Consider the following 57671-nt stretch of genomic DNA (forward strand, 5'->3'; position numbering starts at 1 on the left):
GAGGATGGCGATGGCTGGACGGTGGTCGACACCTGCCTCGACCTGGAGACTTCCCGCGAGATCTGGGAGCAGCTGTTCTGCGGCTTTATGCAGGGCAAACCGGTTACGCGGGTCATTTGCACCCATATGCACCCAGATCATGTGGGCCTGGCCGGCTGGATCTGTGAGCGTTTCGATTGCGAATTGTGGATGTCGCGCGAGGAGTTTTTGATGTGCCGTGCGATGGCTGCGGACACCGGGCGCCCGGCTCCAGATGTCGCTCTGCGTTTCTACCGTGCTGCTGGCTGGGAGGAAGATGCGCTAGAGCACTACAAGAAGAAATTCGGCAACTTTGGCCGCGCTATCTACACCCTGCCAGACAGTTTTCACCGCCTGACTGACCGGGAAACGATCACTATCGGTAACCACTACTGGCAGGTCATCGTCGGCCGTGGGCACTCACCGGAACACGCCGCCCTGTATTGCCCGGGGTTGAAATTGTTGATCTCCGGCGATCAGGTACTGCCGCGGATTTCTCCCAATGTAAGCGTCTATCCTACCGAGCCGGCGGGCGACCCGCTCAAAGAATGGCTGCGCACCCAGGCGGTGATTCGCGACATCCTGCCCGACGACCTGTTAGTGCTGCCAGCCCACGAAGCGCCGTTTTACGGCCTCTATGTGCGCCTTAGCCAGATCATCGAGGCTCACAAACGCGACCTGGTCAAACTGTTCAATTTCCTCGATCAACCGCTGCGGGCCGTCGACTGTTTCCCGGCACTGTTTCGGCGGGAGATCAACGCGGGGAACATTTCCCTCGCTACCGGTGAAACCATCGCCCATCTCAATTGCCTGCTGGGCCGGCACCGAATCACCCGGACCCGGGATGAGCACGGCGTTGACTGGTATCAGCAGATCCCCGAAACCGCCGAGTTTGACGAGTAAAACTAGGCTGCCGGCCTGAAATCTTTCAGATCCGGCTGCTCGAGTTCTCTCACCCACTGGTTCCAACTGTAGGGCCACATCGCCGGGTCGCCATCTGCATCCAGATACCAGCTCTGACACCCACGCACCCAGACAGTCTTGCCCATCCCGGCCTTCAGATAATCGTTGTATCGCTGTTTCGCCTCCGGGGTCGCCTCCACTTCGTCGAGGGTCCCCGCGCGCCACTGCTCTATCAGCTTCAGCACGTAGTCCGTCTGCACCTCGCTCATGGCAATCACTGAGTAATTGCCAATAGGCGTGTTCGGGCCAAGCATCAGGAAGAAATTCGGGAAACCCGGGATACATACCGAGCGATAGGCCTGCACCTTGCGCCCCCACACATCCTCGATGTCCACCCCGTTGCGACCCTTCAGCTCCATGGGGCGCATGAACTCGAAAGGGCTGAAACCCGTGGCCAGTATCAAGACGTCCAACTCGTGGGTCTCACCATCAACGGTGACCACACCGCGATCGGTAATCCGTTCTATGCCGGTAGTTTCCAGGCTGACATTGTCCCGCTGCACCGCGTCGTAAAACGTGCTGTTGATGATGAGGCGCTTGCAGCCCACGGGGTAATCCGGAGTCAGCTTCTCCCGCAACGCAGGGTCGCGCACACTTTTTCTGAGGTTGCGCTTGGCCATCCACGACATCAATGCAAGGGGGAGTTTCTTTCCCGTCACCCCCGCGCTGAAGGTGTTGCGCATGGCAAACGCGTAACGTTTGCTGAGTGCGGTAAGCTTGCCCTGTTGGCCGCGCAGGCTCGCCTTGTCCGTCTCGCTATAATCCTTGTCCGCAACCTTCACAATCCACTGTGGAGTGCGCTGGAAGATCGTCAAATCGCCACATTGCTCGGCAATATCACCAATCACCTGGCAGGCGGTGGAACCTGTGCCAATAATCCCGACCCGCTTGCCCGCGAGATCCACATCGTGATTCCAACGAGCGGTGTGCCACATATCCCCCTGGAAGCTGTCCAGGCCCTTGATGTCGGGATACACCGGATGGTGCAGGATGCCAGTGGCTGCCACCACAAAATCCACACTGAAATCATTACCCTTACTGGTATGCAGCTGCCACTTACCGTCCACATAGTGAGAGCGCTCCAGAGCCTCCCCAAACCGAATCTGGCCGGCCACGCCGAATTCCTCTGCCACCTGGCGGAAGTATGTCTGGATTTCGTTGCCACGGGCGAAGCGATTGCTCCACTCGGGGTTGCCGCGAAAGCTGTAGGTATACATGTGGGCGGGCACATCGCAGGCCACACCAGGGTATGTGTTCTCACGCCAGGTGCCCCCCAGCTCATCGGCTTTTTCCAGAATGGTCAGGTCATTGATACCGGCTTCACGCAGCTTGATCGCAGCCAGTATGCCGGTCATACCGGCACCGATAATGGCCACCGATGGCTCGCGTCTGTTGTTATTGGACATAGTCAGATCTCTCCTCTCAGGATGACCAATGTAATCTGGTGTGCGCCCGGTGCAAAGCTGAACAAGGGACAAAAACTTATGAAAAAAGGACAGCTATCTGTTGCCGACCAGAAAACGATGAAATAGTCTTGCCACTCTACTGACGGAAAGAGCGATGGCAAACAAGAACGACTCGCGTCACCACATCAAGGGCCTGCCCATAGCCCTCAACGCCATGGCCGACATGGGATTTAGTGCCAGCGACTGCCTGGCAGGTACCGGTCTGACCGAGGCCCAGCTCGAAAACAACGCAACCGACATCCCGTTCACCCTTGAGCAGGAGTTTCACTTTCATCGCAATCTGCTGGCGCTCACCGGCAATCCCATGCTCGGCTTGTTGCTGGGTAAGGCCTATAGAATCGAGAGCTACGGCTTGCTGGGCTATGCCTTCCTGAGTGCTTCCACCTTACGCCATGCGCTGGCGGTAATGCAGAACTTCGGCCCGCTCGCCTTCAGCCCCTTCGAAATAAACTTCAGAGTCGCGGGCGGCCGGGGCATCCTCTCCATGCGCCCCGGCTTACGGCTACCTGAGGACCTGCTCACCTTCTACATCGACCGCGACATCACCGCCGCCATCCATGGCAGCAGTGGATCCCTGCGCGAACCCATCGAGCCGATGCAGGTGAAACTCATGCATGACGGCCAGGGGCGAGAGCTGATTTACGAGCGTCACTTCGACTGCCCGGTATCTTTCGGCAACAATGCTTCAGAATTGCATATGGATGCGGCCGCTCTCGACGAGCCCATGCCACTGCGCGACAGCGAAACCAGCGCGATGATGCAGCAACAATGCCGATTGCTGCTCTCCCGCGTGCGCGGAGGTGGCAACATCGGCGACAAGGTCCGCCAGATCATCCTCTCCCGCCCAGGCTACTTCCCCGATATCGACTTCGTCGCAGAGAAATTGAACACCACCAGCCGCACTCTGCGCCGCCGTCTGGCGCGCGAGAATAGCAGCTACCAGGATATTCTCGCCGGCGTTCGCTACCAGCTCGCCCGCGAATACCTGGCGAATTCAGCGCTGCCATTGGAGGAAATATCCGTACTGCTGGGCTACAGCGCCCCGGGAAATTTCAGCAACGCCTTCAAGCGCTGGCACGGCAGCTCACCCCGCGCCTACCGCCAGGCCGCCAACTGCTGAAATCTGAAAAATTACCAGAGGCAGCCGCCAGGATTTGCTGCTATTATCCCCACCTCTTCTAGTAGCACCCAGAAAGCTGCAGACTGAATCACCGCAATACAGATTGTCGCGACCGCGGCAGTCAATGACACACAAACACTCTTCCACTTTTCAATAAGGAACCACGTGTATGAGTCAGATGGTCGATTTGGTAATTTTTGGTGGCACCGGTGACCTCTCCACGCGCAAGTTGCTACCTGCGCTATACCAACTACAACGCCACAGCCTGGCTGACCGCCTGCACCGGATCATTGCAACCGGCCGCGGCGTCATGGATTCTGCGAGCTTCCGCGAGGACGCGCGCACCAACCTGCAAAAATTCTTACCGGAAGGCACCTGGGATGACGACCAATGGGAAGCCTTCAGCGCGCGGCTTGAATACGTCAAGATCGATGCGGACTCTCCCGAGGACTACCGTGAACTCGCCACCCTGCTAGAGGGCAGTGAAGCTCCCGGGCGCCTCTACTATCTTGCCACCCTGCCCTCGCTCTACGGCGAAATTTGCAGCCAGCTCGATACGGCAGGCGTCGTGAACGACGCCTGCCGGGTGGTGCTGGAAAAGCCACTGGGACACGATCTGGAATCATGTCGCACCATCAACGAACAGGTCGCCCAGGTGTTCGAGGAAGAGGCCACATTCCGCATCGACCACTACCTGGGAAAGGAAACCGTACAAAACCTGCTGGCCCTGCGCTTTGGCAACCAGCTGTTCCATCCGATGTGGAATAACACATTTATCAGCAGTGTCCAGATTACGGTTGCGGAAGACATTGGCGTCGCCGGTCGCGGCAGCTACTACGCGGACACCGGCGCCCTGCGGGACATGGTCCAGAACCACTTGTTGCAAGTGCTTTCCCTGGTGGCCATGGAGCCGCCCGCCACACTCAAGGCCACCGACATCCGCGACGAAAAGATGAAAGTGCTGCGCTGCCTCGAGCCCATAGACTCGGCCAATGTAAAAGAGCGCACCGTTCGCGGCCGCTACGCGGCTGGCGCGGTTGGCGGTGAGGCAGTGAAGGGCTTCCTCGAGGAGGATGCCTTCCACGATGCAAATGACACCGAAACCTTCGTCGCGCTCAAGGCCAATATCAACAATTGGCGCTGGGCGGGCGTTCCTTTTTACCTGCGCACAGGCAAGCGCCTGAGTCGTCGCTATTCCGAAATCGTCATCGAATATCGACGCCAGTCCTTCTCCCTGTTTGCCAACGACCCACAGGAGCTCACCAACAAACTGGTGATCCACCTGCAGCCGGAAGAGAGCATCAGCCTGCACACTGTGAACAAAAAACCCGGGCTGACCAGCAAGCTGAAGCTGCAGCCGGTGGAGCTGCACCTCACCGACGAATCCCAGAGCAAGCGCGACAGCTACGACGCCTATGAGCGTCTGCTACTCGATGCTATCCATGGCGACCAGACCCTGTTTATGCGCCGCGATGAAGTGGAAACTGCCTGGCACTGGATCGACTCTATCATCGAAGCGTGGGAAGAAAATGGCAGTGCGATCAAGTCCTACAACGCTGGCACTATGGGCCCGAATGCGTCCACCGCGTTGATTGCCGTCGACGGGGGCAGCTGGCATGAGTAACTGGCAGCGCTTCGCCAGCCGGCCGGAGCTGGACGCAGCTCTGGCCACGCACATCGCGAACACACTGAAATCTGATATCGAGACGCGTGGTCGCGCTAGCCTGGCGGTCTCTGGCGGCTCAACCCCAAAAGCCATGTTCGCAGCACTGGCGCAGATAGAGTTAGCCTGGGAGCAGGTCTTTATCACCCTGGTGGATGAACGCTGGGTAGCGCCGGAGCACGACGACTCCAATGAGCGTCTGGTACGCGAGAACCTGCTTCAGGGACCGGCCGCCAAAGCCCGGTTTGCAGGCCTGAAAGCCAGCCCCGCCGACGCCAACGAAGGCCTCGCTGAGGTCACTGCACGGCTGGGCAAGTTCCCACTACCCTTCAGCTGCGTGGTGCTCGGTATGGGCGGCGATGGTCACACCGCTTCGTGGTTTCCGCAGGCGAACAACCTCGCGGAGTTACTCGACCCGGCCGGCACGGCCATATTGGGCAGCTGCGACCCGGTCACCGCACCACACCAACGTATCACCCTGACCCTGCCTGTGGTTCTGGCGGCAAACGAGATTGTGCTGCATATCACAGGCGACGAAAAAGCCACTGTGCTGGCTGAAGCGGCAGAGCAACACTACCCCATCGCTGCCGTCAGTGAGCAGAGCACAAACCCCGTATCTATCTGGTGGGCACCCTGATGATTGATTCCCGACTGAGCGCCATCACCCGGCGCATCGAAGAGCGCAGCGCCGACAGCCGTGCTGCATACCTCGAACACATCGCTGATATGGGCAAGCAGGGCCCCCACCGGGGCCAGCTTTCCTGCTCGAACCTCGCGCACGGTTTTGCCGCCTGCAGCGAAGAGGACAAACAGGCCCTGACCCTAACCGAGTCGGCCAATATTGGCATCGTCAACGCTTACAACGACATGCTATCGGCCCATCAACCGCTCGCGACCTATCCCGAGCTGGTGAAACGTGCTGCCCACGGTGTCGGCAGCACAGCCCAGGTAGCCGGGGGCGTACCCGCCATGTGTGACGGCGTGACCCAGGGCACCGCCGGCATGGAATTGAGTCTGTTCAGCCGCGACATCATCGCCGGTAGCACAGCGATCGCGCTGTCCCACAATATGTTCGACGGCGCGCTCTGTCTGGGCGTGTGCGACAAGATCGTCCCTGGCCTGTTGATCGGCGCACTGTCCTTTGGCCACCTGCCGGTGATCTTTGCACCGGCCGGGCCAATGACCTCCGGCCTCTCCAACAAGGAGAAGGCGGCGGTACGCCAGCAGTATGCAGAGGGCAAAGTCGGCCGCGACGAATTGCTCAAGGCCGAGTCAGCCGCTTATCACGGCGAGGGAACCTGCACGTTCTACGGCACTGCCAACAGCAATCAAATGTTGATGGAAGTCATGGGCGTCCACATTCCCGGCGCCGCCTTCGAACCTCCGGGCACTGAGATGCGCGATGCGCTGACTGTGGCCGCGACAGAACGCCTGTGCAAAATCACCGCACTGGGCAATGAATACACTCCCTTTGGCCATGTGGTCGATGTAAAGTGCATCGTCAACGCCATCGTGGCCCTGCTCGCGACCGGCGGCAGCACCAATCACAGCATTCACTGGATAGCCATCGCTCGCGCGGCGGGCATATTGCTGGACTGGCAGGACTACAGCGATCTCTCCGCGATCACGCCACTGGTCGCCCGGGTGTACCCGAACGGCAGCGCTGATGTAAACCACTTCCACGCCGCCGGCGGCACTGGCTATGTGATTCGCACACTGCTGGACAACGGCTTGCTCCACGAAGATGTAAAAACCAACTGGGGCGAGGGCCTGCACCACTACACCCAGGAACCACAGTTAACCGATGGCCGCCTGAGCTATATCGATGGTGTTCACGCCAGCGCGGACACCACTGTGCTGCGCCCGGCCGATGACGCCTTTTCTCCAGAGGGCGGTATGCGCCTGCTGGAGGGCAATCTCGGGCGCAGTGTGATCAAGATTTCTGCCGTGGCAGAGGAGCACCAGCTCATCGAGGCGCCCGCTGTAGTCTTCGAGGATCAGGTATCTCTGGCCGCCGCGTTTGACGCGGGTGAACTGGAAAAGGACTTTGTCGCCGTGGTGCGGTTCCAGGGGCCAGCCTCCAATGGCATGCCCGAGCTGCACAAGCTCACACCCTTCCTCGGGATTCTTCAGGATCGCGGCTTCAAGGTAGCGCTGGTCACTGACGGAAGGATGTCTGGAGCTTCTGGCAAAGTGCCAGCCGCGATCCACCTGTCACCAGAAGCACTGGCAGACGGGCCGATAGGCAAAGTGCGTGACGGCGACATGATCCGCCTGGATGCCCGTGGCGGCGAACTGAGCGCACTGGTCCCTACGGACGAGTGGGCGGCCCGCGAAAACGCAAAACGCGCCAATGACAGTGCCGAGAGTGGCACCGGTCGGGAATTGTTTGGCTATATGCGTCGCGCAGTCAACGCCGCTGAACAGGGCGCGACCGTCTTCTTCGACTAGCCACTGATCTTGCGCAGGATATCCAGTGCTGCGGCCTTGTCCAGCAGCCGCGGCACCGGGTAGCCAACACACTCCTGAGCCGCTTGCTCCGCCAGCTGATCAAAGTCCTCGGCCTGCAGCAACTCGGAGTGATCGGGTATCCCGACGGTTGTCCGCAAGTCGCGTACCGCGGCGATAAACTTGTGCGCAAGCTGGGCACTGGTCTCACCCTCTTCACCGACCCCGATCAGCAGAGCCAATTCAGCCAGGCTTTGCTCTGCCTCTTCGCGGCAGTACTCCAGCACATGGGGAAGAATCAATGCGTTAGCGAGCCCGTGGGGAATGCCGTACTTGCCACCCACCTGGTGCGCCAGGGCGTGAACACTACCGACAAATACCTGGTTAATCGCCATGCCGCCGTAGTAGGCAGCGAGTGCCATACTTTCCCGGGCGTCGATATTCCCGCCGTTCGCATAGGCTGTGGGCAGGTTCTCAAAAACGAGCTTGATCGCCGCACGTGCATCCGCGGTCCGATTGCCTCGCTCCCACACACCGATATAGGCCTCGATCGCGTGAGTAAGCGCATCCATCCCGGTAGCTGCGGTGATATGCGGAGGCAAGCCCTGCATCAGTGACGCATCGAGCGCGGTCGCTTTCGGCAGCAGGGTATTGCCGGACATGATGCTCTTGGTGAGCGTTTCACTGTCCTTCACGACCGCCCCTGCGGTGCCTTCTGACCCCGTACCCGCGGTGGTGGGAATGGCATACAGCGGCAGGCCTTCATGCTTCACTTTCCCCAAGCCCTCCCATTTGTGAGGGTCCTCGTCGGAGGTGGCCCTGATCGCGATCACTTTGGCGCAGTCCATGGCAGAACCACCGCCAATAGCCAGCAGCACATCACACTGCTCACGGCGCAGGATAGCCAGGCCTTCGTCGACTTGTTCGTAGGTGGGATCCGGTAATACGCCATCAAACCATGCCAGCTCGACGCCCGCATCCACCAGCCCCGCGACTGCCTGGTCGGCAACGCCCAGATCGCGCAGTGGCTTGTCAGTCACCACGAGTACCTTCGCGGGAGCAAGCGACGCCACATGGCCACACAACTGGCGACTACTGCCGGCACCGACAAATGCCACATGGGTTGAGCCCGGCATAATGGGCGCCATTATGCGCAGGAACAGGAGATTGAAGCGGTGGCGGAGAGTGTTAAGCATCGTGATGATTCCGATAAATTTGTTATCCCTGAAGAATAGCAGCAGAACGCCACTCGGGGCCACCGCCTGACCAGCAGCGGGGGGATACAACATATTGAACCCCGGCCTTGCACAACGCCTTTCGAGCATTGCCGGACCCCCACATATCGCGAAAGAACTCCATACTGTAAGCCTGCCACTATGTATGGAGTATAAAAATGAATGACATGGCACAGATAGCCGGCCCGGACAGAGCGCGCGGCATAGAGGCCGTTACGCTGGCCGAGGCCGCCGGATCAGAACAGGCCCGCACACTCACGCCAGCGCTGGTGGAGGCCCTGTGGAGCAGCGGCCTGATGCAGTATATGAATCCACGTGAGGCAGGCGGCAGCGAACCTGCCATGGCTGAACTCATCGACACCTGGTTGGAGATGGCCCGCCAGGACGGCTCCTTCGGCTGGATCGGTATCGCCAACCTTCCCTCCGCGTGCTTTGCTGCGGCCTACATGTCGGAAGAAGGCTTCGCAGAGGTATTCACCGCGAACGACAATCGGGTCACGCTGGGCGGCCAGTTTTTCCCCAACGGCATGGGCCAGGCTGTCGAAGGTGGCTACCGGGTATCAGGCGCCTGGCAATTCGGCAGCGGCACCGGCCACTCGGAATACGTCTGTGCCGGCTTTCTGCCCATGGACGGCGAAGAAATGCGCATGGGTGATGGCGGAATGCCGGCGATGACTGTCGCAGTGGTACCGCGAAGTGAAGTGGAGTTTACCGACGGTTGGCACGTACAGGGCCTCAAGGGGACCGGCAGCTACAACTACGAATTGAAAGACGTGTTCGTGCCGGAGCATCGCACCTACCCTTTGCTCAGCCGCAAACCCCAGCGCGGCGGCACACTTTACAACTTTGGCGTGATGGCTCTCACCGGCGCCGGTCATGCCGCCTGGGCACTGGGCGTCTCCCGCAGTGCCATCGACGATGTTGTGGCACTGGCGAAAGAAAAAGTCCGTATGGGTGAGGAGAGCTCGGTCGCCAACAAACTGACCTTCCAGCGCGATCTCGCCCACCATGAAGCCATGTGGCGCGCCGCTTACCAGCTCGTACAACACAGCTACACCGAGAAGGAGCAGCAACTCGCCGCCGGCGCCGAACTCACGCCGGCCATGCGCGCCGACATGCGAATCGCGGCCACCTTTGCGACTGAAGCCAGCCGTGAAATCGTCCAGTTCGCGCACCTGGCTGCAGGCACCAGCGCTATTCGCGAGGGCAGCCGCCTGGAGCGCAGCTTCCGCGATATGTACACCGGCACCCAACATGCGTTTATCAGCGAAAAGACCTACACGGAGGCCGCGAAGTTTATGCTCGGCCTGATCGAAGACAGCCCGGCGCTATAACATCATGAAAGATTTCTCTGGAAAAACTGCGGTTATAACCGGGGGCGCCAGCGGCATTGGCCTTGCCATGGCCGAGCTTTTTGCGGCACAGGGCATGAAACTTGTGCTCGGCGATATTGAGTCAGACGCGTTAACTACAGCCATCGAGAAACTCAGTGCAGGCGGCGCTGAGTGCGTGGGCGCCGTTACCGATGTCAGCGATCCCGATCAGGTCCAGGCGCTGGCAGATCTCGCGGTAGAACGTTTTGGCGGCATCCACATCGCATGCAATAACGCCGGGGTGTTCACGGGTGGCCTGCTGTGGGAGGAGAGCCTGGCGGACTACCGCTGGCTGATGGACGTGAACGTGATGGGTGTGGTGCACGGCATCCGCAGTTTCGTGCCCATCATGCAGGCCCAGGGTGACGAGTGTCACATCGTCAACACGGCCTCTATGGCAGCCGTGACCGCCATGCCCTACTCCGGCATCTACCATATGAGCAAGCACGCAGTGCTGGCATTGAGCGAGTCGCTATATCACGAACTCAGCTTTCACTCACCGCAGGTGAAAATTTCGGTCCTCTGCCCCGAGGCTATCAATACCGGCATCGCCACCTCAGAGCGCAATCGTCACACCCAATACAGCGATGTCGTGGAATCTGACGAGCGCAATATGGTAATGGATGCCCTGAACGCATCTGTAGCGGGCGGCATCGGCCCGGAGGTTATGGCCCAGCGAGTGCTGGACGCCGTCATCAATGAACGCTTTTACATTTTCTCGGACGAGTTATGGCGCCGCAGCGCGGAGACACGGCTGGAAGATATCCGGCTGGGCCGCAACCCCACGTTCGCGCCACCGATTCCGGAATGAGGTTTATCGCATGACAGAAGCCTTTGAGATCAACGCCAGCGAAGTCGAGATCGCCGCCGCGCTGGAAGATGCCAGCATTCCTGCCCTCATGTTGAGCATGCTCCATATGAGTGGCGATACCAGCATTCTGGACGGTCCAATAAAGCCCGGTGGTGCCTACATCAACGAATACCAGGGCTATATGTCTGAGGAGGACAAGGCAACGGTCCGAGCCCAGGCGATGGACATCATTCGCAACTACCGCGATGGGGGCTGCCAACTGCCGCCCACGCCGGACCGGGCGACCCTGCTGCGGATGATGAACTTCCTCGTGGCACAGGATGTGCCCGAAGAATACCTGCCGATGATGCTGGAAGAGATCGAAATCGATGGCGTCGACCAGCGCTCCGATGCGTGGGGTGACGAAGTTCCACAGCAAAGTCGCGAACAGCACCATGTGCTGATTATCGGTGCCGGCATGTCCGGCATCCTCGCCGCCATTCGCCTCCAGGAAGCGGGCATCCCCTTCACCGTGATTGAGAAGAACAGCGGCGTCGGCGGCACCTGGTTTGAGAACCGCTACCCCGGCGCAAGAGTGGATGTGAGCAACCATCTCTACTGCTACTCTTTTGAGCCTGCCCACCACTGGACCCAATACTTTGCGCAACAGCCAGAGCTGCAAACGTACTTTGAGAACGTCGCGGACAAACACAGGCTGCTGGACCAGATTCACTTCAATACCGAGGTGGTGAGCGCCATCTGGGACGAAGATGAACAGATATGGCAGGTGGAAACACGCCACAAACAAGGTGCGAGCCGGACCCACAGGGTCAATTCGGTCATCAGCGCGGTCGGCCAGTTAAATCGACCAAAGCTGCCAGATGTGCCGGGTATCGACTCTTTCGGCGGCCAGTGGTGTCACTCAGCCGAATGGGACGACAGTATCGACATCAGCGGCAAGCGTGTGGCACTCGTAGGCGCAGGTGCAAGCGCCTTCCAGATTGCGCCCGCCATCGCTGAACAGGCCGGCTCACTCACTGTATTCCAACGCGTACCACCGTGGATGTTCGAGAACCCGATCTATCACGAGACTGTTCCCGAAGGTATGAAGTGGTGCCTGCAGCACCTGCCCTGCTACGCCAAGTGGTTCCGTTTCCTGTTGTTCTGGTGCGCCTGTGACGGGGCCTACGATGCCATTGTGGTAGACCCCGCGTGGCCCCATCAGGATCGCTCGGTCAATGAGATGAATGACTTTGTGCACCAGCTGTTCAGCGACTACATTCGCGGCCAGGTCCACGACGAGGAATTGCTGCCCAAGGTCATGCCAGACTACCCGCCTATGGGCCGACGCACCCTGCAGGACAACGGCAGCTGGCTCAAGGCCTTACAGCGAGACAATGTTGATCTCCAGGCACAAGGCATTAGCGCGGTAACTGCTGACGGCATCACCGCCGAGGACGGTCAGGCGTTTGACGCTGACGTCATCATCTATGCCACCGGTTTCAAGACGGCCGACTTCCTCTGGCCTATGACAATCACCGGGAGAAACGGCAAGGTATTGGCTGAAAGCTGGGCCACCGAGCCGTCTGCTTACCTCGGTGTTACCGTGCCTGAGTTCCCCAACTTCTACTGCTTGTTCGGCCCCGGCACCAACCTCGCCTTCGGCGGCAGCCTGATCTTCAACGGCGAGTGCCAGGTACGCTACACCCTGGAATGCATCAAGCTGCTGCTCCAAAGTGACAGCGCAGCTATCGAGTGCAGGGAGGAAGTTCACAGCGATTACCAGCAGCGCTTTCGCGACTTACATGCCAAGCTGATCTGGGAACACCCCGGGGTAAACAGTTTCTACAGCAATGCCGAGGGCAAGGTCACCTTGCTATGGCCGTGGAAGATCATCGATATGTGGCGCTGGACCCGCGCTGCAAACAGTGACGACTATCAATTAAGCTAACAAGGAATATTGCGCATGACCGCACTGAAAGGAAAGGTTGCACTGGTCACCGGCGCTGCCTCGGGTATTGGTTTCGCCTGCGCGCGCCGCTTTGCCAGCGAGGGTGCCACCGTCGTGGGCATGGACCTGAACCCCTGCGATGACTGGGAGGACGTCACCGCAAGTTCCTCCGCCAGTGAACTCATTCTCGCAGACGTGACCAACGCCCAGGCGCATCTCGATATCGTCAATACCGCCATCAGCAAGCACGGCTCCATCGATATCCTGCTAACAGCCGCCGGTGTGGGCGAAGCAGGCCCGGTCAACATGCTCGATGAAGCGGCGTGGGATCGCATCATCGACATCAACCTGAAAGGCACCTTCCTGGCCATTAAGGCGGCACTGGAGCCAATGCTGGAAAAGCGCAGTGGCAGCATCATCACGGTGGCGAGTGTGGAGGGCATCAATGGCACCGAAGGAGGCAGTGCCTACAACGCCTCGAAAGGCGGCGTGGCCCTGCTCACCAAGAACGTGGCGATCGACTACGGCAAAGTAGGCATCCGCTGTAACTGTATCTGCCCCGGGTTCATCGAAACGCCCATGTTCAGCCAGGTACTGGACCAACTGCCGGACTTCAAGACGGACATCCAGCGCCAGATCAAATTGGGGAGATTCGGCCAGCCGGAGGAGATCGCCAGCGCAGCACTCTTCCTGGCCTCCGATGATGCCTCCTATATGACGGGGCAAAACCTGGTTGTAGACGGCGGCTACACCGCAGGCCACAGCCACGGTATTACCGAAATGCTGGGTCTGGTTTAGCGGACTAAGGCTTACTGACGCTGCAGGCGCAGCGCGTGCTGGATCAAGGCAATGGCATCGGTACTCAACTGCTCGCGACTGTCGAACTGCTCGCGCCAGATATTGGCCGGAACCGCATCCCCCGAGCTAGCCAACCCCCTGGCCTGCACCACAAGCCAACCGTGATAGTCGAGAAAATCGAGCGTGGCAAAGGTCTCCTGCCACTGCACCTGGCCGCGCCCCAATTCACCCCGATGGCTCTCACTCAGGTGCACCAGCATCAGGCGCTCGCCAGCGGCAGGTAGTGCGCGGGCGGGATTGAATTCCTCCAGATGGGCATGGAAGGTGTTGTAGAGCACGCCGAGATTTTCCAGGTCGATGTCCTCACACATACGGGAGGCGTCAGCGGCAGTGTTGACTAAATGCGCATCGAAACGGCTCTGGAACTCGAGCGCCAGCTTTACATCACAACTGGCGGCGTGTTCACCCACCTCACGCAGGCAACGCCGGCTCCAGTCCCACTCTCGATCAGTGGGTGGAACGCCACTCAATTGACCCTGAGCCTGGAACAGACCGCCACACAAAACCTTGCTGCCCAGTTGGGCAGTGTCATCTACCCGTGCCTTGAGGTAGTCCACCGCGCGACGGCGCACAGCAAGAGAACTATCGATGGGATTGGAACCTGCGGGGATAACCGTATTGGCCAGTGCTACCAGACCCAGATCAGCCAGCGCGACGCGCAGCAGTTTCAACTCGGATGTGCCCTGGCCGGACAGCGGGATCTCGACCCCGGCATAGCCCAGCGACGCCAGCATCTCCAGCTGTGGCAGTTCCGCCACGCCAACACTGTCGCCCCATAAGCGCATATCCATGCCGATCCGGACGTCCACTGTCACCCCTCGCCAATATCACTGGACAAAGACTAGTCGATGGCTGCGGGGAGCGTGGCGAAATTCTGGTAAAAAGTGACGATTGTCACGCGACAGGGGCCGGCGCCGGCGCCGGCCGGGGCAGGATGGTCAACACCAGGCAGGCCAGCAACAGCAGCACGACCATACTCGCCAGCACCGGGTCGTAGCTACCCGTGCGGTCAAAGACCAGCCCCGCCAGAGGCGGACCTGCCAGCGCGAGAGGCAACATCAGTGGCATCTGGGCGCCGTTGACCTGGCCGATAACGGCGGTATCGAAGTAACGACTGTTAAGCCAGGGATGCACGGGAAGAAAAGCACCGACCCCGAAACCGGAACAAGCCAGCCCCAGCCAGATCGGCCAGCCCTCTTTGAACAGCAACAAGATGGCAATGCCTGTGCACTGCACCAGCATAATACCGATGGCAAGTACCCTGGGGCGGTCCTGCAAATAGTCGGCGCTGATAGCGACAAACACTTTTCCGCTGAGCCCGGCGATGGCGCTAATACTCAACATCAGCCCCACCTCAACCGGGTCCATCCCACGACTGATAAACAGGGGCGGATAACAGATCGTAGCCAGCACCGACACATTGAACACCAGAGCAACAGCCACACCCACCAGCCAGAACTCACGGCGGCGATAGATCTCGGCGGGTTTACTCGCCGCGCCACCGACGCTCGCGCCAATATCAGCGGGAATGCACAACCAGACCAACAACCACAGGACTACTAGCAGCGTCAGCGCGAGCGCAGCCAGCGCGGTGCGCCAACCAAACATCTCCAGCCCTGCTCCCACCAGCGGCGGCAGCACGGCAGAGGCAATGCTGGTTCCAGCTGCGACGAGCGCCAGGGCCTTGCCCTCACGTCCGACATAGAGTTTGACCATGAGGCTATTAACCACCACGGGGCCATACAGGGTCATACCCAGGGCAAACAGCAGGAAACACAGGCCGGCGACGGCCAGACTGGGGGCCAAGCTGGTGAGCACCAGCCCCAGCATCGCCAGAGTGCACCCCGCGAGAATTATGCGGCGAATCGGCATACTGTCAGCAAACTTGCCTACAAAAGGCGCCGCCAGACCCGGCACGAGCATCAACGCCACCGGGCCAATATTGATGGTGGCCGCCCCTACCCCGAACTCCTCAGAGAGAGCCGGCACGAAAAACCCATAGATACTCATCAGGCCAGCCCCGAAACCGAGGCAGGCCATCCCCGCGAATGCGGGAAACCAGTTACGCATGCTCAACCGCGCTTGGGTCCGCCATTTTCTCCGGGCCAGCGAGAGCCGGAGATCGTGTCTGCATAGGGCAGGAAGGCCTCAGCATCCAGCTCACCAGCCAGTGTGATCTGGCGATCGAGAAAGATGGGCCACCACAGGTGCGCGGAGAGCTGCTCGCGCATGGGCAGCAGTGATGCCAGCGGATCCCAGGGGCTATCACGCAGCACCAGTTCGCCCTGCACTTCCTCTTTCCAGGCAGTACCGTACTTGCTCATCACGTGAACCACGTGAGGTGGGAAGTCAAAACCCGTCGCCGGGCCGCCCACGCTTACCGCGCGGGAGTACTTCAGCCACCACTCATTCTGGACCCACTCCTCGGCACCTTCGACCGGGCCAGTGGAGACGCCCTTGAACTCTACAAAGGTGTAACCCTGGTGGACACAACGCGCACTCACCTGGGGTCCAAGACGGTAAAACTCGGTAGTACAGGGATACTTGGGCTGGCCGTTGGTCTCCTGGCTGATGAAAATTGCCGACTCCTGGTCGATGCCGTACCCGAGAGTGTATTCACCCGGTGTGCCGTTGTAGTCCGCGTCCACGGTGGTAACAATGCCGTACTCGGGCTCGTCGGGAACCGGGAAGTTATAGATAGTGAGATTCACATTGGGATTGGCACCTGGATCGATACCTGGGGGCAACAGCTTGGCGATCGCTTCCGGGTCAGTCCGGTAAACGATTTTCAGCATTGGCCAATTGACGATGTCGCCAGTATTTCCCTGTGGTGCACCTGATTCATTTGTCATTATATTTTTCCTCTGTTTCGATTCACGTCACCCCAGCGTAGCTGGCACGGGTGTCGTTCTGTTTAAAATCATGTCGGCCCGAGCACGAATTTTCTCGTCGGAATCCGGTGTAGTTTCCAGCAGCCAGAACGCATCCTGTTCCAGGCCTCGCAGCGCCATATCGGCCACCTCATCCGGGTGAGTAGTCTGCATCTCAATGCCAAACTCGGCAGCCATCCGCTTCATGTCATCAACCGAGGTGATGCCAGAGTCGGGGGCACCGCCATCTTTCTGCAGGTCTTCGGGCCGAACGCGATCCGAATTGAAAAGCCCCGTATCAACCACATGTGGCCCGGGAAACAGTGCGCTCACCTTCACCGGCAGCTGACCCGCCTGGCACTGATAGTGCAAATTCTCCGTAATCGCGTGTACCGCCGCTTTGCTCGCGGTGTAGATGGGAGCATCCGGCAAAATCGTATATGCGCCATTGCCAGATCCGGTCACGACAAAGTGAGCCGCCTGACCGCTGGCCACCAGCCGCGGCATGAAGGCACGGATCGAATTAATCACGCCCCACACATTCACCTTGAGGCACCACTCCCAGTCTTTCTCCGAGTAGTCCCACATGGCACCGCCCTCGCCTGCGCCGATACCGGCATTGGCAAACACGAGATCGAGGCCACCAAGCTTCGCCACCGCTGCATCTGCGAGCGCATTCAGGCTGTCTAGCGAGGTGACATCGCAGTGCTCGACAATCGCCTCGATGTTCTCGGCGGCAAGATCCTTTGCCACTTGCTCCATAGCCGTTCCATCGACATCACCGACAGCGATTTTCGCCCCGCGACGACCCAGCGCAAACGCCAGCGAGCGTCCGACGCCACTGGCACCGCCGGTAATGACCGCTACCTTACCGTTGAAATCCTTCACTTCAGGCAATCTCCTGCTGGTCTTGCGACGTCACATAAAACTGGCGCACCCATTTGCGGAACGTCACCAGAGGCTTGTCTTCACGACAAAATACGGGGCGACGCCTGTGCACCTTGTTCGCCCAAATCGGATAGTCATCACTCAGACCATCAATAATCCCTTTCATCACATCGTCCCCAGCCAGATCTTCAATTTCCTTGCGCACGAGCAAGGTCCAGCGCATAAACGTAGTGTGCTTGTCGATAGCCTGGGGGCTGTTGTACATAATCATTTCGGCATTGGGCCCATAGGTATTGCGCACCAGGGCAAAACCGGGGCTGTACGTAATTGCGTGCAGATGCGAAGGAAAGTCATTGTTCTCCATATTGGAGTGCAGGTGCATGGTGCGTCCATCAGGATCGATGGTCACCTCTGAATCCGGAATCCCCTGTTGGTTGTGCACGTACGCAAAATGCACCGGGTCGCAGGAGTTTTCGCAAATATCCTGTACGTGGGCCGGCACCAGGTGCTCGGTGTAGCGAGGCGAGGTCCAGTTCGGGTCATCCAACTCCGGCAAGTCAGGCAACTCCCACTGAGGCGCTGTATTTTCCGGGTGATACCAGACGTATACCTCGCCGTTCTTTTCGTCGGTGTGCCACGTGCGCAGGCGAGCCCGCTCCGGGATCTCATCACAATAAGGAATATGCGAACACTTGCCGTCGTCCGCATTAAACTGCCAGCCGTGAAACGGGCAGCGCACGGTCTCGCCGATCACTCGGCCTTCGTGACCGAGATGGGCGCCCAGATGAGGACAATAGGCATCCTGCAGTGCCGCCTTGCCAGAGCGCGTGCGATACAACACAAGCTCCCGATCGAAGGCTTTTACGGGCTTAACTTCCCCAACGGCCAGCTCCTGGGAGCGGGAAACAGAAAACCACCCCATCGGGAAATCCGGGGTGGTATTGGTTTTTGAATCACAGGCTTCTACGATTGTCATATTGCTCTCCCGTTGCTTGCTCGGGTTAGTTAAAAATGGATTTGTCAGGGCCGATTTCGTCGGCCACCTGCTGCAGCCGCTCGCGATCAAGGCCATAGAAGGCGACCGCATTGTCGCCAAGAATCTTACGGCCAGCGTCTTCAGGCAAGCCGCTAAACGTCTCTCGATAATAGGCCTGGGTATTGGGCCAGGTGCCTTCAGGGTGAGGGAAGTCGCTGCCCCACATGATCTGGTCGGCGCCTATGGTGTCGCGCTCATCGAGGTCTGCCCGGCGCACACAAGATGCGCCGATGCCGACGTTGCGCTGGTAGTACTCACTGGGCGACATGGACAAGTGGCTTTTGAAATCGCCCAGCTTGGCGGAAATTTCACCCTCGTGATACTGGAAGTCCATCAGCCGCAACCAGGATGGCAGCATGAACATAGTGCCTCCTTCCACGATCATCACCTTGAGTCGAGGGAAGCGTTCGAACACACCACCCCAGATCATGAACGTCAGCGGGCGGTACAACCACCACATGACTTCAGAGACATAGATACCCATGGCTCCGGGCAACTCTGAGCGCTGGTCCTCCACCGGAAACCCCTTGCCGAAGTATTCCGGATGGGGGGCAGGGCCAGAGTGGAAGTGCACGATCACCCCCAGGTCCTGGCATACTTCCCAGAACGGGTCGTACTTCACATGATGGTAGGCATCGTGCTCGCCCCAGAGCGTGGGAATCATCACTGCGCGCAGGCCGTTATCGACACACCAGCGCACAGCTTCCACCGCCTGGCCGACATCCCAAAGCAGGGGGATCGAGGCGACACCAAGATGCCTCGCGGGGTCATTGGCACACAGCTCTGCCAGCCACCGGTTATGGGCCATGGCACCGGCCCACTGCAGCTCGGGCACCATATCGCGCGGCGATAGGCCCAGGCCCGCACCAAAAGGTGGTGTGTTTTTTTCGGTAATCCCATCCGGGAAAATGACCTCACAGGCAATGCCGTCAGTCGCGAGCATGCGAACTCGCTCATCGTAGTCCCAGGCGCCGGTTAACTCCTGTTGTATCGGTGCACGCCAGGCATCGTTGATTTCCTTAATCAGGAACATCGACTCTGACTTTTCCAGCATATCCACCGTAATGGGTACGGCCATGTCGAGCATCTCGTGATACTTGCTCTCGACATAAGGTTTGTAATCGGCGATGGGTAGGCCGGCGTGGCAGTCCGTAGATACCACTAAAAGCTTGTCGGACATGGTTAGGTCACCTGATCTGCGCTTCTTATCGAAATACATACAAACGCGCAAACTTGCACATTTGTATACAAAATAGTTTACTGGGGAACCCAATGCAACTGCATTACGATATTTTCATGGACACGATTGAGGCCCCGCTGGGGCGCAGAGAGAAGCGCAAACAGGAAATTCGCACCCGAATCGAGGAGGCGGCCTACCGCCTGTTCCAGCAACATGGGATCGAGGACACCAGCATTGAGCAGATCTGCCAGGAGGCAGATGTCGCCCGGCGCACCTTCTACGGCCACTTCACTAACAAGCACGCCCTGCTGGGGGCGCTGGGCATTTCCAGGCTGTACTCCCGTTCCGAGCCCATGCTCGCAGAGTTGATGGCAGCGCAACCGACCACCCGTGGTCGCCTGCAAGCCATGATCGACTATATCGAATCGACCTTCTCAGGCATGAACGAGATAGACCGCCAGCTCATCCTGATAGGCCCCACCGCCTTCGCCGAAGACACCGAAGCCCAGCGCGAACTTGGCACCTCGGCAATCGACAGTTTCACCGCCCTTATTCGAGCCGGACTTGAACTGGGCGAGGTCAAACAGGATTTCAGCCCCAGCATGCTTGCGACCACCGTTGTGGGCACCCTCAACATGCTGACGATCAACTGGTGCCTGGACAGCGACTACCCGGTTTTCGCAAAACTGGAAGAAGCCCGGGGCATGTTCGAGCAATTGATCTGTAAAGACACTCAGGGCGCCTGATCGCGCCATTGCCCTGAGACACGGTCCACGCCAAGCTAACCCTATAAAACCAAGGAGCTAGCAGTACCATGGGACCTCTCGCAGGAATCACCATCATTGAAATCGCCGGTATTGGTCCGGCACCCTTTGGCGCGATGTCGTTGGCGGACATGGGCGCCGAGGTTATTCGGGTGGAGCGCCCGGGCGGCGGCCTTTTCGCCGACCAACAAACCAACCCCAATCTGGATGTACTCAATCGCGGCAAACGGTGCATCTGTATAGACCTGAAAAACCCCGACGGCGTCGCCGCGGCGTTGCGCCTGATCGACCAGGCGGACGCAGTACTTGAGGGCAACCGGCCTGGAGTGATGGAACGGCTGGGGCTGGGGCCCGACGTATGTCTGGAGCGCAACCCCCGATTGGTGTACGGCCGCATGACTGGCTGGGGCCAGCAAGGGCCGATGGCCAACGAGGTAGGCCACGACCTGAACTACGTCGCCCTCTCTGGCGCGCTCCACGGCATGGGTCGCGCTGGCGAGAAGCCCGCCATACCCCTCAACCTGGTGGGTGATTTCGGTGGCGGCGGCATGCTGCTCGCCTACGGTATCGTCTGCGCCCTGCTTGAGGCGAAGACATCCGGCAAGGGGCAAGTTGTAGATGCCGCAATGATCGACGGCGCTGCAAGCCTCATGGCCGCAACCTTCGCCGCCAATCAGGTCGGTTTCTGGACCGACGAGCGCGGCACCAATGTGCTCGACTCGGGCGCCCATTTCTACGAGGTCTACGAAACCGCCGATGGCAAATACATCACCATTGCTGCCGTGGAGCCCCAGTTCTATGCCGCCCTGCTGGAGCGCCTCGGCGAAGACAGTACTGGGCTGGAAAACCAATGGGACATGGCCGCCTGGCCAGCACTCAAGCAAACACTGGACGACATCTTCAAACGGAAGACGCGCGACGAGTGGGACGCGTTCTTCGACGGCGCGGATATCTGCTATGCGCCCGTGCTCTCCATGGCGGAAGTACGCCATCACCCCCATCACAAGGCACGCGAAACCTTCGCCGACGATGGCGAGACGTGGCAGCCCAATCCGGCCCCGCGTTTCAGCCGCACACCCGGCGAGATTGCCAGACCACCGGCCAGCAACGGCCAACACAGCCGGGAAATTCTCGAACAATTTGGCTTCGATGCCAGCGAACAAGAGGCCGTCATTGCCGGCGGCGCCGTCATCCAGGCCTGAGACAGGAGCAAGAGAAATGCAAACAACAGAAGCCGTGCACATTGGCGCAGACGAACTGCCTTTTATCGACATAGGCGACGGCAGCCTGCTGAAAGTACTGCAAGTAAAGCGAGGCGAGGGTCTGTGGATTATTGAGAACATTTTCCAGGCAGGCTACGAGGTAGAGCAGCACAAACACACCGGCCCGGTGTGGGGCTACACGTCTTCCGGCGCCTGGAAGTACAAGGAATACGACTACGTGAATCGCGCAGGTTCATTCCTCTACGAACCTGCTGGATCAATGCACACCTTGCAGTGTATCGAGGACAACACCCGGGTGTGGTTCCAGATGTACGGCAGCAACGTCAACCTCGACGCCGATGGCAACATCACCTCAGTCGTGGACGGCGATCTCACGCTGCAGTTTTACCTCGCCATGTGCGAGGAACAGGGCCTGCCTCGCCCCAACGTGCTGGTGGAATAAGTGGACATCGATATCTACTCTCCCGATGCCTACACCAACGGCATTCCCCACGCCCAGTTCGCCTGGCTGCGCAACAACGCCCCGGTGTATTGGCACGCGTTGCCGGAAGGGGGCGGCTACTGGGTCGTCAGCCGCCACAGCGATGTTATCGATGTCTCCCGCGACTTCAAAACCTTCTCCGCCGAGAAAGGTTTCGTGCTGGTGGACGACCTACCTGAGGACATCCTCGACATGGCCCGCAACCAGTTGCTGGGCATGGACCCGCCCAAGCACAGCCCCCTGCGGCGAGCAGTGATTACCCGTTTCACTTCGCGCCGGCTGGAACAACTCGAGCCGGCGGTTCGGAGCATCGCCCGGGGCATGATGGCCAAAGCTCGCGATATCGGCGAGGTCAACTTTGTCGAGAGCCTGGCCGGCGACCTGCCCACCGCTGTCATCGGTTCACTGCTCGATATCCCCCAGGACATGTGGCCACAGATGCGCCGCTGGTCTGACTTGCAGACTTCGGCCTCAGACCCTGACCTCGGTGGCACGCCGGAGGAAGTTAACAACGCCAGCATTGAGATGGGAACCTATGGTTTCCAGCTGGCCTGCGAGCGCAAGGATTCCGGTGCGGACGACCTGATCTCACTGCTAATTAATCAGGAAGTCGAAGGCGAAAGTGTCAGCGAGGCGGAATTCGCCTCACTGTTTGTACAAATCGCTGTCGCAGGTAACGAAACCACCCGCGGACTTATTTCCAGCGGCATGTACGAACTGATCAAACGACCTGAGCTCTACCGGGAACTGGAACAAAACCCGGCCCTGATCCCCGGTGCCGTGGAGGAAATGCTGCGCTGGACCTGCCCCTTGCACTACTTCCGCCGAACCGCGACCTGCGCCACCGAGATCGGCGGCCAAGTGATCGCGGAAGGCGACAAGGTGGTAATGCTCTATAGCTCCGCAAACTTCGACGAGCGGGTATTCGAGAACCCGCTGGAATTCAACATCCGGCGCGACACCAACCCACATCTCGCCTTCGGGCACGGCATTCACCTGTGCCTGGGCGCCAACCTGGCCCGACTGGAAGTGAAAATTTTCCTGGAAGAGTTTTTCCGCGAGTTTAAAGGCATGGAGCTGCTGGGTGAGCCCACCTACATTCGTTCGAATATGGTCCACGGCTTCAAGGATATGCCCGTGCGACTACTCGCCAGATAAACTACCAGCGCGCGCGGTAACCGCGCGTATCCACATGAACAAAGCCGCCGTGGCGGCTCGTCTTACGGTAACGCCCAATGCCGCCGAGCAACTGGGCGTTCTCCGGCCGCGACACAAACTCTTCCGCCAGGTCGACCAGCAGCTGCACGTCGTCAAGGTCCTGGTCACCATCGCGATCCAGATCATCCATGCGCCCGTCCCCGTCCACGTCCACATAAAAATCCATGGCATCGCCGTAGACATGGCGACTGTTGGGCACGTTGCCAATAGTGCGGTTGTACCACGGTGTGCGATAACCACTGATGACGCCAAATGTCGCCGCTGGATAGCCTCGCTGGCGCACCTCGCCCAGCAAACCTTCCAACAACACCAACAGCGACTCCTCCAGCGCGATGTACTTCGGATAATCACTGACCTGTTTGCACAGGAACTGGCGCACCGTGAAATGGGGGCTCAAGCGCACGTCAAGCAGATCCTTCGTGACCTCGATATAGCCGGCAGGGGCACGGTATAGCTCGGGATGCCGGGGATGCCCCGGCGGTTGCTCGCCAAAGCGATAACCATTGAGTAGACCGCCAGCAATATTCGCCGCAGGTTCGGTGACAAACAACTGAACCTCAAGCGTGGCGCCATCCGCAGTGGTGATCGTCAGCGGGTAGTATCCGGGGGTCGCTGGGGCAGTTAGTGCCATGCCCTGGGCATTCAAGAACAGCGACACACCATCTTCTGCAGCAAACCCTGCGCCTTCCAGACTGCCCTCAAGCAGCCCCAGCTCCAGCCGTTCGTCCGGGGACGCTACAAGCGTGAATGGATTAAATGCGAGCGGCAGACCGTCGAGGGAGAGAACCACCTGATCCGCCCGCGCCAGTATAGGGAACAGCAGTATCAGAGCCAGCAGGACACGCAACTAGCTGGCCTCCGGCGGTGCATCGAGTATCGCCAGGGCCGGTGCGTCCTTTCCGTAGATGTCTGCATGAAACTGCATTCGCCCATCCCGTGCTGGACTGGTGGTCCAGTACATCAACATGACGTCCACCTCCCGCTCCATGGGCACTCGCACCTGGGGTTTGCGGCTGTCCACCACCGCCTCAACCTGGCTCAGAGACCACTGCTGTGAATCATCGAGCAGCAACTCTGCCAGGCGCAGCGGCTCTTTAACACGCACGCAACCTGAGCTGAACGCCCGCGCACTGCGGGAGAACAAGTACCTGGATGGTGTGTCGTGCAGGTAAATAGCGTAGCTATTGGGGAACATGAACTTGACCCGACCCAGAGCGTTACTCTCCCAGGGTTGCTGCACGACCCGGTAGGGGAAATTGCCCATATTGGCATTGGCCCAATCGATCGACGCCGGGTTTACAACTTCACCGCGACGATCGTAGAGCAGGTAGTTCTGCTCCGCGATGTAGCTCTGGTCAGCTTTGAATTTGGGCAGCAAACTGCGGCCGATGATGCTTCTGGGCACCGTCCAGGTAGGATTGAATTCGAGGTATCTGAGGCGCTTGGTAAAGATTGGCGTCTGGTGAGCGATAGTGCCTACCATCACCGGAGTCTCCCACAAAAGCTCATCGCCGCGGATATAGTAGAGCTCATAGCCCGCAACATTAACCACGAGCATCTCGTCGCTCAGATCCTGCGCGATCCAGCGCACACGATCGAGATTAACCCGCAGCGCATCCACCCGCTCGGCTGGCGTCATATTCAGGAAGTGATAACTCTGGGCACCGACTATGCCGTCCACATCCAGGCCATGATCCCTTTGGAACACCCTCACAGCATCCTGGACTGCACCGCCGTAGCGACGATCCGGGCCTGCTGAGGGGAGGTAGCCCAACTGTACCAGCCGCTCGGCCAGATCTGGCACCACTGGGTACTCCTGCCCTGGCTTGAGCACGACATCTGTAGGTAAGGCCCGGAATTCGCCACTGGCGGCCAATGCACGGTAGTGCCGCAGCGCGGCCACCATCTGGTAATAGAACGGCATGGCAGGACGAAGGCGCTCCAGGATTTCGTCGATGGAATCTTCAGCGATGGCCTGCTGCAGCTGCCCCGATATAGTGTGGATGTCGAAATCCAACTGGGCATAGTTGAAGGTGGGATCAAGCAAGCGGGGGTCGACCTTGCCCTTTGCCATATGTTGGATATAGAGCAGGATTCCGTCTGTAAGCAAAACATCGAACCGCGCCCGCGCCCGGTCCTTCTCCGGCCACTCATCATTTCGCAGCGACCACAGCGCCATCAGTTCGCTGTAATGATAATCATCGGGGCTCAGCCCATCATCAAAGCTGCCCCGCAGCAGGTCTAACATACGCTGCGCTTGTTGCCGGTCCTGCCAGGCGGCCTGATAGTCCTGGCGGGAATAGAAATCCTCGACAATGACGGGCAGGTGAACCCGCCCCCCCGAGGGAAGCTGGCTGCCGCCATCCACGACCAGATGCTCAGTCAAAGACTGCAATTCACCCCGCAGGTCCGCCTTTGCAGTTAGAGAAACCATCAGGAGAGAGAGCAGAATCAGTATTCTCATAGGCGACCAGTGTTTCCGGAAACGATAATTAATGAACCCACAGCCTAGCCGCTGCCCTTCGCTGTGACAAATTTCCGGATATTTCAGCCCGGCACGGCCCCATATCCCTGTTTCTCGCGGTATTATGTTCTGTTCATCGACATACATATTCCCCCGCCAACAGCGGGGCCCAGCGATACATAGAGCAGTAAGACAATGGCGGCATTCGGCACAGAGTTCACGGACAAAATGGTCATCAACCACTATGCAGACGGACAATGGTCCGGTCTGGACGTGGTCCCGGTGGAACCCTTTCGCCTGCACCCCGCCACCCATGTGCTGCACTATGCCAGCGAATGCTTCGAGGGCCTCAAAGCCTACCGCACGGCGGAAGGTAACATTCACCTGTTCCGCCCGGACCGCCACGTGGCAAGGCTGCTCAATAGCGCGGCCCAATTGCTGCTGCCAGTGCCCGACGAGGCCACCCTGGTGAGCTCGCTGCACCGAGCGGTGGCCGAGGTAAAAGACCAGATTCCCGCTTACCCGGGTTCCCTGTACTTGCGCCCCACCCTGTTCGGTACCGAAGAGGATATCGGCGCCGCGGCCCGCCCTACCCAAAAGGCGATCTATTACGTACTCACCTCACCCGTGGGGGATTACTTCGCCGGCGGACTCAAGCCGTTGCGGGTAAAAGTGGATCACGAGGCGCAACGCTCCACTCCTGAATTCGGCGCGGTCAAAACAGGCGGCAATTACGCCGCCGCCATGCGTCAGGTAGTGCGCGCCCGCGAAGAATTGGGTGCAGACCAGGTGTTGTTCGCGCCCGGCGGCATTGTTCAGGAAACCGGCGCTGCCAACTTTGTGCTTATTGAAAATGGCGAGCTACTGACCAAACCGCTGGATGGCTCCATCCTGCCCGGCGTGACCCGCGACAGTATTCTGACGCTGGCTGCCGAAGCTGGCCTGAAGGTCACCGAGCGCGACTTCAATGTCACTGAGCTACTGGAACGCGCACCTAACGGCGAGGCCGCCCTGACCGGCACAGCTGCAGTTCTCACTCCCGTAGGCGAGTTGGTTCACAACGGCGTAACGACCCAGGTTGGCAACGGCGAGATGGGGCCCTGGTCCAGCAAGCTGCGAGACCAGCTCTGCTCAATCCAGAGCGGCACAGCAGATGACCCGCACGGCTGGCGTGTCGCCCTCAATGCCTGACACAGCTTTTGAGCGTCACTATGTCGCGGTCAACGATGAAGACCGCAGCCTGAGCTTACAGCGGGACGTGATCACTCCACCGGATGCCGGTGAAGTCCTTATCGAGGTTGCTGCAGCCGGCCTCAATCGTGCCGACCTTCTGCAGCGGGCGGGCCTTTATCCCCCTCCCGAGGACGCCTCTCCCATCATGGGCCTTGAAGTCGCTGGCACGGTGATCGCGGTCGGCGAAGATGTCACAAACTGGTCCGTCGGCGACCCCATCTGCGCCCTCACCCACGGCGGAGGTTACGCCACTAAAGCCCTCGCCCCTATTGGCCAGTGCTTCCCCGTGCCTTCGGGCTACACCATGGAGCAGGCAGCCGCACTGCCCGAAGCGCTGCTCACGGTGTGGCACAACATCTTCCAGCGCGGCGCAATGCAGCCGGGCGAAAAGGTATTGGTTCACGGCGGTGCCAGCGGCATCGGCACGCTCGGCATCCAGATGGCAAAGGCCATGGGAGGAGAGGTTTACACCACCGCAGGCACCGACCAGAAATGCACCGCGCTTCTCGAGCTGGGTGCCACCATGGCCATCAACTACAGAGATGAAGACTTCGAAGAGGCGCTCACTAACGCCGGCGTCAGCAACCAGATTAACGTCATCCTCGACATGATAGGTGGCGACTACGTGCAAAAAAACATCAATGTGGCGGCACCGGACGGGCGAATCGTGAATATCGCCTTTATGAACGGATTCCAGGCAGAAGTGAATTTCGCGCCGCTGCTGATAAAGCGGATCTCTCTAACAGGCTCCACCCTCCGCGCCCAGAGTTTCGCGCAGAAAACCATCATGACAGCGGAAATTATTGAACACATATACCCACACCTGGAGACGGGTGCGATCAAGCCTGTCGTCGACCGCGTATTTGAACTGTCGGCTGTGGCCAGCGCTCATGATTACATGCAAAGTGGTGCCCATATGGGCAAGATCATTCTCCGCAGCTGAGGAACCACAATGCAACGATTTACAGGTAAGGTCGCGCTAATCACGGGCGCAGCCTCCGGCATCGGCCGGGCCACCGCCATCCGCCTCGCCAATGAGGGTGCTTCAGTATTCCTCACCGACATCAATAACGACGGTCTCGCTGACACCATCACTGAGTTGCCTGACGGCAGTGCTTCAGCAACGGCTGAACTGGACGTCACGGATTCCAGCGCCTGCGACACCGCCGTCGCCCAGTGTGTAGAACACTTTGGCAAGCTGGACATCCTGTGCAATATCGCCGGCATCGCCTTCTCCGAAAATCTCACCGAGGTCACAGACGAACAGTGGTCACTGATGGTGGGTATCAATCTTAATGGCGTCTTTTTCATGAGTCGCGCGGCCATACCTCACCTGCTTGAGAGCAAAGGCAATATTGTCAATATGTCGTCCAGTGCAGGCCGTGGAGGCCAGGCCTATAACTCCGCGTACTGCGCCACCAAGGCGGGCGTACTGATGTTCTCCAAGGCGCTGGCCATGGAGTACGGCAAGCGAGAGGTGCGGGTTAATGCTGTGTGTCCAGGCTTCGTCCAGACCCCACTATCGGCAAACTTCAAAATGCCAGAGGGCGCAGACATGGACCTGTTCAGCCGGCTGCTTCCCCTCGTAGAGGCCTCCACGCCAGATGAAATCGCTGGCGCTGTGGCCTACCTTGCCTCCGACGAGGCCCGCTTTATCAACGGTATCGAACTGCCGATCGACGGTGGCCAGACTGCGGGCTAGGAGTTGCCAAACTCCCGCACACACGGGAAGATGAGGTCAGTGTTCCGCAACCAACGAAAAATATGACATTCCTGACTCGACTGCTCGCCCTGTCCTGCCTGATTAGCCTTGCCGCCTGCGGTGATTCCGAACAGGAGCCCGCTACCAATTCCGACATTGCACAGGCTCCCGCCCAGGTGCAACCAGCCGAAACGGAATCCCCCGAGCCGGAGACAACAGCAGCCCTGCCTTTCGCACCTAGTGCGGATGAACAAGCCCTGCAGGCCCTCAAGGGCTTCCGCAATCCATGGACAGGTGACCTGGACGTGATGGAAGAACGCCGCGTTGTTCGCGTTCTCACCGTTTACAGCCCGGGCAGATATTACCTGGAAGACAATGGGCAGGAGAAAGGGCTGGTCAAGGAATTCTCCATGATGTTCGAGAAATTCCTCAACAAACGCCTGAACCGCAAAACCGTCAAAGTACACGTCATCATCATCCCCATGGCGCGCAATCAACTGGTACCTGCGCTGCTCGCCGGACACGGCGATATCATCAACGCCAGCCTTTCCATTACGCCTGAGCGTCAGGAGCAATTCGATTTTTCCATTCCTGCGAGCAAGGCTGTCTCTGAGATTCTAATTACCGGTCCGGATGCGCCGGCTCTCGACGGGATTGACGATCTCTCCGGCCAGACCATCTACGTGCGCCATTCCAGTAGCTACCGCGAAAGTGTCGATACCCTGAATGAGCGCCTGGTCGCGGAAGGCAAGGAGCCAGTCAACATAGAACTTGTCTCGGAATTTCTCGAGGATGACGACCTCATAGAAATGGTCGACAAAGGCCTGCTCCCGTGGGCAATCGTGGACTCCTACAAGCCCACTCTCTGGAAAGGTGTATTCACCAACACCACCGTGCGCGATGACATCGTATTTCGCGAAGGGGGACGCATCGCCTGGGCCTTTCGCCAGAACAGCCCGCTCCTTGAAGGCGCTGTTAACGATTTCCTGAAGAAAAACCGGGAAGGCACCCTGATCGGCAATGTGCTGAAAAATCGTTACATTCGCGACTTTGACTGGGCTGCTAACGCGCTCGATGACAGCGACTACCAGCGCTTTCTGGAGCTCCAGCACATCTTCCAGAAGTACGGCGATCAGTACCGTGTCGACTATCTGCTGGCAGCCGCCCAGGGATATCAGGAATCCCGCCTGGACCAGACTGCTCGCAGCCACGCTGGCGCGGTCGGCGTGATGCAGCTACTACCCACAACCGCACGCGATAAAAACGTGGGCATTCACGACATCAGCTCTGCAGATTCCAACATCCACGCCGGCATCAAGTATCTGGATTTCCTGCGCGATCGCTATTTTAACGACCCTGCCATCGACACCCGCAACAAAACGCTGCTGGCATTGGCTGCCTACAACACCGGGCCTTCACGCATGATCAATCTGCGGCGCAAGGCTGAGCGGCTGGGTTACGACCCCAACGTCTGGTTCGATAATGTAGAACTGGTGGCGGCGCAGGATGTGGGCCGAGAGCCGGTCCAGTATGTAGCCAACATATACAAGTACTACGTGGCCTACCGCTACTCGATCGACCAGCAGGCGGGGCACGCCAAGGCCCGTGAACGCGCTGGCATGACACCCTACCGCAGCGGCAGCGACGACTAGCGATCGACAGCCGGGCTGTCCAGCCTGGCTGCCGTATCCGCCATGCGGGCCTGCAGCCAGTATATTTCATAGTCATTCCGCAGGCCGTGCTCCGCAGCATCTAGCAGTATTCCCAGCGCCTGCTGACGCTGGTTGAGAGCCTCAATATTGGCCGACTCAGCCGCGAGCACCACTTCCACAACATGCAGCGCCTTCACCGGCTCGCCCTGCAGAAGATAGTTACGCCCCAGCGCCAGCAAGCTTTCGCTGCCCGCGACTTCAGCGAGATCCGAGTAGATATCGCGTGCCGGGACCGGATAAAGCTCGGTCGTGCTGTCGAAGTGGAACCATGTCATGTAGTAGTCGTAGATGCTGCGCACAGCCCAACTCACCTTGCCGTGGTTTTGCACAAGCTCCAGTTCAGCTGGCAACTGAATCTCTCTCATCAGCGCGTAGACATCCTTACCGGCATTCATCCCGGCGACGGTTTCGTCATGCACGTACTGCACAGCGTCTCGAATCCGGCGCATATCTGCGGCGATTTGTGCCTGTCCCGTGGTCGCGTCCAGATGGCTGGGCACGACCGTCTCTATCGGCAATGCGAGCAACAGGTCCAGCGACTGCACGTATTCCATGGGCTTGCGAATTTTCTCGCCGCGCATTGTGAAAACATTGGGGAACTGCGGAAATTGCGGTCCGAAAAAGTCACCACTGAAGAGCATTTTCTGCTGCGGCAGCCACAGCACTACATTGTCTGCGCCTTCCGCACCTGGCGTACCGATTACCTGAAACTCCACGCCACCGAGGGTAAAACTGTGAGTTTCCCAGTCATCTACCACTACGTCAGGCTCTATACCGCCATAGCGCATCATGGCGATGTCCGGGCGGTCCTCCCAGGCAGGCATCCAGGGAAACAGGGTGCGGTTCCTGGCGTATTGGTGAGGTTCCAGTTCCATCAGGTAACGCTGTTCTTCCTCGAATTGGTCGTGGGCGATAATCTCCGTGCCTTCCTCGGCAAAAAAACGTGTGCCGCCAATATGGTCAGCATGTGAGTGACTCAACACGATTTTGCGAATGGGGGCGTCGGAAACAGCCTTAAGCGCTTCCAGTTGCTTAGCCGTCTGGATCACCAGACCTGTATCGAAAATGACATTGCCCTCATCGGTGACAATCATCATGACATTGCCAACGCCCGTGGCCTGGTAGACGTTTTCCGCCAACTTCTTCACTTCGATGGGGCGTTTGATCAATTCGACGGCACTGCCATGTGTCGCCTCACCATCGCCCTCGCCACCTAAACGCTTGGTTGCCGCGTCCCCGATAACATCCAACGCTTTTAACTGCGCCTGCTTCTTGAGCTGGGAGTCCTCATCGAAATAAATCCAGGCACCGCCGGCGACCAACACCGCCAGCGCGATAATTACTATTTTGGCTATGGCGCCTTTCTGGGCGTGAGACGTGTTCATAAACTCTCCTCTTCCAGCGCAGGCTGAAAGTCGACAAAAATGGGGGATGACCAGGCGCGCTGCTGAGCAGGCGCGACACAGTCTTCTTCGGCAGGCGTGCGAAAATCACCGTAGCAGGGGTTTACCTCAATACAGCGGCCCTCCTCGTCATACTCGCAGCGGACATTCTCGGCATTGATCATGCCGGTGGTTTCCTGAATAGCGCGGGCATAATAAATCGCTTCGCGGCCACCACTGGTGAACGTTTCATCGGTGAATTCCACGGTACAACCCATGGGATCGGGCTCACACTCAAACACTCTCCATGGATCTTCAATCAAGTCAGCCACATCTTCCGTGGCGTTGACCTGTGGCCGGATTCGCACAACCTCGATCCGGTCAATAAGCTGGCGTTCGTCTCCCGGGTTGTAACACTCACCGCCACAGAGGCTTTCTATGCGCGCCTCGCCCAGGCCATTGCTGGCGTAGTCGGGGCAACCCGGCAATTGCTTGAACTCACCCATGGCGCTCACCCGGAACTTGGGTGCCTCGCCGGTCATCAGCTCCGAGCCCATGGGATAGCGTTGCTCATCGCGGAGCAAATCAAACCAGAGCAGGATTCGGGCACCCGACGTTGCGTATACCTCGCGTCGCTTCAGGCTACCCCAGATGGCATTGCGGTCACGCCCAGCACTGTGCGTCGCTACCAGACCACCTGTGAGCCAGAAAGAATTCTGCCGCTCCATATTTCGCGCGTTGACCAAGCTCACGTTCTCGTTGCCCAGGGGCGTGGAAAAAGGCTCCGGTTCGCGCGTATCCCGCTGTCTGCGAGCGGCCCGGCTGTCCTCCGGCGCACCGAACGATTCAGTCATGAACTTGCGGCGCACTTCCTTGTAGCCAGTTCCTGGCTGCCCGCGGTGATTGTCACTGGAGCCAATGAAGCCATAACGAAAGCGAAGCGGATCACGACCAGGCTCGAAACCGGAGATCGCCAATGCATACTGGGCGGTAGCAGCCGGTCGATGGTCCATAGGTTCGTTAAAACAGTCGACGCAAGTGCCGCAGTTCAGCCAGTCGACCACAGACTGCCCTGGCACAGTCAGGTGGCCGGAATTACCCGCGTCCACAAAATTCTGCCGCGCCTCGAAGTCGCGCCTCTGGCACTCCTGAGCGTCTTCGCCTGCGGCCTCACAGCGCTCACGAATAATCTGGCCTGCGCGATAACAACAGGGCATATAGTCATCGCTCGGCTCGGGACACATCAGGCCACCATCGTCGCCCTTGACCGAAGCTCGCCATTGGCGGTACTCCTCAGAGTTACCATGGCCCGAGTAGAGCTCAAACAATATCTGGCGATCCGGGTCATGTTGCGCCCTGTTCAACTGCTTGTCGAAAGAGGTGCTTGCAGGCGTATTCATGCCCCATGAGTTACCGTGAGGAATAACAATGCTGTCGAAGCCCCACTCATCCAACTTGGTGAAAAGCTCGCGCGGGTCGTCAGCCACCTCAAGGCAATCACCAGGCAGCTCACGTGTATCGACGTCTTTCTCACAAACCGGGGTGTCGGCGATTTCGTCGTAGTAGCCCTGGATACCCAGATAGAACTCGCGATTCTCGAAGTCCGCCAGAGACATCATTAACTGAGCCAATCTTCCCATGGGCGCCTGAGCCAGGCGTTGACGGGGCGCAGCGATCGCCCGCGCCGGGACATCGGCATCGTCAGTATCGAGAAAAATCACGTTCTTGTGACCGTAGTGTTTGCTGGGATCTGTGGCCACCTGACTCCACTCCCAGCCGAGAAAACTGACCATATCAGGATTAGCGGAGTCGCCCGCCGCCGCATTGCATTCGCGTATGCTTTGCCGGGTCTCGGCCCAGCGACGCGGGGTTATTCCCTCGGCGTGGTCATTGATAGACCAGAAATCCAGGGCGGCACAATAGCGCGCGAAGTCACAGGCATCGGCCGGCGGGTGCAGGCCTGAACCCCCGGTTAGCGGCAGCGACATAATGAAGGCGTCCGGCGAGAACGTGGTATGCACATGCAGGTCACCGAACAGAACCTGGCTGTCACCGCCATCATCAGACGGCGACTCATAACGGGCCTCCCGCTCAGCCACTACCGCCGTATCGAGAGACTCGCCGGCAATATCACCGCGCCCCTCGGGCTCGGCGCTACAGGCCGCAAGCAGCAGACAGCCAAGCACTGCCGCGCCCATTTTCTCATACCATTGTCGCTTCACCGGAGACCTCGGCAATCAAAAGATAAGGCAATTGTATTATAATTATCTGAAACTGGCACGCCGCCACCTCTCTAAATGCGTCTAGAGACCAGAATAGCAGACCGGCGAGAGCGAGAGGGGCCTCTGGGGAGAAGCCCAGGAGAGGAGAAACCAGGGGCGCCGGCTAAACCGGCGCTAGACCCTGGGAGAAATTTTACTTCTTGGCTGGCGCTTTTTTCCTGGCAGCTTTCTTTTTGGGAGCAGCTTTCTTCTTGGCGGCTGCTTTCTTCTTCGGTGCAGCCTTCTTCTTGGCAGTTACTTTCTTCTTGGCTGCAGCCTTTTTCTTGGGCGCAGCTTTCTTCTTCGCAGCGGCCTTCTTCTTCGGTGCAGCTTTCTTTTTAGCCGCAGGTTTCTTCTTGGTCTTCGAAGCTGCTTTTTCTACAACGCTCGCAGCCTGATCAGCAGCCTTGGCCTTGCGCGCCTCGAGTATGGCATCAGCTTTTACGCTGGTGTAGTTTTGCGCGGCCTCGTATGCAGCGACTGTGATCTTACCAACGGCTTCAGCGAGATCTTGCACCTGCTTCATCAGCGCATCGACTTTCTGCTGATTGGCAGGCGTCGCCTTTTTCTTTGCCGCTGCTCGCGCTTTCTTCAAACGCGCGCTTGCGGTTGAATGACGCTTGCGCGCTGCCTGCAACTCGCGCTTGGCACGTGCGTTGGCTTTTTCAGATTCGGACACAAGCTTCTTGCGAAGCTGCTCTACTTTTTTGTTGGCGTTTTCAGCCATTTTGGTGGCCTGGGCCAGTTCTTTTTCCAACATTGCTTCACACGCTCCGTAGGTTTTTAGTAGATACCGCATTTGTAGTGTAGGCTGATTTTCAACCAATGTAACGCTTATTTTTTGATCAGCATCAAGGGTGCACAAACCGCGTTTCGATTTAAAATATTCTGCACTTGGAACTGTTCGCGCAATGGAGAAAAAGATGCCGGAAAAAATCTCTATCGATTACTACAGTGACACTCTCTGTGTATGGGCATGGATAGCACAGCCTCGACTGGAAGAGCTCGACTCAAAATGGGGCGAGCAGATTGAGATAAATCATCACTTCGTCGACATCTTCGGCAACAGCAACAAAAAAATTCCTGCGCGGTGGGGGGAAACCGACGGCTATGAGAAGTTTGCAGCCCACGTTGAACACTCCGCGGCAGAATTCGAACGCGCTACGGTAAATCCGTCAATCTGGCGTGACACCAGGCCAAACTCTTCGGCACAATCACACCTGCTGCTACGCGCAGCCGGCACTGGCCCTGACGCTGCGCAACTGCCTATGCTCGCACTCGCTATACGCAAGGCCTTTTTTTGCGACGCGCAGAACATCAGCGACATGGAAGTGCTATTTTCAATCGCAGAAGAACAGAATTTCGACGTCAATCATTTACGCAAGAGCCTGCAAGACGGCTCGGCACTCGCTGCTCTCACATCCGATCTGAAGCAGGCCATCGACCTTGGCGTGCGCGGCAGCCCAACCTGGATCCTGAATTCTGGCCGGCAGGTGCTCTACGGCAACGTGGGCTATAGAATCCTCAATGCCAACATCGAAGAACTTCTGGCCCACCCCTCGGATGAAGCCAGCTGGTGCTGAAATAGCAGGCAAAAAAAAAGCCGCCCATAAGGGCGGCTTGGAAAATCATCGCTTGTAACGCGATTTAGTTCTTGAGCTTCAACATGAACTCCGCAGCAGCCAGACGAGTCTCTTCGTCCAGGTGTGACTGCGGCGGCATCTCAGGATAGTCATCGCGCTTCTTGACCGGGTTGGCGGCGTAAGCGGCGATACCTTCTGGGTTGTCCATGTAGAGCGCCTGTACGATCTGAGTCGGGGGACCAATCATCCGAGAACTATAGGCGTGGCAACCAGCACATACGCCGTAGTAAGCCAGTTTACCCACATCCATGTTCGGATCATCCTTACGGGGAGCAACCGGATCCGGCAGCATGTAGGTAGGCACGTTGGCGGTACTGTCGAAGTCGCACTCAGTGTACTTGTCCAGGCCAACAGTGCGGTAGCGGTTGCGATCGAGAATGCAACCATCGTCCATACCGACCGTATCAATAACGTCCTGACCTTCTGTCTTCAGCTTGGTCGCGAGAAACGCCTGCACCAACTTTGTTGGATTCTTGCCGTTGTCCAGCATCAGGTTATTGAGAATTTTCGGACGGTTGGGGTAGGGGTCGGAATCCGGGTCACGCGCAGCGTTAGTCGCCAGCGAAAAGTCAGTGAACAGGATGCCCACAGAATCATTTCCGGTAACAATGTTGTTCTCAACAACCACGTCGTCGCAAGCCATGATCAGCATGCCCGTACCTTCGGGGATGTTGGACACCAGCGAACCGGGGATCGCAAAGTTTTCGTGATTATTGTTGACCACAAAGTTGTTGCGAATAATTACGTCGCCACAATCCTTGATTGGCAGGCCCGGAGTGATGAACGCGAGAATACCGCCGGTGTTGTCGTAAACATAGTTTGCTTCAACCAGAGCTTTGCGGCTGTTCTCGATCTCGATACCGGCAACACTCTCGAATACCTGATTGTAAACAACATCGATATTGTCAGACATACCGACGTAGATCGCTGCGTCTTCAATACCGGAAATTACGTTGTGAGATACCAGACCGTTCTTGCCCAACTGGGGGAAGATGCCGTAGACGCCAGTGTCGATAACGAAGTTGTTACGGATAATGAAGTTGTTACCCGCCTGCCCCATGATGCCATTACCCTTGTAGCGAGTGATGTACATGTTCTCGACAGTAAATCCGTTGCCAGAATAGAGGACAGCGTCGTTCAGCACGCCTTCACCATCCATTACAGGGTATTCACCCTGCTCGATCACACCGGACAAAGTGATATTGTCCTTGTCGACATAGACAGTCTCTTTGTACGTGCCGGGCATCACCTTGATGGTCGCGCCAGGCTGAGCGGCCTTGACCGCATCCTGGATAGACTCACCATCTTTAACAATGATCAACTCGCCACTGGCAGGGGTCTTCAGGCTGCGGATCTGGGCACTTGCAACGCCCGCGGCAGCCAATTCTTCTGCACCGCTAGAGTTGAAAGCGGCCTTGGGTGCTTCCGGCACCTTGATGACAGTAGGCTCAGGCGTGTTGGAGTTGCCGAGGTAATAGCCTCCCGCCAACAAAACCACGGCTCCTACTGCAGCTACTAGTTTATTCATCGGATTTTTCTCCATCTTTGTAGGCCCCGGGTACCGGGGGATTATCATGAACCAGCGCCAGGCCCGAGGGCAGGCGCGCAGGTGTTCTGGGTTTGAAACTTTCGTCCGTCAGAGTCTTCAGGAAATCCACCAGCCGATCGAGCTCGTCATCGGTCAATTTGGGTTCCCAGATATGCCAATGCAATACCAGCTCTTCGCCTTCCGGAACCGCGTGACCACGACCACCAGTATAGAAGGCCACAGTCTCGCGCAGGGTGTCGAAGCGACCTGAGTGCATATAGGGAGCAGTCAGTTCAATATTGCGTAGCGTTGGAATTTTAAAGCCACCGCGCTGGGTCGGCTCGTTCATGGGGATCTCAGCACCCGGGTCAAAGGGCATACCCTCTGGTTCCGGCGTCCCTATCACCGCCACCTGGCCATTCGTGAACAACGGCGGTGTATGGCACTCGGCACAGCGGGCGACGAAAGAGCGAAATATATTCATACCCTCGATTTCGGGCTCGGTCAGCGCCTCGTGATAACCATGGGCGTACTGGTCATAGCGACTATTGAGCGAAATGAGGCTCACCTGGAACGCGGCTATGGCCGTGTATATTTCATCCAGAGTGATCTCCTGGTCACCCGGGAATGCCTCTGCGAAAAGGCTGCGGTAAGCGGGAATGCCATTCAGGGTTTCAAGCAGCAGCGCAGGGTTGCCGCCCATCTCGTGCTCGCTGTACAGAGGCCCCATCGCTTGCTCTTCAAGGCTCGTCGCTCTGCCATCCCAGAACAATGTTTTGAGGAAAGCCACGTTCCACAGGGTAGGCGCTGAACGCGTCACAGTGTGGCCGTCGATACCCACACTCAGGCCCCGGCCATCAGCGAAGCCCTTGTCCGGGTGGTGGCAAGTCGCACAGCTCACACTGCCATCGCGTGAAAGCACAGGGTCAAAAAAGAGGAAGCGTCCCAGGTCGGTCTGCTGAGGTGTAAACCCGTCGCGCCACTCAGGCAAACCCGTCGAAGGGCCTCCCATGCCAGCACCTTGCAGCGAATTGTAGAGTTGATACAGGCTGCGCAATTCACAGTGACCCGCATCCAGCTCAAAGCCTGGCGGACAGTCAGCGCTCAGGGTGAACTGTACTGGCGTTTCAGCCCAGCTTGCCACGCTCAGCAACACTGTCAGTACTGCGAAAGGTCTCAATAGAGAGATCAGCATCTTGCTAGTGCCCTACTCACCCAGACCGTGGAGGTAGGCAACGACGTCACGTACCGCCTGCTCATCAGGCAGGATCATCGCCATGGCGCGCATCTGTTTGCCCGTCTTGTCATCGGGGTGTGCCCCGCGAGCGCCGCTGCGGAAAGCCAACAACTGCGCTTCCAGATACCAGTCATCACCACCGGCCAGGCGAGGGGAATTCAATGCAGGGTTGCCCACGGCACCTGCGCCGTGGCAGGCGCCGCAGAACTGGTTGTAGTAGTCAGCACCCATGGTGGCGTCGCCTTCTACACTTGCAGCGGATGCCGGGCTTTCGAGACCGGCAATGTAGGCGGCCACGTTCGCCACTGCTGCATCGTCAGCCAGCACCGCGGCCATTGGCGCCATAGTCATCGCTGTAGGAGTAGCGCCTTGGCCACCACGCACACCGGAACGGAATTTGTTCAGCTGGGCAGCAACATAGACTTGCTCCAGATGGTTTATACGCGGCGCACTCATGGCTTTGTTGCCCTGGCCGTTGTCGCCGTGACAGGCCACGCAGGTGGCGTAGCTTGCCGCACCGGCAGCGGCATCGCCCTCTGCGAATGATGGCGCGGCGGCAAACGCGATGCTGGCTAGTAAAATAGTTGTTCTGATCATGGAGCTTTCTCCCGTTGGGGCACAGTCTTGCGGCCCAGCTTGTATCAGTTGAGGCCTCGTATAATAATTCTGAAAATTAAACGTAGCTGAAAAAGCCCTCCCATGCCTGATAGAGTGTGGAATCTGTCACAATCCGGGCGGGACAAGTGGCCAGTGCTGAGCTAGACTCAGGCCTGCCGCTGTTTTTCAGCACTTAATAGATCGTAGCAAGGGACGCGAAATGGAATACAACGCCGACGAACACAGCATAAAGTGCCCCAAATGTGGCCACGGCATGAACGAAATCACCTACGGTGGCGATGTTGTCATCGATCGATGCACTCACTGCCAGGGCATTTGGTTCGATATCGGTGAAGCCGAGGCACTGAAAGGGAAATGGATGGGTGACGCCCTGGACATGGGTGATCCCGACGAAGGCAAGAAGTGGGATGCAGTCGAAGACATTTCCTGCCCGCGCTGTGGCAAGGATATGGAAAAGCGCTCAGATCCCGATCAGCCTCATATCTGGTTCGAAGAGTGCGCCGAGCACGGTATGTTTATGGATGCCGGCGAATTTACCGACTACAAGCACGAAACCTGGGCGGATTGGTTCCGAGGCCTGATTAAAGGCGGCCGCTAGCCCTCGGCCCAGTAATCACGAATAAAGGGCGACATGGTCGCCCTTTTTTTATGCCCGGACACGACGCAATAAGTAAGCACTCACATACCGTTAATGACTATGACAATAAACACCGACGACATTCGAATTGAACATACCCGGCCGCTAATCAGCCCCGGTGTACTGGCGCAGGAACTGCCGCTGGATGATGCGACCGCTGCAACCGTGGCAGGGCATCGTCGGACAGTCGAAGCCATTTTGGCGGGAAAAGACCCCCGCATACTGGTGATCGCTGGCCCCTGCTCAGTACACGACCCGGCGGCATTGCTTGAGTTCGCCGCGGGCTTCAAGGCCGCCTGCGAACCTCTGGCTGACGCCATCTTCCCGGTGCTGCGTGTCTACTTCGAAAAGCCGCGCACGGTCATCGGCTGGAAAGGCCTGATCAATGACCCTGACCTGGATGGCAGCTTCCAGATCAACAAGGGCCTGCGCCTGGCACGCAAAGTACTGCTCGATGTCGCCGGTATGGGCCTACCCTCTGCCAGCGAGTTCCTCGACACCACGTTTGGCCAATACTACGCAGACCTGGTGAGCTTCGGCGCCATCGGCGCGCGGACAGTGGAAAGCCAGGTCCACCGGGAGCTGGCCTCAGGGCTGTCCATGCCGGTGGGGTTCAAGAACAGCACCAACGGACATGTTGATGTCGCTATTGACGCAATTCGTTCCGCGGGTCACGGCCATTGGTTCCCCTCCCTGACCAAAGAGGGCACCCCCGCTGTGCTCAAATCCAAGGGTAATCCCCACAGTTACCTGATTCTGCGAGGCGGCAAGCAAAGCGGACCCAATTACGGGCCGGAGGCAGTCCAGGCGGCCGCCGCCGCGCTGGCAGCAGCTCAGCTGCCGGCGTCACTGATAGTCGATTGCAGCCACGGGAATAGCGAGAAAGACCACCGGCGCCAGGCTCAGGTCATGAGCAGCCTGTGTGAGCAGGTCCAGGGCGGGGACAGAGCCATTCGCGGCGTTATGCTGGAGAGCCATCTGGTCGAAGGAAACCAGCCCATGGGGGAACAACTGGTCTACGGCCAGAGCATTACCGATGCATGCCTGGCGCTGGAAGATACCGTGCCGCTGCTGCAACAACTCGCAGCGGCACAGCGTATGGCGGGTTGATTACCAGGTGTAACCAACGCGGAAGCCATAGGTTTCGTCCATCTTTTCTATCCCTTGTACCGCGCCGGAGTCATATTCCCAGAGAATTTCGGCAGCGGCCTCAAAGCCCCACAAAAGCGGGAATGCAAGGCCCAGCGTGGTGTTGACGATGATGTCAGACGTCTCATCCAGGTTCCAGATACCAAGCTGATCGAAATACAGACGGGAATCGCCACCCAGATAGTTACTGGTCATGTGCAGCGCCCAGTTCGCACCGGGGTACTCCTGATCAGGCGCGGTGATGAAATCTTCATTCACATACGAGCCACCCACTTCAGCAGAGAGCGTAAAAATGGGGTCGGTCAGGAATTCCCGGCCGATATAGGGGCCTATGTAGTACCGGAGGTCCAGATCAGCAAACTCATCAGCCTCCGCATAAGCCATCACCCCCCAGTACGTCGGACCGTCGAAGAAATAGTCGTATTTGCCCTGAACAGTCCAGTTGTCGGTATTCTTGACTTCGTTGGCTTCGTCAATCTCACCGTCAAGCTTGATCGTGTAGCGGTCATCGTCACTGCGCCATACCGACTCCAATTTGTAGTCCAGCTCTTCGGTATCACTGTTACCCTTCTCGATAGTCAGTGCCATGTTCGCCAGGCCACTCCAGGCGTAACCCTGGCCCAGTTCCCAGGCCTCAGGATTCACGACCAGAAGCTGATCGAGAGCGAGCGCCTGTGTCGCGCCGGTACTGTCGGTGACTTGCAATTGACTGTCGGCGATCACCATGGGCTGCTCTTCCAGCACGGTCTCGTCAGCCATCTGCATGACCACCGGCTGGGAGGTCTGCATTGAGACTACCTGATCCATGGAGATAGCCAGGGTGCCGGCAAAATCTGTATCGACCGTCACCGAGCCATCGCGGGCCTCGACCACGGTTCCGAGAATTCGAGAGCCGTTCTTGAGCAGGATTTCATCTGCGGGCACTACCTCTTCCTCTGCTCGCAGCGGCGCGCAGGCAAGGCAAAGCAGGACCAGGGGCAGGAATATGCGGGTGTACATGCTGTTCATTGTCTTTCCTGTAGGGTTGAGCGCGGGACTACCGCCCGCTTAACGGGGTTCCAATTCTAATCTAGCAGCAAAAAACGGCAAACCACGATAAATGGTATTTATGGCCCGCATAGTTCAGGCACCGCTGCTCGACTGCTAGAATAGCGCCTATCAATCAAAGGAGTAGGTACGTGTCCAACTACGATTACGATCTGTTTGTCATCGGCGCCGGTTCAGGCGGTGTTCGCGCGGCCCGCATGGCAGCCAGTTTTGGCGCGCGAGTGGCCGTGGCTGAGGACCGCTACATGGGTGGTACCTGCGTCAATGTGGGATGCGTACCCAAGAAACTCTATGTCTATGCCGCCGAATACGGCAAGGGTTTCAGTGATGCCCGTGGCTTTGGCTGGGCGTCCGGCGAGCCGGCTTTCGACTGGGCAACCCTGAGGGACAACAAGAAAAACGAGATTTCCCGACTCAACGCTATCTATCGCAACCTGCTGTCCGGTGTTGAAGCCGACCTGATCGATGGCCGCGCCACTATCGTCGACGCCCACACAGTCGCTGTGGGCGAGCAGCAGTATTCCACCGAGCGCATCCTGATTGCGACCGGCGGCTGGCCTCACATCCCGGAATTCCCCGGCAGCGAGCACGCCATCACGTCCAATGAAATTTTCGACCTGGAAGTGTTTCCGCAGCGGCTTGCCGTGGTCGGCGGTGGTTACATCGCCACTGAATTCGCCGGGATTTTCAACGGTCTGGGCGCCCATGTGACCCAGCTCTATCGCGGCCCCCTGTTCCTGCGCGGTTTCGACACAGATATCCGGGCTCACGCCGCTCAGGAAATTGCCAAAACCGGCGTCGATCTGCGCTTTGAGACCAATGTCACGTCTATTGAACAGGGCATCACCGGCTACATGCTCACGCTCACCGACGGCACCGTACTGGAAGCTGATGCCGTGCTCTACGCCACCGGTCGCAAGCCCAACCTCAATGGCCTTGGCCTGGAAAATGCCGATGTGCACTGCAACGACAATGGCACCATCGCTGTGGACGAACACTTCCGCACCAACGTCCCAAGTATTTTCGCCCTGGGCGACGTAACCGGTGGCATGGAACTGACCCCGGTAGCCCTGGCGGAAGGCATGGCCTTTGCCCGGCGTGAATTTGCCAGCATGGACGCCACACCGGAATACGAATTTATTCCCACCGCCGTTTTCTGCCAGCCCAATATTGGCACCGTGGGCTTCACCGAAGAAGAAGCACAGGCAAGGTTTGGTGATATCGAGCTGTACAAATCCAGCTTCAAGCCAATGAAACACACCATCAGCGGTCGCGACGAGCGCAGCTTTATGAAGCTGATCGTCGACAAGGCCTCAGACAAAGTGGTTGGCGTGCACATGGTGGGCCCGGATGCTGGAGAAATCATGCAGGGTATTGCAATCGCGATGAAGGCCGGCGCCACCAAAGCGGTGTTCGACAACACGATTGGCATCCACCCGACGGCGGCTGAGGAATTTGTCACCCTGCGCGACCCCTGGACCGGGGATTGATGAGCGCCAGCGGCAGACAGGGATGATCGAAGCCTCGCACCTAACCCGCCAGTTCGGGCGTACAACCGCAGTGTCCAACGTGTCTTTTAACATTGGGCGCAACGAGGTTGTGGGCCTACTCGGCCCCAATGGTGCCGGCAAAACCACCATCATGCGCATGCTCAGCGGCTACCTGGAGCCCACTACCGGTGTGGTGCGGGTAAACGGTGAAGATCTCGGACAAAACGCCTATTCACTGCAGCGCCAGCTCGGCTACCTGCCGGAGAACCTGCCTGTTTACCCGGATATGATCGTCGCGGACTATCTCGACTATGTCGCCTGCATCAAGGGTATAGCTCCCGGAGAGCGCATGCGCGCGGTCAAGGAGGCTCTGCACGCAACCCAGATGCAGGATCGCGCCCTTGAAACCATCGACCGCCTGTCTCGCGGCATGAAGCAGCGCGTAGGCGTGGCCCAGGCCATTCTCGGCAAACCGCGCCTGTTGATCCTGGACGAACCGACCAATGGCCTCGACCCACGCCAGACCGAACAGATGCGCGAGCTTATCGGCCAGCTGGCGCGCCGCGCCACTATCATCTTGTCTACCCACATCCTGCACGAAGTTGAAGCGATTTGTGACCGGGTGCTGATTCTGCGCAACGGCCAGCTTGCCCTGGACAGCCAGATGAGTGAACTGCGTAGCTGCGGCGAGCTGTTGCTGCGCACGGACAAGGCGGTAGACGACCTCGAAAAACACCTTGGACGCATGCCGCAGGTGGCCTCGGTGAAACGGCTCGACAGCGCTGCGGACACCAACGCCTACTGCCTCACCCTGCACGAGGGCAGCGACCCTGACACAGCTGCGGGCAATATCGCCCACTGCGTGGACACGGCCGGAGCCCGCCTCTTCATGCTGGACCAACAGGCCCGACATCTCGACACTGTATTCCATGAGGTTGTAGAAAGTGGAGACTAGGGCCGTCGCGCGCCGGGTTGCGCAGAAAGAAGTCGGCCTGTTCTTCACATCCCCGGTCGCCTGGCTGTTTCTTGGCAGTTTCGCGGCCGTATGCCTGTTTGTATTTTTCTGGGGCTCGTCATTCTTCGCTCGTAACATCGCCGATGTGCGGCCGCTATTTCAGTGGATGCCTATCCTGCTGGTGTTCCTGTGTTCGGCGTTAACCATGCGCATGTGGAGCGAGGAGCGCCGCACGGGCACGCTCGAGCATGTGCTGGTGCAGCCGAGCGCGCTGTGGCGCTTCGTGTACGGCAAATTCCGTGCCTGCATGTTGCTTCTTGTGCTGGCACTGGTGAGCACCGTGCCTCTACCTGTCACCGTCTCACTCATCGCAGATCTGGACTGGGGGCCGGTGTTCGCCGGCTACCTGGCCACGGTGTTGCTCGGGGCCCTGTATATCTCAGTCGGTTTGTTTGTTTCATCGCGCACCGACAATCCCATTGTCAGCCTGATTGCGAGTGTCATCTTATGCGGCACGATGTTTCTGGTGGGCAGCGGCATTTTTACCGAATTCTTCTCCAACAGCACCGCCGAGACCTTGCGCCACTTCGGCACCGGGTCACGCTTCAGCAGCATTACTCGCGGTGTCATCGACGCCCGCGACCTGTTCTTTTACCTCAGCGTCACCTTTGCCTTCCTGGCTCTCAACGTTTACACCCTTGAACGAGAGGGCTGGGCGCGCCTCGCCAGCACCCCGCGTCAGCGCAACTGGCGTGTAGGCATTGCCCTGCTTCTAGCCAACCTGGTAATGGCCAATCTCTGGGTGGAGAAAATGCCACTGCCGCGTATGGATATAACCGAGGGCCGCCTCTACTCCATCTCCCAACCCAGCCGCGACCTGCTGCGCCAGTTGGACGAGCCGCTGCTGATACGAGGTTATTTCAGCGATCGCACCCATCCCATGTTGGCGCCACTCGAACCACAACTGCGCGACCTGATTCGAGAATACGAAGCCGCCGGTATCGGTAAGGTGCGAGTCGAATTCACCGACCCCACGCTCCACCCGGAGCAGGAGCGCGAGGCCAACGAGCGTTACGGCATTTTGCCCACGCCATTTCAGGTTGCCGATCGCTACCAATCAGCCCTGATGAATGCCTACTTCAACGTACTCGTGCAGTATGGCTCGGAGCACGTCACCCTGTCTTTCTCGGACCTGATTGAAGTGCGCACCAACACCAGTGGCGACCCCGAGGTGCTGTTGCGAAATCCCGAGTTCGATATCACCAGAGCGATTCGCGACGCGCTCTACAACTATCGAGCCGGCGGCGATTTGTTTACCGGCATCGAGCAACCCGTTGAATTTATCGGCTACGTTTCGGATCGCGAATTGCTCCCGCCCAAACTACAGGCGTACTACGACTCCATCACCGCCCAGCTGCAGGTCGCTATAGACGCCTCGGACGACAAATTCAGCTTTCGTTTTATCGACCCTGAATCCAGAGGCGCTGTGGTCGCGCGGCAAATCTATGACCAGTGGGGCTTTGCACCCATGAGCACGGGCCTGGACGAGGACAGCGAGTTTTATTTTTACCTGACCCTCGCCGATGAGCGTCAGGTTGTGCAATTGCCCACTGGCGATTTCAATCCAAGCGACTTTCGCACCGCGCTCGATTCGGGGCTGAAGCGGTTTGCCAGAAGCTTTACCCGGACCGTTGCACTGACCACACCGAGGATAGACCCTCAGTTACGCGAATACGGCCTTGGCGGTCCCTCCTTCACCAACCTCGAGCGCGCCATCACTCGCGATCACAGCATCGTGAAGGAAGATCTCTCGGACGGTATGGTTAACCCGGAAGCAGACATTCTGGTCGTGGCTGCACCGCAGCAGTTGGACGAGCGCGGCGTTTTCGCCATCGATCAGTTCGTGATGCGTGGCGGTACTGTCGTGCTCGCGACCTCACCGTTCAGCGTTGAGCGGGAGAACGGCGAGCTGCGGCTCAAAAATTGGAAGAGTGGCCTGGAACCCTGGCTACAACACAATGGGATCACCATCCGTCCTGAGCTCGTCCTGGACGAACAGATGGGGAAGTTCCCCGCGCCGGTGCGCCGTGGCAGTGGCGACTATCAGTTCAATGATGTCCGAATTATTAACTATCCGTTTTTTATCGATGTACGCCGCGACGCCATTGCCCGACACGCAATTTCCGGGAGCCTGCCCCAGGTCACCATGGCCTGGGTATCGCCGCTCGATGTCGAACGTCGCGACCGCCGCCGGGTGAGCAAAATCCTGTGGAGCTCACCCCAGGCGTGGACCGACGACGGCACCCTGCTGATGCCACGCAGCGATGATAAAGGCGAGATCGTGCCACCGCGCAGACCAGACGATCAGGCGCCTGCCAGCTACGACCTTGGCGTCGCCCTGCAAGGCCGGTTCACTTCGTACTTCACGGAATCACCCAGCTTCAGTGATGGTGAAAACCTCGTGCTTCGCTCACCCGAATCTGCACGCATTGTTATTTTCCCCTCCAACGACTTTCTCAGCGACCAGGTGCTGGCCTCCCAGGTCCACGCCAGTGGTACCCAATACCTCGGGCCGCTCGAATTGCTCAGCAACACGCTGGACTGGGCGCTACAAGAAGAACTACTGCTCAACATTCGCTCCCGCGGCCACTTCAATCGCACCCTGCCGCCGATGGAACGAAAAGCCCAGGTCGGCCTGGAAGCCTTTAACTATGGCGCGGCTCTCGTGTGGCTGGCACTGTTGGCGCTGTGGCACAAATTCCGTCTGCACCGCAAACGCAAGAGTTATGCGCAGGAGCTGGGACTGTGAACAGGGCCGGGGTCGCACTGGGACTACTCCTGCTCGCCCAGATTGTGCTGGTCGGCTTCGTCTACATGGCGCCCACGGGAAGTCAGTTTGGCAGCGAGAGCAAACCGCTGACAAGGGCAGCCTACTTTCACATCGACGAGTTGCGCATCGAGGACGGCCACGGTAGCGGCGTACAGCTAACGTTAACCGATGATCGCTGGGTCCTGCCAACGCTGGGCGGCCTGCCCGCCGAAGCAAGCCACATCGAGCAGATACTGCAAACTCTCAGCGATCAAAACACTGGCTGGTCGGTTGCCCACACTCTGGCAGCACGACAGCGATTCCAGGTTGCACACTATCATTTCCGTCGCAAGATCACGCTGCTGGCACAGGGCCAGGAAGTGGATACCGTTTTCCTGGGCACCTCACCCGGGTTCCGCAAGGTGCATGCCCGCAACGACGCGGGCAACGCGATTTACAGCATCCCTCTCAACCTGTTCGATGTGCCCACAACACCGGGCGCCTGGCTGGCACGCGACTTGCTGAAGGTGCGGGCACCGCTGAGCATCACAGCAGATACCTATACCCTCAATCGCAGCAGCGGCGACTGGCTCCTCGGCACCGGACAGACACCTGACCCCGCCGAGCTAGACGCCTTGCTACTCGCGCTGGAGCACCTCCACATTGAAGGTGTAGCGAGCGAGCGCACACTGCAGGAGGCAGAGCTGATTTTTGAGATCGAGAGCCTGACCGGAAGCACAACGCTGGAACTGTATCGCCAGGGGGATAATCACTTCGTCCGCAGCAGTCAATATCCCCTGCTGTTCCGCATTAGTAGCTATACTTTTGATCAGCTAACGGGCATCAATCTTTTCATGTAGGAGAATGAGCATGCGACTCATCGGAATGCTACTGGCGCTGGGCGCCATAGGCTGGGTGCTTTACACCGGTTCGGGCGGCGGCGCGAATGATACGGTCATACCTGAAGGCTATCAGCAGTCGATGGAAAAAGCCGAAGGGGTTGAGGAGACGGTGCGCAAAAGCACGGAGGAAAAACTGAGAGCGCTGGAAGACGAGGGTTAAGCTGAGCTCTCAATAGCCGAGAGTTGACGCATTTCCTCCACTGGCTCGGCGCCCGAGAGATGCTTCATCAGCAGGGTCCGCATCCACTGATGAGGCGCACTGCGCGAAGTGCGAGTATGACGCATCAGTGACATCTTGCCACGGCGCCCGCCGGAACTATTGCGAATCATCCGCTGCAACTCAGCAGGCAGTTCACGGCCGACAATCAACCCACGATACAAACCACCCTCCTCAAAGCCCGCATTGGCCACAAGCAGACTGTCTGTACGAGCCAGCACGCCAACCGCAGAGGCGAACTGGGTGGTCTCCAGTGCAATCTGCCGGTGAACACCGTATTGCCCCAGCACATCGTCCACCATCGAGCCGTTCTCCCGGGTAAGGCCAGGCAAGTACAAACGAAGGTGTGGATAGGCCAGGAAATCCTGCAGGTCCATGTCCTTGTCTACCAATGGGTGCGCTGTGCTCATGTAACAACGGGGCGCCAAGGTAGCAATAGGTTCTGCGTGAATATCGCGGTCGGTGTCGTAGGCAACAAACGCAGCGAAGTCTACCTCGCCCTTCTTGAGCAAATCCTGATAGTCCGGCGAGACCTCGGAAGTGATTATCTGAACGCCAGGCGCCTGCCCCCGCAGATCAGCAATCAGGCCCGGCAGTAGTGCCTCACAAAGTATTGGCGGTAACTGTAAGCGGAAGCTGCCGCAGTAGGTAAGGGGATCGAAATCAGTGTCTCCAAGCACCCGTTCCACCGTTTCCAGAAGCTTGGGCAGCTCGGCCCCCAGTTCCTCTGCGCGAGGTGTCGGCACCAGGCCGTGAGCGGTGCGAGTGAATAACTCGTCTTCGAAAGAGTCGCGCAACTTCTGCAAGGTTTTACTTAAAGCCGGCTGGCTTACGGAGAGCCGTTCCGCCGCGCGCGTAACATTGCGCTCTTCCAGCAAAATCTGCAGCGCTACCAGCAAGTTCAGGTCTGTCCGTATCAGCTTGCGCGATATCATGGCTTTGGCCCCGTTATTAAAAATAACCTATAGTTATCATTGGGATGCTAGCAAACACTCGCTAACCCCTCAGCATCTAACTGGACTTTTCGGAACTCTCTTGTCGAGCCGGTGTCTACCGCGTGGACAAACTGAAAAAAATGGTGTGAAAATGAATACAATCAAGTACATAGCTGGCGCTTTAGCGGTAACGCTACTCGCTGCCTGCAGCAGCACTCCAGTAATGGAAGACAAACCCAGCTCGGAATTTGAGGGGCTGAACAAGGTGAGCAGCACCGGCTTCAACGAAGTCTGGGGCCGACCGGGCACAGACCTGTCTTCCTACTCCGCGATTGTAGCCACGCCGCTGAAGTCCGCCGATGCCGAGATCATCCAGCCCGGCCAAAGCATTCAGACGCGAACCCGGCAGGACATGGAGATGACCCCGGAGGTCGAGCAAGGCCTTGCAGAGACCTGGAATGACGCGATTACCAGAGAGGCGCAAGACAAGGGGCTGGCCACTGACGGCAGCGGCGACAAGGTGTTGCGTATCGACGCCAGCATGACCCGTATCGCGCCCAGCGCGAACTTTGCTGCCGAGAAACAAGCGCCCGGCAGAACCACCGTCTACACCGAGGACTCTGGCGATGCCTCTATCGAGTTCCGGCTCTACGACAATACCAGTGGTGAATTACTGGCCGTAGTGCGCGACAAGCGCTCGATAGGCTCACAAATGTGGTCCCGCTCAAACACCGTGACCGCCTCTGCAGATGTTCGCAATCTCTATCGCAACTGGGCCAATCGTCTGGTCACCCGCATCACCGGCAATTAAGCCTCGCCGGGCCAGTCCACTGGCTGGCCCGCCTTCCTGCTGCTACCATTGGCATCCCACCGAACCCGGACGAGAGGAAGACCATGCGCCGCATTACTAGCCTGGCGACACTGGCACTAACGCTACCACTGCTCATGTTAGCCGCCTGCAGCGACATCGAAACCCGCCCTGTCGACAGCGGCAACTTTGCTTCCAGCGGTTACACATTCTACAAATGGCGTAGCGAGCCGCTGAACAACCCGGCCGGTTCGGACGATCTGCTCTATGCGATGGACCCTATTATTCGCAGTGAGGTAAACAAGAATCTGGCCGCCAAGGGCTATACCCTCAACGCTGAGCAGGCACAGTTCACTGTGGATTACTTGCAGGCCATGGGCTTGCGCGAAGGCGTCAGCAGCCAGGATGCCAGTGGAGGCATCGATCCCATTCCCTCGGCTCGCCCGAACCGCCAGATCAACCAGGCCATGGTGGATAACGCCAATGCACTGGCCGGCGTGCACACCACCAACAACATTGCCATCCAGCTGAACGATGCCCAGACCCACGAAGAAGTCTGGCGCGTCGTAATCACGAAAATCGTCGAGGATATGAACGGCCGCGACAAGGCCAAGCTGGACAAAAATGTTCGTCAGGCTGTTGAGCGTGGCTTGCGCGCGCTACCTGAGGCCAACTGACTCGATCAGATCAAAGATAAACGGCCGGATTGAAACAATGAGGCATTCGCTCGCCCGCCAGGGCAGCGAGGGCATTGTCGACAGCGAGGTCCGCCATCCGCGCCCGGGTCGTCATGGTAGCGCTTCCGATATGGGGTGCGACCACAACATTGGGCAGTGACAACAGCGGATTTTCTGCTTGCACCGGCTCACTCTCGAAAACGTCTATACCCGCCGCATACAGATCCCCCGCCCGCAGTGCGTCTGCCAGGGCCTCCTCATCGACGATACCACCGCGCGCCGTGTTCACCAGCACTGCCCCGGATTTCATCATGCCGATCTTCTCAGCGTCGAGCAGCTTGCGGGTCTCCCCGGCAAGAGCAACGTGCACGCTGACAAAATCACTGCGCGCCAACAGCTCGTCGAGCGCCACCGATTCAACGCCTGCCACGTCTCTGGGGCTGCGATTCCAGGCAAGCACCTCCATGCCAAAGCCCGCGGCGCGGCGCGCCATGGCCTGCCCGATCGCGCCCAGACCGACAATACCCAGGGTAGCGCCGCTCACTTCTTTGCCGGTAAAGAAATCAGGCGCCCAGGCATTTTCAGGTGTCCAGTTGCCCTGACGGATGAAATGATCTGCTTCGATGACACGGCGAGAGGCAGCCAGCATAAGTGCGAAAGCAGTATCTGCCGTCGTTTCAACCAGCACACCCGGCGTATGCCCCAACGGAATCTTTCGAGCGCTAAGCGCCTCGCAGTCAATGTGGTCAATGCCCACCGACATACTGGAGACAAATTCCAGCTCTGGCATGGCTGCAACCAATTCGGCAGACACCTTATCCGTCAGCAGGCAAATGAGCCCCTGGCACCCTTCCAGTTCTTCGCGAAGCGCGGTCGCAGACAGCAGGCCAGGGCCCATCCAGACATTCACGTCACAGTGAGCGCTGAGCTCATGGATACGCTCACCGGGCATTTGATGAGTCACGAACACTCGCTTGTTCATAAGCCCTCCAACGGATGGGCCTTCATATCGCCCATGGCTACCAGCGCTTTTTGCCAGTCAAGCACCTGAGCCAAATCGTACAGCTCTTCGTCTTCAAGATTGCCCCATACGGGCAGGGGCCAACAGGGGTCTACTGCTGCCCGGGCGATCACGTGCAGGTGCATCTGTGGCACCACATTGCCCAAGCCGGCAAAATTAACTTTGTCGAAACCGAGCACCTGTTTCAGAAACTGCGATACGAGGGAGCAGTCTGCCATCACCGCATCGCGGTGCTCCTGAGGCAGATCGAGTAAGTCAGCAAGACTGGTATCAGGCACCAGAATAAACCAGGGCACGCTGGCGTTGCGGTGAAGCAACACCGCCGACGAGGTCAACTGGCCGAGATAAAAACAATCTTTTGCCAACTGGGGGTGTATATCCAGAGGTGTCATGAACCATTCCCTATGCAGTAATAACAACTCTAGTCAGTGTTACCTGTGGTTGGCAATCTCAAATTGCCGATTCTGCAGTTTCAGAACGTGCACGATGCGCCTCCATCACCACCCAGGCAAAGTAATACGCAACCACCGCGGCCCAGATCCCCCAGGTAGCACTATAACCAATCACGCCCAGCGCGAGGCCACTCACCAGCGGGCCGGCGACTCGCCCCCACGACGACATAGCAGCCGTTGTACCCATCAGGCGACCGCGATATTGCGCGGGTGTACGCTGAGTAAAGATTGTATTGAGTAGCGGCATGCACATGGTGGCGCCTGACATTCCAATAAACAGGGACGCAAGCATCACCGGCATGGTGTCGGCAAACACTGCCACAACCAGGCCCACAAAAAACATACCAACGGTCAGGCGCAACAATCGCCACTCGCCGAAGATTCGCACCAGCGCACCCATGGCACCGCCTTGCAGTAAAACCATGATCATGCCCTGTATGCCGAAAACGATGCCAACCTCCCGCGCAGTCCAGGCTAATTCATGCGCGACCCAAAGGGGGAAGATATAGGTTGCTGAACTGACACAGGCATTGTGCACGGCGTACTGAAATACAAACCAGCGCGTGTGGCTTGCCTTGAGGACCTCCAGCGTCGAAGCTCGGTCTGGGTTTTGCTGCTGCGCCCGGTTGGCGGCTCGCCGTTCAGGGGGCAGTGATTCGGGCAGGAAAATGGCCGCGGCGATAATCGCCAGCACCGACATCACGCCCGCGAAGATGCAGGGCAGTGCGAAGCTTCCATCATCTCCTGCCAACAAGCCACCGAGCAGCGGTCCAAGTACCATCCCCAGACCAAAGGCGGCGCCGATAAGGCCCATCCCCTTAGCCCGGTTTTCAGGCCCCGTAATATCGGCCATCATCGCCGAGGCCACACCAAAGTTTCCTGCCATCAAACCGGCAAATCCACGCGCCACAAACACCATCCAGAGCTCGTTTGCGAGCCCGAGGGCGACATAGCCCAACGCACCGCCAGCGAGGCACAACATGATGACCGGTTTGCGCCCGAGCCGATCAGACAGCCTGCCCCAGAAAGGCCCGGAGATTCCCGAGCAGGCCGCATAGGTCACAATGATAAGAGCGATATCCAGCTCATTCGCACCGAGCTGCGGTGAGAGGAAAGGAAGAATGGGAATAACGATGCCGAAACCAATCAGGTCCAGCAGAACCACACCAAACAGAAGGGGCATGTCGGCGTTTACTCGCCTTGCCAGCGCTGAACCTGCTCGACATTGAGATCAAACAACTCCAACACACGCCCGACGCCCTGAGTGACAATCTCTTCTAGCGTCTCCGGCCGGGTGTAAAAAGCGGGAGCCGGCGGCGCAATAACAGCACCCATCTCGGAGAGCTGGGTCATGGTCCGCAGGTGACCGGTATGCAGGGGCGTTTCACGCACCATCAATACCAGGCGACGGCGCTCCTTGAGGACGACATCTGCTGCACGAGTGAGCAGGGTCGACGTGACCCCGGTAGCTATTTCGGACATGGAGCGAATAGAACAGGGAGCCACCAACATGCCGCCAGTGACAAAAGATCCGCTGGCGATAGAGGCGCCAACGTTCTTGATAGGGTGCACCTGTGAGGCCAGCGCTTTTACTTCGGCCAGGCTCATGTCCATTTCATGGTGGAGGGTGAGCTCAGCGGATTTACTCATCACCAGATGGGTTTCCACGCCGATGTCGCGCAGCAGCTCCAGCGCGCGAACACCGTAGACGATGCCCGACGCTCCGCTAATGCCGACAATGATGCGCTTGCTCATGTGGTTGGTGTCTCTCTGAACTGAGGTCAGATTTTACCAGCCCGGGCGCAGGATTTCACTTGCCCGGCGGCTTGCCCTTGCTGCGGTGCTTGGGGCCATTGTTGCGCTTGCGCGGCTTGCCAGTGCCTTCCAGTTGCTTGGATATCTGCAAGCGCTGCCCGCTCACCCACACTGTCCTGAGATGTTTGAACAATTCTTTGGGCATCCCCTCGGGGAGATCGACGGTGCTGTGATCATCGTAGATCTCTATCCGGCCGATATACTCCGCATCGATGTCCGCTTCGTTGGCGATAGCGCCGACAATATTGCCCGGCTTTACCTTGTGCTCATGGCCAACTTCGATGCGAAAGCGCTCCATACCCTTTTCCGGCCCGGCAACTTCACCTTTCTCCTTGGCTTCACGCGGGTCGTAGCTCTCATCGCGAGAACTCCTGGCGGTACGCTTGGCCTTGTGTCGCTCTTTGTCGTGCTTTTTGTCCTGCTTTTTCTCGGCAACAGGCTTGGCGACTAGCGGTGTTTTTCCCTGAACCATGGCCGCAAGCGCCGCAGCGACTTCCAGCACAGGTACGCCATACTCGGCCTGATAATCCTGCACCACTTTGCGGAACACATCGAGATCCGCCGTGTCCAGCGCCTCTGAGATCTGTTGCTTGAATTTGCCGATACGCTTGTCAGTAACCTGCTCAGCGGAAGGCAACTCCATCTTCTCAATGGTGCCAGTGGCTTTTTCGATAGCACGCAGCAGACGTCGCTCACGATTGGCCGCAAACAGGATGGCATCGCCTGTACGACCTGCACGGCCGGTGCGCCCGATACGGTGCACATAAGCTTCAACATCATAGGGAATGTCGTAGTTGACCACGTGGCTGATGCGCTCCACGTCGAGCCCCCGGGCCGCTACGTCGGTCGCGACCAGGATATCGATATTGCCGCGCTTGAGCTTGTCGATGGTGGCTTCGCGCTGCTTCTGTGGAATATCGCCGTTGAGTGCCGCTGAGGAATAGCCGCGCGCCGCAAGTTTATCTGCGATCTCGGTCGTCGCGATCCGAGTCCGAACAAACACGATCACTGCATCGAAATCCTCCACTTCGAGAATCCGGGTGAGCGCATCAAGCTTGTGCACACCGGCCATCATCCACACACGCTGGCGAATGGATTGATTGGTCATGGTCTGCACTTCGATAGCGACTTCAATCGGATCGTTCAGGTGGCGCTTGGCAATACGCGCAATGGCGTTGGGCATGGTGGCGGAAAACAGGGCCACCTGGCGCTCATCGGGGGTCTGTTCGAGTATCCACTCCACATCGTCGATAAAGCCCATGCGCAGCATCTCATCGGCCTCGTCCAGAACAAGGCTCTTCAGGCCAGAGAGGTCCAGCGAGCCGCGACGCATATGGTCCATCACCCGTCCCGGGGTTCCGACGACAACCTGCACTCCGCGCTTCAACTGGCGCAGCTGGCCGCGATAATCGGTGCCGCCGTATATAGGCAACACGTGGAAGTCTTTGAGATAGGTGGCGTACTTCTGAAAAGCCTCCGCTACCTGAATCGCGAGCTCGCGGGTCGGTGTCAGCACGAGCACCTGAGGGGAGCCACTCGCAGGGCCAAGATTGGCCAGTACAGGAAGCGCAAAGGCGGCAGTTTTACCCGTTCCGGTCTGGGCCTGGCCGAGGACATCGCGGCCCTCAAGCAGGGCAGGAATAGTCGCGGCCTGAATCGCAGACGGCTTTTCATAGCCGACATCAGCGAGTGCTTTTTGCAGGGAATCGGGAAGGGCCAACTCAGAAAAGCTGGATACCGCCGCTTGCGTAGACATGTCGTTTCCTTGGACGGCAGAATAAGCCGCCCCCAGAGGGAGGGGGCGGGGATTATACAGATTTAAGCGCTAGAAGCTATAGCGAATACCAGCCTCGATGGAGCGCCCGGCCTCCGGTGCGATCTCACGCAGGAAGGATGTACTGAGGCGAATCTCCTCGTCTGAGACATTGTTCAGGTTCACAAATGTCACCAACTCGCCGGAACCCAGCGCCAGACGATACTCACCGCCGAGGTCCCAGCGCGTGTATCCCTCTGTTTCTTCCTCATTGACACCCGGTTTGTCCTGATCAGCCGCATCAACCACTCGGGTCCATACTTCCCAATTATCCGCAACCCAACTCAAGCTTCCACCGACGCGCATGGGCGGCAGACGCGGCACATCGTCGCCGTTGTCGAGTTCAGCGCGAATGTAGTCACCATAGACGCCCACAATCACATCACCACTACCGATGCTGGCCACGGTCCACTCACTGTCAATTTCGATACCGTAGAACTCAGCGTCTTCCTGCGCATACACGTACACAGGCACTTCATCGACTTCCTCGCCAGTGGCGAACAGCCCGATGTAGTCCTCGAAATCGTTGTAGTAGGCAGTCACGCTCAGATAGCTACCCTCACCGTACCAGTTGAGGCTCAGGTCAACATTGTTGGAGGTTTCAGTATCGAGCTCGGTGTTACCGATTTCAATCGAGCTGGTCGCGGCGTGGACCACCAGATCGTGCTCGTCTTCCGCTTCAACATTGGAATAGAGCTCCTCAGTAGCGGGAGCACGCTCAGCAATCGACAGGGCTGCGCCGACAGACCAGGCACCGTCGATATCCCACAGTGCAGAGCCGGAGGCGCTAAACGCATTGAAGGATTCGCTGCCGGCGGCATAGGTATCGGGGTCACGCTCATCGCGGTCGTAGCGGGCTCCCAGTTCGAACATCCAGTCGCCAGCGTGGTAGTCCTCTACCAAGAAAAGACCCAGCTCGCTGCTATCGGTCTGCGGGATAAAGGCCTCTTCACCGAGCGCACTGAACTCGCCATCCACCATCTGCAGACCAACGACACCATGGAAATTGCCGATCGGCTGGTGCACGGCTTCCAGCCGAGCTTCCCATGTTTCGTTGCTGTAGGTAGTGCCTATCTCACCGGTGCCTTCAATTTCATCGTGCTCATAGTCGGTATAGGTCAAGAAGCCACGGAACACTTCGAGGCCCGACAGGGGCTCATGCAGATGCATGGCTACGTCGTAGCGTGTCTGCTCCAGATCGATGCGGATGTCCTCGCCATGACCTTCCTCTTCATGCTCGTCATGCTCGTCATGCTCTTCTTCGTGCTCTTCTTCGTGCTCTTCTTCGTGCTCTTCTTCGTGCTCTTCTTCGTGCTCGTCATGATGGCCGTGGGAGCCATTGGGAATACCGTATTCATTCTCCAGACGGTTTACCGCGAGACCGATAAAACCGCTTTCGAAGTGGTAAGAGCTGCCGAGGGTAAAGCTCTTGGTGCGGCCACCGGTATTGTCCAATACGCCCTTGGTCTGTTCTTCGTCCTCATGCTCGTCATGTTCTTCGCCTTCGTGCTCCTCCTCTTCATGCTCGTCATGATCATCATCGAGCATGGCGTAGCCGGGGATTTCCAGGTCATTCCAGTCGCGATAGAGCACGTCGGCATGAAAGGCGAAATTACCGG

The 57671-nt window shown here is 58.4% G+C and carries 51 protein-coding genes (2 of these 51 only partly in view); 27 read left to right on the top strand and 24 right to left on the bottom strand.

What is annotated here, in order from left to right:
- Nucleotides 1-921: the 3' portion of an MBL fold metallo-hydrolase gene (locus EY643_RS18035; protein ID WP_153240554.1), read on the top strand. The gene continues 162 nt to the left of window position 1, outside the view; the window shows 921 of its 1083 coding nt (coding positions 163-1083); the start codon falls outside the window, past its left edge; its stop codon occupies nt 919-921.
- A 2-nt stretch (nt 922-923) separates the two neighbouring features.
- Here the strand turns inward: EY643_RS18035 and EY643_RS18040 are convergent, their stop codons facing one another.
- Nucleotides 924-2387, bottom strand: coding sequence for a flavin-containing monooxygenase (locus tag EY643_RS18040; RefSeq protein ID WP_153240555.1), 1464 nt, complete (start codon nt 2385-2387; stop codon nt 924-926).
- Nucleotides 2388-2541: 154 nt separating this feature from the next.
- Between EY643_RS18040 and EY643_RS18045 the strand changes: the two genes are divergently transcribed.
- The 4 genes from EY643_RS18045 to edd all read left to right on the top strand — a co-directional run bounded on the left by EY643_RS18045 (nt 2542) and on the right by edd (nt 7681).
- Nucleotides 2542-3567, top strand: a complete 1026-nt coding sequence (locus EY643_RS18045; protein ID WP_153240556.1) for an AraC family transcriptional regulator — start codon at nt 2542-2544, stop codon at nt 3565-3567.
- A 169-nt stretch (nt 3568-3736) separates the two neighbouring features.
- Nucleotides 3737-5191, top strand: coding sequence for a glucose-6-phosphate dehydrogenase (gene zwf / locus EY643_RS18050; protein WP_153240557.1), 1455 nt, complete (start codon nt 3737-3739; stop codon nt 5189-5191).
- A complete protein-coding gene (pgl, locus tag EY643_RS18055; RefSeq protein WP_153240558.1) occupies nt 5184-5867 on the top strand; it encodes a 6-phosphogluconolactonase in 684 nt (227 codons plus the stop codon). The genes zwf and pgl overlap by 8 nt, the downstream gene beginning before the upstream one ends.
- Nucleotides 5867-7681, top strand: coding sequence for a phosphogluconate dehydratase (gene edd, locus EY643_RS18060; protein WP_153240559.1), 1815 nt, complete (start codon nt 5867-5869; stop codon nt 7679-7681). The genes pgl and edd overlap by 1 nt, the downstream gene beginning before the upstream one ends.
- Here the strand turns inward: edd and EY643_RS18065 are convergent.
- A complete protein-coding gene (locus EY643_RS18065; RefSeq protein ID WP_240732758.1) occupies nt 7678-8967 on the bottom strand; it encodes an iron-containing alcohol dehydrogenase in 1290 nt (429 codons plus the stop codon). The genes edd and EY643_RS18065 overlap by 4 nt on opposite strands.
- 104 nt (nt 8968-9071) lie before the next feature.
- On the opposite strand from EY643_RS18065, the gene EY643_RS18070 reads away from it, so the two are divergent.
- Genes EY643_RS18070 through EY643_RS18085 form a run of 4 tightly spaced genes read left to right on the top strand, consistent with a single transcriptional unit; the run spans nt 9072 to nt 13825 of the window.
- Nucleotides 9072-10247, top strand: a complete 1176-nt coding sequence (locus EY643_RS18070) for an acyl-CoA dehydrogenase family protein (protein WP_205743103.1) — start codon at nt 9072-9074, stop codon at nt 10245-10247.
- A gap of 4 nt (nt 10248-10251) precedes the next feature.
- Nucleotides 10252-11097, top strand: a complete 846-nt coding sequence (locus EY643_RS18075; protein WP_153240560.1) for an SDR family NAD(P)-dependent oxidoreductase — start codon at nt 10252-10254, stop codon at nt 11095-11097.
- A 10-nt stretch (nt 11098-11107) separates the two neighbouring features.
- Nucleotides 11108-13027 (top strand): flavin-containing monooxygenase, encoded by a 1920-nt coding sequence (locus EY643_RS18080; protein ID WP_153240561.1) that lies wholly within the window; start codon nt 11108-11110, stop codon nt 13025-13027.
- Nucleotides 13028-13042: 15 nt separating this feature from the next.
- Entirely contained in the window at nt 13043-13825 is a 783-nt protein-coding gene (locus EY643_RS18085; RefSeq protein ID WP_153240562.1) for an SDR family NAD(P)-dependent oxidoreductase, read from the top strand.
- An 11-nt stretch (nt 13826-13836) separates the two neighbouring features.
- On the opposite strand, the gene EY643_RS18090 is transcribed toward EY643_RS18085, so the two are convergent.
- The 6 genes from EY643_RS18090 to EY643_RS18115 all read right to left on the bottom strand — a co-directional run bounded on the left by EY643_RS18090 (nt 13837) and on the right by EY643_RS18115 (nt 19859).
- Nucleotides 13837-14694, bottom strand: coding sequence for a sugar phosphate isomerase/epimerase family protein (locus EY643_RS18090; protein ID WP_153240563.1), 858 nt, complete (start codon nt 14692-14694; stop codon nt 13837-13839).
- 85 nt (nt 14695-14779) lie between these two features.
- A complete protein-coding gene (locus tag EY643_RS18095; protein ID WP_153240564.1) occupies nt 14780-15955 on the bottom strand; it encodes an MFS transporter in 1176 nt (391 codons plus the stop codon).
- 2 nt (nt 15956-15957) lie between these two features.
- Entirely contained in the window at nt 15958-16737 is a 780-nt protein-coding gene (locus EY643_RS18100; RefSeq protein WP_153240565.1) for an acetoacetate decarboxylase family protein, read from the bottom strand.
- 27 nt (nt 16738-16764) lie between these two features.
- On the bottom strand, nt 16765-17643 hold the full coding sequence (locus EY643_RS18105; RefSeq protein ID WP_153240566.1) for an SDR family NAD(P)-dependent oxidoreductase: 879 nt from the start codon (nt 17641-17643) through the stop codon (nt 16765-16767).
- A 1-nt stretch (nt 17644) separates the two neighbouring features.
- The gene (locus EY643_RS18110; RefSeq protein WP_153240567.1) at nt 17645-18619 is read right to left on the bottom strand and encodes a Rieske 2Fe-2S domain-containing protein; all 975 of its coding nucleotides are present in this window, start codon (nt 18617-18619) and stop codon (nt 17645-17647) included.
- A 25-nt stretch (nt 18620-18644) separates the two neighbouring features.
- Entirely contained in the window at nt 18645-19859 is a 1215-nt protein-coding gene (locus tag EY643_RS18115; RefSeq protein ID WP_153240568.1) for an amidohydrolase family protein, read from the bottom strand.
- A 92-nt stretch (nt 19860-19951) separates the two neighbouring features.
- Here EY643_RS18115 and EY643_RS18120 point away from each other — a divergent pair, with 92 nt between their 5' ends.
- The 4 genes from EY643_RS18120 to EY643_RS18135 all read left to right on the top strand — a co-directional run bounded on the left by EY643_RS18120 (nt 19952) and on the right by EY643_RS18135 (nt 23485).
- Nucleotides 19952-20605 (top strand): TetR/AcrR family transcriptional regulator, encoded by a 654-nt coding sequence (locus tag EY643_RS18120; protein ID WP_153240569.1) that lies wholly within the window; start codon nt 19952-19954, stop codon nt 20603-20605.
- 68 nt (nt 20606-20673) lie between these two features.
- Nucleotides 20674-21825: a CaiB/BaiF CoA transferase family protein gene (locus EY643_RS18125; protein ID WP_153240570.1), complete on the top strand. Its 1152-nt coding sequence runs from the start codon at nt 20674-20676 to the stop codon at nt 21823-21825.
- Nucleotides 21826-21841: 16 nt separating this feature from the next.
- Nucleotides 21842-22288 carry a 2,4'-dihydroxyacetophenone dioxygenase family protein gene (locus EY643_RS18130; RefSeq protein ID WP_153240571.1) on the top strand — a complete coding sequence of 149 codons (447 nt, stop codon included), beginning with the start codon at nt 21842-21844 and terminating at the stop codon, nt 22286-22288.
- Nucleotides 22289-23485, top strand: coding sequence for a cytochrome P450 (locus EY643_RS18135; protein WP_153240572.1), 1197 nt, complete (start codon nt 22289-22291; stop codon nt 23483-23485).
- A gap of 1 nt (nt 23486) precedes the next feature.
- Here EY643_RS18135 and EY643_RS18140 read toward each other — a convergent pair whose 3' ends face one another.
- Nucleotides 23487-24392, bottom strand: coding sequence for a D-Ala-D-Ala carboxypeptidase family metallohydrolase (locus tag EY643_RS18140; protein WP_153240573.1), 906 nt, complete (start codon nt 24390-24392; stop codon nt 23487-23489).
- Entirely contained in the window at nt 24393-26009 is a 1617-nt protein-coding gene (locus EY643_RS18145; RefSeq protein WP_170287468.1) for a L,D-transpeptidase family protein, read from the bottom strand.
- Between the two features lie 195 nt (nt 26010-26204).
- Here EY643_RS18145 and EY643_RS18150 point away from each other — a divergent pair, with 195 nt between their 5' ends.
- The 4 genes from EY643_RS18150 to EY643_RS18165 all read left to right on the top strand — a co-directional run bounded on the left by EY643_RS18150 (nt 26205) and on the right by EY643_RS18165 (nt 30596).
- The gene (locus tag EY643_RS18150; RefSeq protein ID WP_153240575.1) at nt 26205-27200 is read left to right on the top strand and encodes a branched-chain amino acid aminotransferase; all 996 of its coding nucleotides are present in this window, start codon (nt 26205-26207) and stop codon (nt 27198-27200) included.
- Nucleotides 27193-28185, top strand: a complete 993-nt coding sequence (locus EY643_RS18155; protein WP_153240576.1) for an NAD(P)H-quinone oxidoreductase — start codon at nt 27193-27195, stop codon at nt 28183-28185. The genes EY643_RS18150 and EY643_RS18155 overlap by 8 nt, the downstream gene beginning before the upstream one ends.
- A gap of 9 nt (nt 28186-28194) precedes the next feature.
- Nucleotides 28195-28944, top strand: a complete 750-nt coding sequence (locus EY643_RS18160) for an SDR family NAD(P)-dependent oxidoreductase (RefSeq protein ID WP_153240577.1) — start codon at nt 28195-28197, stop codon at nt 28942-28944.
- A 62-nt stretch (nt 28945-29006) separates the two neighbouring features.
- Nucleotides 29007-30596 carry an MltF family protein gene (locus EY643_RS18165; RefSeq protein WP_153240578.1) on the top strand — a complete coding sequence of 530 codons (1590 nt, stop codon included), beginning with the start codon at nt 29007-29009 and terminating at the stop codon, nt 30594-30596.
- On the opposite strand, the gene EY643_RS18170 is transcribed toward EY643_RS18165, so the two are convergent.
- The 3 genes from EY643_RS18170 to EY643_RS18180 form a co-directional block, all read right to left on the bottom strand.
- The gene (locus tag EY643_RS18170) at nt 30593-32041 is read right to left on the bottom strand and encodes an MBL fold metallo-hydrolase (protein ID WP_153240579.1); all 1449 of its coding nucleotides are present in this window, start codon (nt 32039-32041) and stop codon (nt 30593-30595) included. The two genes, EY643_RS18165 and EY643_RS18170, sit on opposite strands and share 4 nt — an antisense overlap.
- Nucleotides 32038-34260: a DUF3604 domain-containing protein gene (locus EY643_RS18175; RefSeq protein ID WP_153240580.1), complete on the bottom strand. Its 2223-nt coding sequence runs from the start codon at nt 34258-34260 to the stop codon at nt 32038-32040. Before EY643_RS18175 ends, EY643_RS18170 begins: the two co-directional genes overlap by 4 nt.
- 193 nt (nt 34261-34453) lie before the next feature.
- Nucleotides 34454-35059: a hypothetical protein gene (locus tag EY643_RS18180; protein ID WP_153240581.1), complete on the bottom strand. Its 606-nt coding sequence runs from the start codon at nt 35057-35059 to the stop codon at nt 34454-34456.
- A 163-nt stretch (nt 35060-35222) separates the two neighbouring features.
- Here EY643_RS18180 and EY643_RS18185 point away from each other — a divergent pair, with 163 nt between their 5' ends.
- The gene (locus EY643_RS18185; RefSeq protein ID WP_170287469.1) at nt 35223-35882 is read left to right on the top strand and encodes a DsbA family oxidoreductase; all 660 of its coding nucleotides are present in this window, start codon (nt 35223-35225) and stop codon (nt 35880-35882) included.
- A gap of 64 nt (nt 35883-35946) precedes the next feature.
- Here the strand turns inward: EY643_RS18185 and EY643_RS18190 are convergent, their stop codons facing one another.
- The 3 genes from EY643_RS18190 to EY643_RS18200 are packed head-to-tail and all read right to left on the bottom strand — an operon-like array spanning nt 35947 to nt 39304.
- Nucleotides 35947-37470 carry a parallel beta-helix domain-containing protein gene (locus EY643_RS18190; protein WP_153240583.1) on the bottom strand — a complete coding sequence of 508 codons (1524 nt, stop codon included), beginning with the start codon at nt 37468-37470 and terminating at the stop codon, nt 35947-35949.
- Entirely contained in the window at nt 37463-38626 is a 1164-nt protein-coding gene (locus EY643_RS18195) for a cytochrome-c peroxidase (protein WP_338035553.1), read from the bottom strand. Before EY643_RS18195 ends, EY643_RS18190 begins: the two co-directional genes overlap by 8 nt.
- Nucleotides 38627-38677: 51 nt before the next feature.
- Nucleotides 38678-39304, bottom strand: coding sequence for a c-type cytochrome (locus tag EY643_RS18200; protein ID WP_153240585.1), 627 nt, complete (start codon nt 39302-39304; stop codon nt 38678-38680).
- A gap of 220 nt (nt 39305-39524) precedes the next feature.
- Between EY643_RS18200 and EY643_RS18205 the strand changes: the two genes are divergently transcribed.
- Both EY643_RS18205 and EY643_RS18210 read left to right on the top strand, forming a co-directional pair.
- The gene (locus EY643_RS18205; RefSeq protein ID WP_153240586.1) at nt 39525-39923 is read left to right on the top strand and encodes a TFIIB-type zinc ribbon-containing protein; all 399 of its coding nucleotides are present in this window, start codon (nt 39525-39527) and stop codon (nt 39921-39923) included.
- A gap of 93 nt (nt 39924-40016) precedes the next feature.
- Nucleotides 40017-41072: a 3-deoxy-7-phosphoheptulonate synthase gene (locus EY643_RS18210; protein ID WP_338035554.1), complete on the top strand. Its 1056-nt coding sequence runs from the start codon at nt 40017-40019 to the stop codon at nt 41070-41072.
- Here the strand turns inward: EY643_RS18210 and EY643_RS18215 are convergent, their stop codons facing one another.
- Nucleotides 41073-42119 (bottom strand): DUF481 domain-containing protein, encoded by a 1047-nt coding sequence (locus EY643_RS18215; RefSeq protein ID WP_153240587.1) that lies wholly within the window; start codon nt 42117-42119, stop codon nt 41073-41075.
- A 170-nt stretch (nt 42120-42289) separates the two neighbouring features.
- On the opposite strand from EY643_RS18215, the gene gor reads away from it, so the two are divergent.
- The 5 genes from gor (at nt 42290) to EY643_RS18240 (ending at nt 48474) form a co-directional block, all read left to right on the top strand.
- Entirely contained in the window at nt 42290-43648 is a 1359-nt protein-coding gene (gor, locus tag EY643_RS18220) for a glutathione-disulfide reductase (protein ID WP_153240588.1), read from the top strand.
- 79 nt (nt 43649-43727) lie between these two features.
- Entirely contained in the window at nt 43728-44603 is an 876-nt protein-coding gene (locus EY643_RS18225) for an ABC transporter ATP-binding protein (protein ID WP_240732759.1), read from the top strand.
- Nucleotides 44593-47412 carry a Gldg family protein gene (locus tag EY643_RS18230; RefSeq protein ID WP_153240590.1) on the top strand — a complete coding sequence of 940 codons (2820 nt, stop codon included), beginning with the start codon at nt 44593-44595 and terminating at the stop codon, nt 47410-47412. The genes EY643_RS18225 and EY643_RS18230 overlap by 11 nt, the downstream gene beginning before the upstream one ends.
- Nucleotides 47409-48272, top strand: coding sequence for a DUF4340 domain-containing protein (locus EY643_RS18235; protein ID WP_153240591.1), 864 nt, complete (start codon nt 47409-47411; stop codon nt 48270-48272). The genes EY643_RS18230 and EY643_RS18235 overlap by 4 nt, the downstream gene beginning before the upstream one ends.
- Nucleotides 48273-48282: 10 nt before the next feature.
- Nucleotides 48283-48474 (top strand): hypothetical protein, encoded by a 192-nt coding sequence (locus tag EY643_RS18240; RefSeq protein WP_153240592.1) that lies wholly within the window; start codon nt 48283-48285, stop codon nt 48472-48474.
- Here EY643_RS18240 and EY643_RS18245 read toward each other — a convergent pair.
- A complete protein-coding gene (locus EY643_RS18245; RefSeq protein ID WP_153240593.1) occupies nt 48471-49466 on the bottom strand; it encodes a LysR family transcriptional regulator in 996 nt (331 codons plus the stop codon). The two genes, EY643_RS18240 and EY643_RS18245, sit on opposite strands and share 4 nt — an antisense overlap.
- Before the next feature lie 151 nt (nt 49467-49617).
- On the opposite strand from EY643_RS18245, the gene EY643_RS18250 reads away from it, so the two are divergent.
- Together EY643_RS18250 and EY643_RS18255 are read left to right on the top strand one after the other, a co-directional pair.
- The gene (locus EY643_RS18250; protein ID WP_170287470.1) at nt 49618-50277 is read left to right on the top strand and encodes a DUF3313 family protein; all 660 of its coding nucleotides are present in this window, start codon (nt 49618-49620) and stop codon (nt 50275-50277) included.
- A gap of 83 nt (nt 50278-50360) precedes the next feature.
- Nucleotides 50361-50951 (top strand): DUF4136 domain-containing protein, encoded by a 591-nt coding sequence (locus tag EY643_RS18255; protein ID WP_153240595.1) that lies wholly within the window; start codon nt 50361-50363, stop codon nt 50949-50951.
- A gap of 10 nt (nt 50952-50961) precedes the next feature.
- Here the strand turns inward: EY643_RS18255 and EY643_RS18260 are convergent, their stop codons facing one another.
- The 6 genes from EY643_RS18260 to EY643_RS18285 form a co-directional block, all read right to left on the bottom strand.
- A complete protein-coding gene (locus EY643_RS18260; protein WP_153240596.1) occupies nt 50962-51933 on the bottom strand; it encodes a 2-hydroxyacid dehydrogenase in 972 nt (323 codons plus the stop codon).
- Entirely contained in the window at nt 51930-52364 is a 435-nt protein-coding gene (locus EY643_RS18265) for an HIT family protein (protein ID WP_153240597.1), read from the bottom strand. The genes EY643_RS18260 and EY643_RS18265 overlap by 4 nt, the downstream gene beginning before the upstream one ends.
- A gap of 58 nt (nt 52365-52422) precedes the next feature.
- A complete protein-coding gene (locus tag EY643_RS18270) occupies nt 52423-53607 on the bottom strand; it encodes an MFS transporter (protein WP_153240598.1) in 1185 nt (394 codons plus the stop codon).
- A gap of 8 nt (nt 53608-53615) precedes the next feature.
- On the bottom strand, nt 53616-54179 hold the full coding sequence (locus EY643_RS18275) for a UbiX family flavin prenyltransferase (protein WP_153240599.1): 564 nt from the start codon (nt 54177-54179) through the stop codon (nt 53616-53618).
- 55 nt (nt 54180-54234) lie between these two features.
- The gene (locus EY643_RS18280) at nt 54235-55995 is read right to left on the bottom strand and encodes a DEAD/DEAH box helicase (protein WP_153240600.1); all 1761 of its coding nucleotides are present in this window, start codon (nt 55993-55995) and stop codon (nt 54235-54237) included.
- A gap of 69 nt (nt 55996-56064) precedes the next feature.
- Nucleotides 56065-57671: the 3' portion of a TonB-dependent receptor gene (locus tag EY643_RS18285; protein ID WP_153240601.1), read on the bottom strand. 550 nt of this gene lie beyond the right edge of the window; the window shows 1607 of its 2157 coding nt (coding positions 551-2157); its start codon lies off the right edge, out of view; it ends in the stop codon at nt 56065-56067.

The sequence above is a fragment of the Halioglobus maricola genome (assembly GCF_009388985.1).
GTDB classification, from domain to species: domain Bacteria; phylum Pseudomonadota; class Gammaproteobacteria; order Pseudomonadales; family Halieaceae; genus Halioglobus; species Halioglobus maricola.

What these genes read in the sequence shown, in the direction of transcription:
- EY643_RS18280 (WP_153240600.1), bottom strand. Translation starts at nt 55,995, where the DNA reads ATGTCTACGCAAGCGGCGGTATCCAGCTTTTCTGAGTTGGCCCTTCCC.
- EY643_RS18150 (WP_153240575.1), top strand. Translation starts at nt 26,205, where the DNA reads ATGGCGGCATTCGGCACAGAGTTCACGGACAAAATGGTCATCAACCAC.
- EY643_RS18155 (WP_153240576.1), top strand. Translation starts at nt 27,193, where the DNA reads ATGCCTGACACAGCTTTTGAGCGTCACTATGTCGCGGTCAACGATGAA.
- EY643_RS18255 (WP_153240595.1), top strand. Translation starts at nt 50,361, where the DNA reads ATGCGCCGCATTACTAGCCTGGCGACACTGGCACTAACGCTACCACTG.
- EY643_RS18250 (WP_170287470.1), top strand. Translation starts at nt 49,618, where the DNA reads ATGAATACAATCAAGTACATAGCTGGCGCTTTAGCGGTAACGCTACTC.
- EY643_RS18215 (WP_153240587.1), bottom strand. Translation starts at nt 42,119, where the DNA reads ATGAACAGCATGTACACCCGCATATTCCTGCCCCTGGTCCTGCTTTGC.
- EY643_RS18210 (WP_338035554.1), top strand. Translation starts at nt 40,017, where the DNA reads ATGACTATGACAATAAACACCGACGACATTCGAATTGAACATACCCGG.
- EY643_RS18065 (WP_240732758.1), bottom strand. Translation starts at nt 8,967, where the DNA reads ATGTTGTATCCCCCCGCTGCTGGTCAGGCGGTGGCCCCGAGTGGCGTT.
- EY643_RS18085 (WP_153240562.1), top strand. Translation starts at nt 13,043, where the DNA reads ATGACCGCACTGAAAGGAAAGGTTGCACTGGTCACCGGCGCTGCCTCG.
- EY643_RS18110 (WP_153240567.1), bottom strand. Translation starts at nt 18,619, where the DNA reads ATGACAATCGTAGAAGCCTGTGATTCAAAAACCAATACCACCCCGGAT.
- EY643_RS18125 (WP_153240570.1), top strand. Translation starts at nt 20,674, where the DNA reads ATGGGACCTCTCGCAGGAATCACCATCATTGAAATCGCCGGTATTGGT.
- EY643_RS18080 (WP_153240561.1), top strand. Translation starts at nt 11,108, where the DNA reads ATGACAGAAGCCTTTGAGATCAACGCCAGCGAAGTCGAGATCGCCGCC.
- EY643_RS18070 (WP_205743103.1), top strand. Translation starts at nt 9,072, where the DNA reads ATGAATGACATGGCACAGATAGCCGGCCCGGACAGAGCGCGCGGCATA.
- zwf (WP_153240557.1), top strand. Translation starts at nt 3,737, where the DNA reads ATGAGTCAGATGGTCGATTTGGTAATTTTTGGTGGCACCGGTGACCTC.
- EY643_RS18075 (WP_153240560.1), top strand. Translation starts at nt 10,252, where the DNA reads ATGAAAGATTTCTCTGGAAAAACTGCGGTTATAACCGGGGGCGCCAGC.
- EY643_RS18145 (WP_170287468.1), bottom strand. Translation starts at nt 26,009, where the DNA reads ATGAGAATACTGATTCTGCTCTCTCTCCTGATGGTTTCTCTAACTGCA.
- EY643_RS18180 (WP_153240581.1), bottom strand. Translation starts at nt 35,059, where the DNA reads ATGTTGGAAAAAGAACTGGCCCAGGCCACCAAAATGGCTGAAAACGCC.
- EY643_RS18170 (WP_153240579.1), bottom strand. Translation starts at nt 32,041, where the DNA reads ATGAACACGTCTCACGCCCAGAAAGGCGCCATAGCCAAAATAGTAATT.
- EY643_RS18260 (WP_153240596.1), bottom strand. Translation starts at nt 51,933, where the DNA reads ATGAACAAGCGAGTGTTCGTGACTCATCAAATGCCCGGTGAGCGTATC.
- EY643_RS18120 (WP_153240569.1), top strand. Translation starts at nt 19,952, where the DNA reads ATGCAACTGCATTACGATATTTTCATGGACACGATTGAGGCCCCGCTG.
- EY643_RS18100 (WP_153240565.1), bottom strand. Translation starts at nt 16,737, where the DNA reads ATGACAAATGAATCAGGTGCACCACAGGGAAATACTGGCGACATCGTC.
- EY643_RS18095 (WP_153240564.1), bottom strand. Translation starts at nt 15,955, where the DNA reads ATGCGTAACTGGTTTCCCGCATTCGCGGGGATGGCCTGCCTCGGTTTC.
- EY643_RS18205 (WP_153240586.1), top strand. Translation starts at nt 39,525, where the DNA reads ATGGAATACAACGCCGACGAACACAGCATAAAGTGCCCCAAATGTGGC.
- EY643_RS18160 (WP_153240577.1), top strand. Translation starts at nt 28,195, where the DNA reads ATGCAACGATTTACAGGTAAGGTCGCGCTAATCACGGGCGCAGCCTCC.
- EY643_RS18130 (WP_153240571.1), top strand. Translation starts at nt 21,842, where the DNA reads ATGCAAACAACAGAAGCCGTGCACATTGGCGCAGACGAACTGCCTTTT.
- EY643_RS18165 (WP_153240578.1), top strand. Translation starts at nt 29,007, where the DNA reads ATGACATTCCTGACTCGACTGCTCGCCCTGTCCTGCCTGATTAGCCTT.
- EY643_RS18245 (WP_153240593.1), bottom strand. Translation starts at nt 49,466, where the DNA reads ATGATATCGCGCAAGCTGATACGGACAGACCTGAACTTGCTGGTAGCG.
- EY643_RS18275 (WP_153240599.1), bottom strand. Translation starts at nt 54,179, where the DNA reads ATGAGCAAGCGCATCATTGTCGGCATTAGCGGAGCGTCGGGCATCGTC.
- pgl (WP_153240558.1), top strand. Translation starts at nt 5,184, where the DNA reads ATGAGTAACTGGCAGCGCTTCGCCAGCCGGCCGGAGCTGGACGCAGCT.
- EY643_RS18040 (WP_153240555.1), bottom strand. Translation starts at nt 2,387, where the DNA reads ATGTCCAATAACAACAGACGCGAGCCATCGGTGGCCATTATCGGTGCC.
- EY643_RS18115 (WP_153240568.1), bottom strand. Translation starts at nt 19,859, where the DNA reads ATGTCCGACAAGCTTTTAGTGGTATCTACGGACTGCCACGCCGGCCTA.
- EY643_RS18185 (WP_170287469.1), top strand. Translation starts at nt 35,223, where the DNA reads ATGCCGGAAAAAATCTCTATCGATTACTACAGTGACACTCTCTGTGTA.
- EY643_RS18045 (WP_153240556.1), top strand. Translation starts at nt 2,542, where the DNA reads ATGGCAAACAAGAACGACTCGCGTCACCACATCAAGGGCCTGCCCATA.
- EY643_RS18265 (WP_153240597.1), bottom strand. Translation starts at nt 52,364, where the DNA reads ATGACACCTCTGGATATACACCCCCAGTTGGCAAAAGATTGTTTTTAT.
- EY643_RS18200 (WP_153240585.1), bottom strand. Translation starts at nt 39,304, where the DNA reads ATGATCAGAACAACTATTTTACTAGCCAGCATCGCGTTTGCCGCCGCG.
- EY643_RS18240 (WP_153240592.1), top strand. Translation starts at nt 48,283, where the DNA reads ATGCGACTCATCGGAATGCTACTGGCGCTGGGCGCCATAGGCTGGGTG.
- edd (WP_153240559.1), top strand. Translation starts at nt 5,867, where the DNA reads ATGATTGATTCCCGACTGAGCGCCATCACCCGGCGCATCGAAGAGCGC.
- EY643_RS18190 (WP_153240583.1), bottom strand. Translation starts at nt 37,470, where the DNA reads ATGAATAAACTAGTAGCTGCAGTAGGAGCCGTGGTTTTGTTGGCGGGA.
- EY643_RS18270 (WP_153240598.1), bottom strand. Translation starts at nt 53,607, where the DNA reads ATGCCCCTTCTGTTTGGTGTGGTTCTGCTGGACCTGATTGGTTTCGGC.